Raw genomic sequence first — 57,671 nt, 5'->3', positions numbered from 1 at the left:
GCGCCCTCGTTGCCTGCGGAACCTCAGATACAGAACGAACGACAGTTCCAATGGTAACTACCTCAGTGAAAAGCCAAGGGACCATCACCCAGGCGCACATTCCACCCGCCCCAGAACCCGAACATGAGTTTCGGATGGTGCCGAATGAAAACTTTATCCTCGATGGCACCCATATATTCGAATTTAATTCCGGCGGGCCAGAGAACGGATACTGCCAAGTTCTAGCCGATACATTCCTTTGCTCCGGCACCCCAAACGAACACGCGCCCGAAGAAATTGATCGTGCGGCAAACCAGGTGCAAGTCAGCCCAGAGGGACTGCAACATTTCATTGGCGATCGACTCGAAACAAGCGCGCAGCCGGTAATGCTACAACCGGGCGAATTTACCGAGATCGGCGGTATTCGCTGCTCAATGATGAGTCCGGAAAAATTGATTTGCAGCGGACCTGGGGGCACCATCAGCATCCAAGGACCAGAACATACGGTCAATATCGAAGGAGGTCTCCCTTAAGCCAGGAGCAACAAACTCGTTGCCATCACCGCCATACCCAATACCAAACCATATACAGCGACGTGATGCTCCCCGGTAGCTTGCGCAGTTGGCAATAACTCATCCAATGAAACAAACACCATCACGCCAGCAACTCCTGCAAGTGCAATCCCCATGGATACTGGCCCAACAAGTGCCATGAGCAGCGCGAATCCCACTAGAGCACCCGCTGGTTCCGCGAGTCCAGAAAGAAACGACCACAACAGCGCTTTTCGCCGCGAACCCGTTGCCTCGCGCAGAGGAACAGCCACAGCCACCCCTTCCGGAATATTATGAATCGCAATGGCCACCGCGATCGGGACCGCAATAGTTGGGTCTTCGAGAGCGGTGATAAACGTGGCGAATCCTTCAGGAAAATTATGCAACGCAATTGCGATCGCAGTCATAATGCTCATACGCATCAGGTGGCGCTTCGATGGTGGCGCGCCGAGTACCACCGGTTCGTGAGGGTTCACCCGCTCTGGAACGAGACGATCAATAATCGCAATTACTGCAATACCGCCGAAAAATGCCGCCACCGCAGTTGCCGCCCCCGCTGAGTTCATCCCCTCGGGGAGTAACTCAACTAACGAAACATAGAGCATCACGCCTGCCGAAAATCCGAGCGATCCAGCGAGAAACCGATTCCCCGGCGTACGCCACAGCACGCTCAACAAGCCGCCGATTCCGGTGGATAATCCCGCCAACAACGTGAGCGAAAAAGCGAACCAAAAACCAGGAGCCATGACCCCATTTTAATATCGAACTAAATATCGATGTTCGAAATTGCAATTACCATTTCCGGCATGAACCTCCGGCGCGGCTATCCGCCACCGGATCCACAATGAGCTTCGGAAACAGACGAACGAACACAATCATGCCCACGAGTTCGACGAGCGTTTGAGTCACCACCACTGCAACAGCAAGGTTCAACGTGGCTGGCAAGGCCAGCACCAATGGCAATACAACCAGTGAATTCCTTGTAGAACAGGAAAACGCCAACGCCCTACGCTCGCCCGCACCAAATGAACCTAATCTACTGACGACTAATGCCGCCGCTGGCATTACCACGAGAAACGCGCAATAACTCGGTATTACGCGCATAATCGACGCCAATTGCGAAGCCACCACCTCGGCGTGAGATGCGACAACAAAAAACAACGTCAGCATCATGAACGGGACCATCAGTTGTTCAGTCACCCTTTGAAGAGACATTGCTGCCTTAGTATGACTAACACGTTGCGTCAACATCGATAGCCCTAACGGAATGACAATCAGGGCTACTAAGGCGTACGCAAACGGTCGCCATTCCACCACATTCATTACCGAAGCCGCGCCCATCAACGCCAGATACACAGGCAAGAAAAGGAATTGCAGCAACAATAACAATGGTGTTGCCGCAAGAATCTTTTGCCAATGGCCACCTGCTAATCGCGTAAATACCATGACGTAATCTACGCATGGAGTCAGCAACACAAATAGCACACCAATGAGCAGCGCGGCGTCGTCAGCAATGTGCCGGGTGAGTACGTACACAACACACGGAACCACAACAAAGTTCAGGAATAACAAACTTGCAAGAAATCGGATATCAGTGAACGATTCCAATATTCTGCGAAATGGCACTGCCATAAACGTTGCATACAGCAACATCATCAATGAAGGTTGAACACCATAATCGAACCATGCACCAGGGAACCATAATCCAGCGACAGCGCCGCTGAACATCGCACCAAGATACAAGGGCACCTGGTAGTGGTCACACCATTCAACAATCCGCTTCACCATCGATCGTGTAATTAATCGTAATTTACCAAGGTCCACGCATTGATATAGTCATCAACCACATTTCCGTGCCAACACTCTGTGCGCTCGTTCCAGGTTAACCATTGTTGATGCTCGCTATTGAGGTTTTCATAGATCGTGGCATCGAGCATTAATGGGTGGTCAGCGTGCGTTGCCGACGCCTGTGCTGCAAGCGCCGCGGAACGATTAATGACCTCCCCGCTATACACCACGTTATTGCGCTCTCTACATAACGTCGCTGGACGGTTCATAATAATGTCACCCCATGCAATACCAAAACCAACTTCGATTGGAGAAAGCTCCCGGTATTGCAATTCCCTATTCAAAATAATCACCATTGAATGCGCAACTTTCACGCAGCGAAATACCCGGTCAATATCCTCCCGCAGTGGGGCACGAAACACCGCCCAAATATTATCTCCCACTACATTCACGTCTTGGCAATGATGCTCCCCGGAAAACACGGCCATCACTTCGCCCACAAAGGCACTATAGAGTTTTGCTAGTGATGTCCGATCCATGACTAGAGGCAAATCTTGGGAATTCCGAATATCCGCAAACACCACAACGGCACGAGCAGCGACACCCTTATAAAAGGTCAAACAATTCGGTGTCGGCAACGTATCAAGTTCCGGAAACTCTAATTCAGTCTGATCCAATATCATGCGCATCCGCTCCGCGCCATGAATAAAATTGTGTGCTTTAAACTCTGGTTCCACGTGACGTACCCCTTGCCATTTCAAGACTGCTCCACCCCCAATGTACGCCCACCCCTGGAGCACCAAGCAGATCGACGTGCTCGCCTACAATCGTTCGGGCACATAAATAGTCAATGCTGTTCTCACGTGACTAGCTTTCCCATCTGATGGTTGCGCTGCCCGGACCGCAAAAATACCATTGATCACTGTTGGTGAATCAATCAAAGGATTGTGCATAGTCGTCCGACGATTCACACCTCCGTTCATACCGTACGGCACGCCAGCATGAGTCTTCCCGCCTTCAGTCGTCATAATTGTCGTGCCTTTTTCGGAATCGTAAATCCAGTGTTTTCCGGTATCAAGATCTTCGAACAACACGAGCCTTCCGTCCTCTGACACTGACACAATCGTTTCATTCGGTGCCATATAGAAGTACTTATCAGTGTTCTTTACATTCAGAAAATATCTGCTCAAATCAACATTTCGTAACTGAAATCCTTGATACATCCCCTGGCCTTCATTGTTCGGCCCCAACATATCCGTAAGCTTCTGTTGCTCCCGGAATGCCTGCTGTTCTTCGTTTGTAGGCTGCTCCTCCGCCCAACCATCTTCCAGCGGAATAGTATGGTTGTTCGTCTCGTGACTATGCGTTACTTGCCCGGTCTTTGCATCGAGAATATCGATTCTTGCTTTCGGGTTGAAGTCACTATTTTCTTCCAAAACTTCTTCACAAAATACTTTCGACCTGCTCGAGATATACGCACACTCAGGGAATATATCGTATTCCTTTTCCCAGAAAATTTGGCCATCGTTCACCGCCGCCAGCGATAAGACAATTAACGCGCCCCTTACCTTAGGCATCAGGACAATGTCGTTTCCATCAACCGTGCCATAGTATTGGGTGATTCCTTCAACGATTTCACGAGGGTACTCGGCAACTCGCTCCCCAGTTTTCACATCCAACGCGAAAATCCCCGGTTCCTGCCGAAATGAGCAATACACCAAATCATTAGCTGAAGCGTCACTACAAACAAATACTTCGTGGCTGTATTTCTGCTCCAAGGTTGACGTATCGTACGCCTCCAAGAATGCCGTACCACTATCACCCGAATCTGCTAGCTCCATTTTTATTGCCACAACAGTAGTTGTATCTTTGTCCGCCCCTAAAAATAACGCATCATTGCCCTCAATCTTGATGGGTTTATTTCCTGCGCTATACCCATTCTTTAAAAATCCTCCCGTATCGTCTGGACGAATCGAAGCCCCAGCAAGATCCACTGCTGGCTTATGTAGCATGGGCTGATTCATCAGTGCATTCTCGCCATTCTTCACAAATTACAAGGTTTTCCTTCAATTAGTTACTTCGACCATAGTATTACGCTGATAAAACATTTGTGCGCGTTTTATATTTCTGTTACCGAGTTTTATTTCCATTAGCCACCCACGTTTACCGCGGCTGCCCCCACTTCACAAGCGAATGTAACGATAAACAGCACACTTTTTTGCAACAATGATCGTATGAAGCACATTATTTGGGACATGGGAGGCACACTCTTCGATACCTATCCAGAGGTAGACGGAGTTTTGTGCGCGGCATCATTTGGCGATACTTCAACCAAACACCTGCGCTATGTGGCTTCATTGACCCGGCGGTCTATCGGTCATGCAATCGAAACACTCGCCCGGGAACAGCACATAGACCCAGCCGTTCTTGAACACGCGTACGCCAATCTGAAAAACAAATGGCAGCACGACCCCGCACCACTCACCGATGGCGCCAAAGAAGTTATGGCACGGGTAACCGAACGTGGCGGCCTCAACCTCGTGGTAACCCACCGCGATCGAACAAGTGCCACACATCTACTGGAAGCACGTGGACTCCATGTGGATGACATGGTGTGCGCACCCGATGGTCTCGACCGTAAACCCAGCCCAGCCATGCACTTGCTACTGGTCAAGCGGCATAATCTCAACCCACACGAGGTTTTGTGTATCGGCGATCGACCCATTGATGTCATGGCCGCACGCGCCGCCGATATGGCTCCAGCACTGCTCATTCGGCCGGGCACATCGGTGACGTTGCCTAACGACGCCCCGGGCGCGCTCGTCGTCGCTAGTCTCCGTGATCTACTCCCGCTGTTGGGGTAACACACGTCACCACTGCGGGCCCATCTCGTGTGAAGGTCGTAGCTAGCGCCAAAAATCGATGCTCCGCAGTTCAATTGGATGCTCACCCGATGTAATCCGAATGTGCTCAATGACGCCATCCGCAACCCAATCCGGAAGTGGAATTCGCACAGTGCCGAGCTGATATATTCCATTGTCTATTTCACTCGACCGATTGATCAGCGCAGGATCTGTTGCAGGGATTTCGTGCACGAATTCTTGACCACCGATCAATCGCAAGGTGATAGTCACCGGAGTACCTTCACCCGGATATGTACCCGATGGCGACACCTGGACAGCCATGCCGTGAGTACCTGCAATATCAACATCAACATGTGCATCAGTGAAGTAATTCACCGGAGTGACAATTTGTACATAACCTTCCTCAGGCATCGGGCAAGAATTATCAATTTCAACTGGACTCATTGGGTCTGGATTCACGCATAATCCTTGGCTCTTCTGACCTTCTGCCGTAAATTGTTCCGCACCCAAACTCGTCGTTTCACCGGGCGTGTGTGCTAACCAACGAGCGGGAACATCAGCCACCATTGCTGGAAGTGGCTTATCGGAAGTCAGTGGCAGGTCAGTGTCCATGCCACGAAGAGTTGCATTGAGCCAATCGATTGCGAGCGTACTGAAAATACGTTCGTGTTCCGCAGCATCGGGGCAGTCTCGCTCATCGCAACCGATTCGATCATCAGTTTTAGCTTCCGACGCCGCGCGATTGATATACATATGCCCAAGCCCAGGCACCGAAACCACTGAAGCTGCATGCTGCCGATGCTCAGAGAGATAATGCCCAATCCAAAGGTTCGCCGACGCCCCGACGTCAGCATCCGCTTCGCCAACGAGCGCTAAGTACGGCACATCGTCTCCAGCGGGGGTGATGTGCTCCAAATCAACAGTGTCATACGCCGGACCATAAGCGAACACTGATTTGACCTTGTCAGAACCGAACAATTCAATGGCTGGCGTTGTCACCGTCCCCGACCGGGAGTGCACGACCAGCCCAACATTATTGAGGTCAACCGGTTGCGCGAACTGCGCTCCCAGCGTATTCGTCCCATCGGTGGAATCTGAGCGCAACACCTCAACAAACTTGCCGATCACCTCTTTCCACATGGCATTTTGGTCGTATGGATCGTTCACATCGGTGCCTACAAACACTCCGCCCAAATCCGGAATGACTACTGTATAGCCTTGTTCGGCGAGCTCCTCTCCGAAATACGTCATCCCCCGATCGAACCGATATTCACTGGCTCCATCCGGGCACGGGTATGCGAATGAAGCATCATCACAATTTGGCGCCCGTAAATGACTGACCACGACAAGTAGAGTCGGTGCCTGCGCATTCTTCGGTGTCACCACAACACCGCGCAATGGAGCGCTATAGTCTCCGCTGCTCACATTGCCGAAATCGACGTCGATAATAGTTGCGGTTTTTGCATCATTCTCAGTCACCATTCGCTCGGCGAGTTTTCGATCGTTTGACGCATGGGGACCATCGGCAACTAGAGCGTCAGAGGCACTTGACGTCAATTGAGACTCCGGAGTTTGCGCGTCTTGCTGACCTCCGCATGCGGCAACTACCAAGGAAACGACAGCCAGTATCGAAGCTAAAGATTTTCGATACCCTGTTTGATTTACTGACATTCGCACTCCTTGTATACGCCGGGGCACCAATTGTTTATTTAGGATGTTGTTTGCCACGCAAATCCGTTGCAAACTCCTCGCAGACTATGTTAATTTAAAGCCATCATGATCAGCCCGTAGCTCTCAATTGCGCGGGTTGATTTTCTTTCTAAGGAGGCCAATGACTGATTAGATGAAGTCTTGGCTCACGGTGGGTGAACAAATTCAACTGCTGATGGACCGCGGAGTTTCCATTGATGATGAACAACGTGCCGCTACCGTTCTTAAAGCAATTGGATACTACCGGCTCACAGGATACCTCTACCCTTTTCTCCAATCAGAGCAATATCAAGATGCCGAAGGACACACTCAGCTGCGAATACTGAACCAGTATCAACCCGGCACCACACTCCAACACGCCGAAGATATTATCGATTTCGATCGGCAGTTACGCATGCACATTCTGGAAGGCATTGAGCGAATCGAAATAGCCGCCCGCATGCGAATTGGATACATCCTAGGTTGCAACGATCCGTATGCACACGAACGCGACGTGAATTTCATTGAGAAATTCACAACACAGCACACAGATACGCGGTGGCCAGCCCCAAGCAAGCACGTGATGTGGCTCCAGGGCGTCAATAAGCGGAAAGAAGACGCAGACGAACGTCTCGTCAAACAATTCGAAGACAACGGTGATAATCGAATTCCCATTTGGGTTCTGTGCGAGATTTTGGAATTAGGCCAGCTTTCAAACCTGTATCGGAATCTCACCCAAGAACTTGCAGATGAAATCGCCAACTCTTTCGGAGTGCCAACGAAGTATCTGATGGCCAGTTGGCTCGCCAGCCTCAATTACGCGCGAAACCTCACCGCCCACCACGCACGCCTGTTCAATCGCAAACTGCAGAACGCACCCGCACGTCCGAAACTCGGACAAGTTCCGCCGCTAGATCACCTGCGCAAACTACACACCGCAAAAAGTAATTTCGGTACATACAATGTCCTCGCGGTAATCGCATACATGTTGCCGCTTATCGACCCGAACAACGAATGGGCGTCACGAACATGCGCACTATTGCGAGGCTTTCCCAATTCACAATTCGTGTCAGTGGAATCACTGGGAGTTCCGCAGGATTGGGAGAGCTATGAACTTTGGCAGCCGTATCTTCAATAACCATCTTCGATAGGCACCGGTCTTGTTTTTCTCTTGAATGCGTGCGCACATCTAACCTACAGGCCTACCATCAACCACAGCGACGTCGATACCCTCACCCTTGTCTCGGGAACCCGATCCATCGCGGGACTCGTAGCGTGTAATCGACATACTCTTGGCCGAACGTGTTTTTTAATGCCCGTTCTTCTGTTGGAATCTGATAGCGGTCCATTATCGCGAGAAACCATCCAACTGGAATCACGGCCAACAAGGATTGTCGGCAGAATGCGTGTGCGGTGAGCAACCCGGCTAATCCAAGGTACATTGGGTTTCGAGTCAACCGAAGCACGCCAGAATTTACAAGCGAATCACTTCGTTCCGGGCACACCGGGTCCAACGTTGTTCCCGCAACCAGAAAACTACGTACAGCAGCGCCAATCAAGCCTATGGAAACACCCGCTACCGCAACTGCCGCAAATCTATTCGAATAAGAAATCTTATTTTTCGATGCAGGTAACAATCGTTGCGAGCACGCTGCCATCAGCACCACCGCCACCGGAGGAATACGCATACATCAATTATACATACCTCAACGCGATGCGCTGCGTGATCGATCTACCGTGCAAGAAGCGCACGCCCGGAAGCAACCGTTACATCGACCAAGCGTGCGCCTCGAATTGTTTCACCGAACAGCTTATTGAGCTGGCACTGTCCCCTCCTCCGTTGGTGTTGTCGTAGCTGCACGCAGGATATCGTTCTGCTTTTCGACGTCCAGCTTGAACGCCAGGAACCCAATAATCACACAGGCGATCGCCGGTAACCAGAGATACGTGACGTGAAGCATCGCAATGACCGAATCGGGTTGTGCCACGGTCTCACCGCCTCCGGTAGTAGAACTGATGTACCCTGAGGCGTCGAGCAGCCATCCGGTCATTGCGGTGCCTAAACCACCGCCAAGTTTGGTTCCCAACGATGTGCAGGAGAACATGAGGCCATCAATACGCTTGCCCGATTTCAAGAATGTATGTTCACTTGCTTCTGCGATAAGTGCAGTGAGTGTTCCTTGCAGTGGTGCAATACTGAGTGCAGCGATTGCTGTAAACACCAACATGAGTGGAACGTTAGCCATATAACCTGCAACAATAACGCCGATACGGGCAATGATCGCAACAATGTAGCCGACCAAGTTCACGTTATACATGTTGCCAACGCGAGCGACGATAAACGGCAACACAATCAACGCAATCATTTGCGGAATATTGATCGCAGATGCGAACGGCCCGAGAAGGTCCGGGTTCCCAAGGACGTACGTCATGAAGTAAATACCCATGCCGGTGAGCGCGCCATATAGCTGCATGGTGATAAACATCAGCACCACAATCATGAAATATTTGTTTTTGAGCACTAGCCGCAATGCCTGTGAAATGGGTAATTTGTCTTCGTCTTTCTTCTTCCCCTCGGCAAGTTCCTCCGGGGAGAGTTCACGCACGGAATACGCCGAAAGAGAGTTTGAGATGAGACCTATTAAGGCGTAAATAATTGCGACTGTTCGCCAGCCTTCTGCACCGCCTCCCATGAACTGGACTGCTTGCACTGTCACCGCTTGAATTGCCAGGCTCGTACCGAACGCGAATACAAAACGGATCGAACCCATCTGCACACGCTCGTTGGTGTTCTTGGTAATCAACGCTGTTAACGCGGAATACGCAATATTGTTCGCAGTGTAAAACACTGAATTCAGCAGGGTATATGCAATAAAGAACCACACATATTTTGCGGTCATTCCAAGACTTGGTGGGATTGCGAAAACAGCGACGATCATCGCCGCACAACCGAAAAATGCCCCAAACATCCATGGGCGTGCCTTGCCCATTCTGGTCTGCGTTTTATCAAGAAGGAATCCGAATATAAAGTCGGAAAATCCATCAAAGAAGCGTGACAACATCATGAGCGTGGCAACGACGCCAGCCTGCATCCCCATGGTGTCGGTGAGGTAAATCATGACGAAGGCCGAAAGGAAGGCATAGACAACATTTCCTGCTATGTCGCCGCTACCGTAGCCCACTTTGTTGTACCACTTCAGGTACTTCCTTTCGGTGGCTTCTGTACTCATTGTTGGTCTCCTCTCTGTGAGAAAGGCGTGGTGGATTGAAGGGTTGAAATGAGGGTTATATTGCGTCGACGCTCTCGATCAGCAGTCGCAGACGCATTGCGAGTTTGGGATCGTTCACTCGGTAGCGTTCCAACAGTTCGGGACCACAACTGTTCGACCCGATGCCTGACATTGCGGCATCGACACAGACAACGGTTGAACCGCTCGGTTCCAGCTCAAAATCGTGGTGTTGTTTGGTGAGTTCTTCCTGCGTGTACGCGGAAACATTGAAGGAAAACGGTGAGGTGCTGGCAGCAGTGAATGACAGCTGATTTCCTCGTAACGTAACGACGTCGCAATCGCTGCGCGAACCACTTTCCTGCGGGCGTGTATACGTTTCGGAAAGGGAACTCACGTTTGATGAATACCAGCCGCGCCTGCAGGAACGTCGCTTATCGATGTAATTTTCAAACGGGCCGAGTCCGAAGTACCGCACTGCATGGTCCTCTTCCGCCAAGAAGAAACGCATGCCAAACCGGGGCAAGTAGGGAAATTCAAGATCACGTTGACCAGAGATATCGAGGTCGACCGCACCGTCGTTATGAATAGTCCATGTCACATGAAGCCGCATGATCGGTTGAATTGTCGGCGCTACTAACGCCACTTGCGCATGAACAATCGTCCTATTCCCGATCGTTGAAACCGAACAGCTATACGCACGAGTTGTTGCTTGGTGGTAACGGGCGCGGCGCCATTGCACCTCAGCGTGACGATCATTGTCTGTCGGCGCGCGCCAAATATTAATCTCGGAAGGGCGTGTGAATACTTCCTTGTTGTCAACGCACACCCGCGTCAGAAGACCTGTTCGCGTATCAAACTCGTAATTGAAATTGGCTCCGTTCACGATAATGCGCCCCGGAAGCTCAGCGACGTCGATACGCTCATCGACAGTAGTGTTTTCCAACAAACGTTTGACATAGGTGTTGCAACGGTCTGCCATTGGGATCTCAATCTCATCAAAGCCGAGCTCATCACCTGCAGAAACTAGCGCTTCGCCACGTTTGCGGTGGTATGTGAGCGTCAAAAAACAGCGCCCTTGCCGCTTTGCGATGTTGCGCACAGATTCGGGTAATTCAACCCGTATCGTCTTATGTGCGCTCAATGGATGCGGTAGAACAAGGTTTCCTGAATCCACAAGCTCACCATCAAGAGTGAGTTCGAATTCAATGTCGGCGTACGTGGTGAACTCAAGGAAATCAAGCTGGTTGCGCAGCGTAATTGTGTTCGATTTTTGGTCGAATGCAACCACACGTGCTGGTCGCTGAACATTCCAAAGTTCTCGTAAACCTTGATGTGGGACACGATCAGGATTCACCAGACCGTCCACACAGAAGTTCCCATCGTGTACCGTTTCACCATGGTCTCCGCCATACAAATATCGGGGATTGCCTTCCGCATCACGACCATCGGTGATGGCATGATCGCACCATTCCCACACGAATCCGCCACACATTCGCGGATCCGCCAGAATCAGATCCCAATATTCCTCTAAATCACCAGGCCCATTGCCCATCGCATGGCAATACTCCACCAGTATGAACGGCTTGTCCGGGCAGTCGTTCAAGTAATCGTGGATCTCATTGAGTGACGGATACATCCGCGAGTACAGATCGATATTGGAGTAATCGTAGCGGCGATCTCGTGACCGGTAGTACGCAGACTCGTAGTGGGTTACTCGCGTCGGATCAAATTGCTTTATCCACGCCAACGCGAGTTCAAATGTCGTACCGAATGCACATTCGTTTCCAGCCGACCAGGAAATCACACTTGGGCGATTCTTTTCTCGCTGTACGCAGAGCTCAACCCTGTCCATTGTTGGTTGTATCCACTCGGGATTGTTTGCGATTCGCTCATTCCAATGCTCAACCACGTTTGGCCACGAATCATCCTTGAGAAATTGAGTTTGCGTCCCGTGGCTTTCATTGTCTGCCTCGGACATCACGTAAAAACCGTACTCATCGCACATTTGGTAAAACCGAGGATCACTGGGATAGTGCGCCGTTCGAATCGCATTGATGTTCGCTTTGCGCATCATCCGCAAGTCACGCCGCATATGTTCGATATCAACGCTGGGTCCAGTGACCGGATCAGAATCATGCCTATTGACGCCGCGCAACGTCACAGGTTTGCCGTTCACCTTCAGGACTGCGCCGTCGACAAAAACTTCACGAACACCAATTCGCTCGTGGATTGTCTCGTGCGGACACGTGATCGTGAGGTTATAGAGGTAAGGATCCTCAGCGTTCCACAGATGGGGTTGCCGGATAGTAAGCGTTGCTGTGTGCGAAAAGTTAGGATCATTCGTGGATTCATCTAGCACCGCATTCGAAATAACATTCCCACATTGATCCGTTATTTCTAGCAGCGTATGTACGGGTGCTTTATTGAACAGACCCCGCACCTCAACGAATGCCTCGTCATTACGCAACGTAGTAGTAATAAAATAGTCAAACAACACCTCGGCGGGGCGTTGCAACAGATACACGTCCCTAAAAATGCCGGTGGTGCGGAATTTATCCTGGTCTTCCAGATACGTCCCATCGCACCATTTCAGCACTAATACCGCAAGTCGGTTCGTACCATCGACCAGTGACGATGTGATATCGAACTCTGCGGATGCATGGGATACCTGGCTGTAACCAATATAGGACCCGTTGATCCACACATAGAAACAAGAATCGATACCTTCGAATACGAGGCTGCACACTGGCGCATTCGAATCGGTTTCATATTCGAATTCTGTAACGTACGCTCCGGCCGGATTATCGTGCGGCACATACGGCGGATCCAATGGAATCGGGTACCGAACATTTGTATATTGATGCGCGTCGTATCCCTGAAACTGCCACGTTCCCGGTACTTCAATCTGACCGAACTCAGACACGCCCTCCCAGTCCCAGAACGGCGGAACGTCATAGACGGACGAGTAGTAGCGGAAGCTCCAGGTTCCGTTCAGTGACTGGAAACGATCCGACCCTTCCCGGTCCATCGGATCGAATGCATGTCCGGAACTCGGGATGTAGTAAGCCCGCGGCGGCAGCGTGTTTTCATGGAGGACTGACAGATTCTCGTAATGACGGGGTACAAACATCGAAGTCATTCCAATCTCGAAACGAACGAACCGAAAAGGGTTGGCGATTATGCAGTTATGAGCCGCACCTACGCGATGGCGACGTTAACATTTTAACCCCAAACTAAACCGCCATGGAAGACCTGATTTGATATTTTCCTGCATTTTCCTTCGAATCATCGCAAACAACCAGAATGATGGCGACGTTATGATTTCGCAGTCACCCCCAAATGTGTCACCGCGGCAGGATTAGAGGCACCTCGCCACACCCGAACACCCCCGCACCTTTGGTATCGTCGTGGCATGGGCAAAGTAACGAGCCGAACCAAAGCGGCATCCATTGCCGACGTCGCGCGGCTCGCAGGCGTATCACCGCAAACGGTTTCGCGTGTCTCACGGGGTTCTGAGAAAGTACGTGCGGAAACGAAAGCCAAAGTGCTTGAAGCCATGAAACAATTGGGCTATTCCCCCAACCATGCAGCGCGCGCACTCCGCAGCGGTTCCCTGAAGCTGATCGGCGTCCTCACGCAACAAGTCGAACGCACTGGCGAATCACATACAACGAGTGGCGTGCTTGAAGCCGCCGCCAAACTCGGCTATGCCGTCATCGTTTCCCAGGTCAAACACCCGGAAGCTGATGAAGTTCACGACGCACTCATGCAACTTTCCCAACAACCTATCGACGCCCTGGTCATCGTCCAATCAGGCAAGGCAACGTATGAGCACCTCGGGCTTCCCGCTGGACTTCCAGTTGCCTCCTCAGATTCCGCACTTGTTGGCTATTACCCCTCCGCTTCCGCAGATCAAATTCAAGGTGTCCGGGAAGCGGTTGCCCATCTCCTGAAACTTGGCCATCGAACAGTTCACCACATTGCTGGCCCGGCAGATTCACAATCAGCTGCGATCCGTCTCGCCGCTTGGCGCCGCAAACTGGAAGAATCCGGCATTCGACCGCCTGATCCAATCCCTGGCGGCTGGGATCCCATCGATGGCTACCGCGCAGGTCTTGAACTCGCCAACAACCCCGAAGTAACCGCCGTATTCTGCGCGAACGACGAGGTTGCACTTGGATTCATCCGAGCCATGCACGAACAAGGCCGCAAGGTTCCAGATGATGTTTCCGTGATTGGATTCGATGGCATACCCCTCGGCGAATACTCATTCCCACCCCTTACTACCGTTCGACAAGATTTTCGTCGTACCGGCAGCGCCATGATCGATCTCATTGCAGAGCAACTCGGCGGAGGTCCTCGCGATGGCAGCCGACACATCGTCATCCCCACCGAACTTGTCATCCGTGAGAGTACTGCACCACCCCAAGTGGCTAACGCAACCAATTAATTTTGCAGCCATTACTACCAACCTTGTAGGCATATCTGGTCGGGCTAACTTCCTATTGTGCAAAAGGGGCAAAGCAGCACCACAAACCGATATCCCGCCACAAGCACCGTAAATCAAGGAGAATAACAGTGTGAGGAAACGTTCCGCTCTGGCACTCATCAGTGCAATCGTCCTGGTTGTCAGTGCAGGAGCGTTCTATTTTCTATTCCGCACACCAAACGAACCGTCACCCAGCGCACCCATTCGTGGCATTACTTTAGATTCGATCGAGCATTTTGATACAACGCTTTCGCTTTTACGAATGAGCACCAAAAAACTCACAGTACGTCTGGTATTAGACGCCGAGAATGACCTAGAACATTATAAAAACGCGGTCGAACAGCTTGCCCCCTACGCGTCTATTATGGTTCAAATCGCCGATTCCGAGGAAATGCCAACATCAAACGTGGCAGACATACAACACAGAACCCAAACTGCATTAGAGACTTTCGGAGACAACGTTTCGCTTTGGGAGATAGGCAATGAACTCAATGGATCATGGGTCGGAACCTCACCTCATCAGATAAACGAAAAAGCCGTGGCCGCTTATCGAATCATCCATGACGCCGGGAAGCCCACTGCTCTTACATTGAACTATTGGTCAACACCCGATTGTTACGAATACGACTGGGAATCCACAATTTCCTATGCGGAACATCTTCCCGAAGAGCTCAAACACACCGATTATGTTTTCCTCTCGGTCTATGAAACTGCATGTAATCCACCGCAACACCCCTCCGCTCAACAATTAGCCGAAATGCTCCACTCATTAGCATCGATTTTTCCTCATGCGCTTCTCGGTATAGGAGAAATTGGCATCCAAAACTCCAGCGATGGAATCAACACCCAAAACACTCTTGTTGCAAAACAAAACGTCGCCTCGCACTATTACGGGATGCACAATGAACTCAAGCATCGAGTGGGGCCTCGCTTTTGTGGCGGCTATTTCTGGTGGTACTTCTACGAAGACGCAGTGCTACCAGAGTCGCAACACCGCCGTGAGTCACTTTGGCCGACACTACAAAAACTTACTTCTGAACTCTAGTTTTCCCCTAAGTTCAAAAATAATTTCGCGCTCCACCAGAAATTCGCACCCATCAATTCTGCAGAATGAATGCGGATTTCTTGATGCTCCTTTATCTGAACAACAGGACCATGTGTATGCACAAACCGGTGGGCTGGAACACCTCCAACCTCCCTAGGCAGCACCTTGTGTTTCCCGCTGGCCTCCCAGTTGCCTCCTCAGATTCCGCACTTGTTGGCTATTACCAGCTGCGAACCATCTCGCTGCTTCCGCGTTTGTCACAGATTCCACGAAGATACCGCGTTTTTTATGGATTTTGTGACAAGAAATTAAATCATGCACAATGATTCACCAGGCATCTGTCGCAGATTCCATAAAACAGGCCTGTTCTGGTGGAATCTGTGACAGGATCCCTACCTATCGTGTCACAAAATTCCATTTTTTTTCTGCCACAATGGTTGTATGAAGCACATTATTTGGGATATGGGCGGTACTCTTTTCAACACTTATCCTGAGGTGGATGGTGTGTTATCAACAACGGCCTTTGGCGATACCTCTACCGAGCATTTACGCTATGTCGCTTCATTGACGCGGCGCTCAATTGGCCATGCGATTGCTACCTTGTCTTCCGAACAAAATATTGATCCTTCTGTTTTCGAAGATGCTTACGCAAAACTCAAGGAACGCTGGCGCTATCAACCAGCACCGGTCACCGATGGAGCACGCGAAGTAATGGCGCGCGTGCAACAACTCGGCGGATGTAATTTCATAGCAACTCACCGTGACCGCACAAGTGCTACAGATCTGCTTCGTGCGCATGAGCTTGAAGTTGACGATATGGTGTGCGCCCCCGACGGCGTCGAACGTAAGCCCGCACCAGCTATGAATTTACTGCTTGTAGAGCGCCACAGCCTTAACCCTGCGGAAGTACTGTGCGTAGGTGACCGTCCCATCGACGTCCAAGCAGCCCGCGCCGCCGGCATGGCCGCGGCATTGCTGGTCCGACCAGGCACCTCTGTAACATTGCCTGACGACGCCCCGGGCGCATTGGTCATCGCTAGCCTTAGGGATTTACTTCCCTTACTGGGATAAAATTACTTTGGCTTTACCGTGATTACAGAATGCTCCCGGAATATCTGCCAAAAACCCTGCTCAGTTTTCCGCAGCATTAGTGTGACAATCACCTGATATTTCGCACGTTTTTTTGGCGCACGTGCCACAATAACGAACCCCAAATCGCCTTGTTGCTGCGATACTAAAAACTCCGCCTCATCAAGAATTGGTGCCGTCCCAGACGCTTTACGCTCCCGGAAAAATTCTAGGCTCTGTTCGTAGTCAAACTCAATCGTTTTGCGGTCCGGTTGCACCATTATATTTTGCAGATCAGGTGCGTAAAGTTTGGATAATTCCTCGGTCCGATAATTACTACCTGCGTCAATGAGTTGCTGCACAACCTGGACAAGTTCATTATTTAGGGTCATATTCCCGATCATATTCTTTTTCTCTTTGATCCGAACCCCAAATTACCCATGCCCTACCCAAAGCACTACACATTAAGGAAAATTAGCCCGTGAGAAAGCAGTTTGCTCTAGCACTTATCGGCGTAATAGTGCTTTTTGCAGGTATAGCCGGTGTGGGAATGTTCTACTTCCTATCCAGCACACCAGACAAACCGTCGCTTCAACCCCCCATTCGCGGCATTACTTTAACTTCGATTGAGCATTTAGATACGACCATTTCGCTTTTACAAGCCAGCCCCGAAAAAACTCACAGTACGGATGGTGATAGACGCTGAGAATGATCTGGATAGCTATAAAGACGCAGCCGAACGGATTGCCCCATACGCGTTTATTATGGTCCAAATCGCCGATTCCGAAGAAATGGCAACCTTAAGTGTGGCGGATATTCAACACAGAACCCAAACGATGCTGGAGTCTTTTGGAGATAAGGTTTCGCTCTGGGAAATAGGTAATGAGCTTAATGGCTCGTGGGTCGGCACCTCGCCTCAACACATAAATAAACAAGCCGTGGCAGCATATCGAATCATCCATAACGCGGGAAAACCCACGGCACTTACATTGAACTATTGGTCAACACACGATTGCTACGAATACGATTGGGAATCCACCATCCCCTATGCCGAAAATCTCCCAGAAGAACTTACACACGCAGATTATGTTTTTCTTTCAATCTATGAAACTGCATGTGATCCCCCACAACAACCTACTGCTGCCCAATTAGCCGATACATTCCATGTATTAGCGTCGATTTTTCCTCACGCGCTCCTCGGCATAGGAGAAATCGGCATCCAAAATTCCAGCGACGGAATCCGTACCCAAAACACTCTTTCCGCAAAGCAACGCGTCGCTTCCTACTATTACGGCATGCATAATGAGCTCAACCATCGAGTAGGGTCTCGTTTTTGTGGCGGCTATTTCTGGTGGTACTTCTACGAAGACGCAGTACTACCTGAATCACAACACCGCCATGATTCGCTTTGGCCGACCCTACAAAAACTCGCTTCCGAACTCTAATCTCCTTACAATTTCGAAAATAATTTCGCATTAACCCCAGAAATCCACACCGCGCAATTCCACCGGATCACCAGCAGATGTAATCCGCAGATTGCTTATCACGCCCTCGCCTACCCACTCCGGCAACGGCACCCGCACAGTACCCAAAACATATGTTCCATTTTCATCTACCGTATTCCGATTAATTAGAACAGGATCCCGATCAGATATTTCATGGCTAAACTCGCGACCATCCTGCAACTGCAATGCCACCGTTACAGCTGTTCCTGGGCTTTTATAGCTCCCCGAAGGCGACATATGCACCGCCATTCCCCGAGCACCGGACACATTAATATCGGCCGCGGCGTCGATAAGGTAATTCACCGGAGTAAGAATCTGAACAACCCCCAACTCTGGCATAGCGCACGCATTTTCGATTGGCGTAGGGTTCATTGGATCAGGGTTAATACAGATTTTCGACGCCCCTTCCGTCACGCCATAAAAATCCTCCGCCGTTACTTGAGCTACAGCTTTCTGCGTATGCGCCAACCACCGGGCCGGAATACCTGCAACTTCAGTGGGCAGCGGCTGATTCGAGCTCACCGGCAATTCGGAATCTGCACCGGTCATAGTTGCTTGAAGCCAATCAGACGCCAGCGACGACATGACCCGCTCATGTTCGGCAGCATCCAAACAGCCCCGCTCTTCACACCCAATTCGATCATCTTTTCCAGCCTCTGATGCCGCGCGATTCACAAACATGTGCCCTAAACCAGGAAGCGAAACCACAGCTGCCGAAGTCGCACGAGGTTGCGACAAATAGTGCCCAATCCACAAATTTGCCGAAGGTCCTACATCATGATCATCTTCCCCAACCACAGCCAAATATGGAATGTCTGCGGGGGCAGCAGTGACAGTATCTAGCTCAAAAGTGTCATATGAAGGACCATACGCAAACACAGATTTGATACTTTCCTGACCAAATAATTCAATCGCCGGTTGCACCATCATCCCCGAACGCGAATGCAACACCAACCCTACAGACCCAAAATCTACAGGTTGCGGAAACTCAAACCCAAAGTTTTTCACCCCGGAATGCTCGGAATCCTCCTTTAGTGCTTCAATAAACCTCCCCACAACGTTTTTCCACATTGTGTTCTGATCGTAAGGATCCTGAATTCCAGAGCCAATAAATACACCCCCTAGGTCTGGAATTACCACCGTAAACCCTCGTTCGGCCAAATGTTCCCCCAAGTAGGACATTCCACGATCAAATCGGAGTTCGCTTACACCCGGCGCGCAAGGATAGGAAAAACTATCATCCATACAATTAGGGGCACGCAAATGGCTAACAACCACAAACGGCGTTGGCGCATTTGCTTGCGTAGGAGTAATCACAAGTCCGCGCAGTGGAGCACGAAATTCGCCTGCTGAAACATTTCCGAAATCTACCTCGATAATCCTTGCGGTTCCGGCCGCATTATCTACCGAATGCAGATCCGCAAGAGGTCTATTCTCAGGTGCTTTCGGCCCATCTGGTATAGGCGACATCTCCGGCTGAGACACCGCTGCATCTGAACTCGATACCCGTTCACTGGTTGGACCATTAAGTATCGAACAGCCTTGTAGTCCAAGAGCTACAACCAAAGCCAACACAAGGCGCCGAGGCATCTTTTCTCCTTGCACATAGGGGCAAAATAATTCTCACCTAAATAAGAAGCCGCTAACCCTAGATCATGATATTGACCACGAACAACCAACTACCTACGAGGGAAAACATATTTGAAGACTGTGTAGATAATATCTCAGGGATTAGTTTGGATCGGACAAGAGTTTTTCTTCTGGCCGCTTGCCCATTGGACAGGCAGATGTTGCTCTTACAGGGCTGTAAAAGGCAGATCTGACATTGCCCACAATATGCTCGAAGGTTTCCGCAGTTCATAGGCGGGAAAGATAGCGCTCAATGCAAATCTGCCTCAGGCAGATTTCACACGGCCGCTAAGCGGCACACGCATTCGCTTTAAACACGCCGCAACTTAATGGGGCTATCCTCCATCCCCGCGGAGAATAGCCCCACAACCTCATAGCAATTATTTGGACTTTTATACGTTGAACTTGAATTCCACCACATCCCCATCCGCCATTACATAGTCTTTGCCTTCTTGGCGGACTTTTCCGGCGGCTTTGGCTTCAGCCATGGATCCGGCTGCGACCAAGTCGTCAAAGGAAACAACCTCGGCTTTAATAAATCCTCGCTCAAAGTCAGTGTGGATGACTCCGGCAGCTTTGGGGGCAGTATCACCTTTGTGGATAGTCCAGGCGCGGGCTTCTTTCGGGCCTGCGGTTAAGTAAGTCTGCAGTCCGAGTGTTGCAAAACCTGCGTGAGCTAGGGAGTGGAGTCCGGGTTCTGTTTGACCTACTGATTCCAGGAGTTCGGCAGCCTCTTCTTCGTCGAGTTCTAGCAACTCGGTTTCGGTTTTGGCATCAAGGAAGACACAGTCAGCCGGTGCCACCAAGCTGCGGAGTTCAGCCTTGCGGTCTTCGTCAAGCAAAACTTCCTCATCAGAATTAAAAACGTAGAGGAACGGTTTTGCGGTCATTAGGTGTAGTTCGCGCACGAGTGCGAGGTCTATTTCACCGTTTCGTGCCGCGGTGTACAGAGTTCGTCCGTCCTCTAAGATGGCGAGAGCCTGTTTGGTGGCAGCAACCACTTCAACAAGTTCTTTGTCTTTTTTCGCTTCCTTTTCCAACCGTGGAAGTGCTTTTTCTACGGTTTGCAGATCAGCCAAGATTAATTCAGTATTGATCACTTCAATGTCGGAACTGGGGTTTACTTCGCCATGTTCGTGGATAATGTTTTCGTCTGCAAATGCGCGGACTACTTGGCAGATAGCGTCAGCATCTCGAATATTGGAGAGGAATGCGTTTCCTCGGCCTTTTCCTTCAGAAGCGCCTTTGACTATGCCTGCAATATCCACAAATGTAACGGTCGCCGGAAGGATTCGTTCGGATCCGAATATTTCAGCGAGCTTCTTGAGTCGTTCGTCTGGGAGTTCTACGATTCCAACGTTTGGTTCGATCGTCGCAAAGGGATAATTTGCGGCAAGAACATCATTGCGGGTTAGGGCATTAAATAGAGTGGATTTGCCAACATTGGGCAGTCCTACGATTCCAAGAGTAAGGCTCACGATATTTGATCCTATCAACCAGTCCTTTTTCCAACTAAGCTCAAGTTATGAATAGCCGTGTGCCTTCGGGTCCACCTGGGCCAATTCAGGACCTGATTTCTTCATTGAATGGTGGGGAGCCCAACCCACAGGTTGATGTGCAGCGTTCGTCAATATTTCCGGGTATGCAAGTATTGCGAAAGTATCAGCGGGGCTGGTTGCGTTTTGATGTTTTGGCAGGAATTACGGTTGCTGCCTACTTAGTACCGCAGGTCATGGCGTACGCCACGATTGCTGGATTGCCGCCGGTAATTGGACTTTGGGCGGCGATAGTTCCGCTGATTCTTTATTCAATTTTCGGTTCGTCCCGAACTATTTCTGTGGGCCCTGAGTCCACAACCTCACTCATGACTGCCGCTGGCATTGCGGCATTGGCTGGACCTAATGCTTCCCCTGAGCTTACTGCGCAATTAGCAGCACTATTGGCAGTTTCTGTGGGGGTTGTGTCTTTAGTGGGGTTCCTCGCGCGGCTCGGATTTATTTCGGAATTTCTTTCTAAGCCGGTATTAATTGGCTATCTGGCCGGAGTCGCAGTACTCATGATTTTGAGTCAGCTGGATACCATTACCAAGATTTCTGCATCAGGTAGTAACGATCTTGCCGCAACATGGGATTTAGTGCACCGCCTCGATGAGATTCATGCTCCTACTTTCTGGTTGGCACTTGGGTGCATCGTCGCATTGATTGTAATTTTCCGGTTTTTCCCATACTGGCCTGCACCGTTAATTGTGATTGTTTGTTCTACTTTGATTGTGTGGCTCACAGGTTTGGATGAACAGGGCGTGAAGGTAATTGGGGATTTGCCTCGGGGATTGCCTGGATTGGGTTTTCCACCCTTGGGTGATATTCAATTTGTGGCGCTATTTAATGCTGCGATTGGTATTACTGTGGTGGCGTATTCGGATAATATGCTGACCGCACGGGCATTTCGGCAGCGCCATGAACCGCGTATTAATGCGAATCAAGAATGTCTGGCGCTTGGGGTGATCAATCTTGGCGCGGGCGTTACCGGTGGTTTCCCGGTTAGTTCGAGTGGTAGTCGTACAGTACTTGCACGGGTAATGCACGCAAAAACGCAAGTGTATTCACTGGTTGCAGCACTTACGGTGCTTTTGACGCTATTTGTATTAGCGCCAGCGTTATCGCATTTTCCTGCGGCCACGCTAGGGGCAATTGTTATTGTGGCGGCGGTAAAGCTCATTCAGCCAAGTGAATGGCTCCGAATCGCACGTTTTAGAACAAGTGAACTGATTCTTGCCGCTTCAACCACAGTTGCGGTAGTTTCGCTTGGTGTTTTGGAGGGCATTGCGATTGCGGTTGCATTGAGCATTATTGATTTGCTGCGTCGGCTTACTAAACCAAATGATGGGGTCCTGGGGTATGTGGAGGGTGTAGCTGGCATGCATAACGTTGAGGACTACGACGTCACAAAGCAAGTACCTGGGCTGCTTGTTTACCGTTATGATTCGCCGCTGTTTTTCGCAAACGCTGACGATTTTATTACGCGCGCATCATCGGCTATCGACGCCGCGCAAACGCGGGTGCGGTGGTTTTTGCTTAATGCTGAGGCGAATGTAGAGATTGATTTAACCGCGATTGATGCTTTAGATGAGTTTCGTAAGCAATTGGAGTCCCGGGGGATCATATTTGCGATGGCACGAGTAAAAAGCGAAACATATCGCCAGTTTTTAGACGCGGGTTTTGCAGAAAAAATAGGTGTACATCGAATATTTCCCACCCTGCCGGCGGGAGTGCAGGGCTATGCAGATTGGGTACATGAACAGCGAAAACAAGAATCAGGACGGTAGCATCCCCAGACCACATTCCAATATGTGGAACATTGTGCTAATATTTGCCCACACAGTGGGACGGTTCTTCAGAATTTGCTGAGCAAATAAAGTGACATTCTGTAAGCCACCTGCCCGCATCTAATATCGAAAGACCTTCACTCTCGACGGAAAGGCCGGCCATGGCTGAATCACCCCGCCGCGAAGTATTTTCAACCCGCATAGCATTCCTGCTAGCCGCGATTGGCTCAGCGGTTGGCCTTGGAAATATTTGGCGCTTCCCGTACGTCGCCTATGACAATGGCGGCGGCGCGTTCCTTGTCCCTTATATGGTTGCGCTCCTCACCGCAGGCATTCCGCTACTATTTCTGGATTACACCCTTGGGCACCGCTATCGCGGTTCCGCACCACTGGTATTCCGGCGCATTAAGTCCTGGGCCGAGCCAATCGGCTGGGTTCAAGTGGGTATCGCATTTTTTATTACTATCTACTATGCGGCGGTGATTGCGTGGGCGGCTCTCTATACAGTTAAATCATTCAACCTCGCCTGGGGCGAAAAACCAGAAGAATACTTCTTTGCCGACTTTCTACAGGTTGATGCAGAAACCACATTTTCCTTTAGCATTGTCGGCCAAATTGCTATTGCATTGGGGCTTGTCTGGGTCCTTGCGATTGTGGTGCTGGCCATGGGTGTTGATGAAGGTATTGGCAAAGTTTCCAAAATCTTTATGCCGATCCTAACCGTACTGTTTATTATCGTCGTAGTTCAAGCACTATTCCTGCCTGGCGCCGCAACCGGCCTGAATGCATTTTTCACTCCAGAATGGAGCACGCTCAGCAACCCGAGTGTATGGGTAGCGGCATATGGCCAAATTTTCTTCTCACTTTCTGTGGGCTTTGGCATTATGCTGACCTATTCTTCCTACCTAAAGCCACGCACGAACCTCACTGGCACTGGCCTGGTGACCGCATTTGCAAACTCCTCGTTTGAAGTTTTGGCGGGTATCGGTGTGTTTGCAGCATTGGGCTTTATGGCTACCCAGCAAGGCGTTGCAGTTAATGAGGTTGCCAGCTCCGGTATCGGTCTTGCCTTTATTGCATTCCCTGCGATTATTAATGAAATGCCACTTGGGCCAGTATTTGGCACATTATTCTTTGGTAGTTTGACCATTGCTGGTTTTACTTCGCTCTTCTCCTTGTTTGAAGTAGTAGTTTCTGCTGCTAAGGATAAATTTGGCAAGCCACGCAAAAATACTGCCGTTGGCGTTGGCGTGATTATGGCTCTGATTTCATTGGCACTGTTTTCTACTACCTCCAGCTTGGTCACACTGGACATTATGGATAAGTTCACCAACCAGATCGGCATTGTAGCAATTGCGCTGATTACTGTTGTGGTAGTGGACTGGGTACTCCGCCGAGTTGAAGAATTTGCACTCCACTTAAATGCAGTTTCTTCGTTTAAAGTTGGAAATATTTGGCGTATTTGCGTAGTAAATATCACCACAATTGTTTTGGGCTATACATTGATCCAAGAGCTTATTACCTTGATTAATGAGCCATATGAAGGCTATAGCGCAGCGCAACTTGGCTGGTATGGCTGGGGCGTACTCTTTGCCATTGTGCTTGCCTCGTTATTGATGTCCATTATTCCGTGGCAAGGTAACCTTTCATTGGTTGGACCACCCGGATCGGACTTCGGTGTGGATCCCGATGCTTCTCGCAGCATTGGTCAACCCCGGAAGTACTCACCTCAACGTGCTGCTGGTTTCGCCGCAGAGCAGTACAAAGATACAAATGGCCTGAGTTAACGCACATCGACCATAAGAAAGGAAATGCAATGACTGGTGTCGCAATTATGATGATGGTCCTGTTTATGGTCATTATCTGGGGTGGTTTGCTGGTAAGCATCCTGGCCTTGCGCCGTAACCCAGATGAAATGTCAGGTGTGCTTGGGAATTCCGAATATGCAACTGATGATGTTCTGATCTCCCACGAAGAACACCACTAGACACACCTAATGAACTTTGAAGCCTCCTCCGGGAGGCTTTCTTATGTTAATGGCAAGATGGGAATTGTGAACGAAAATGACTTCCGAGGTGAGGCCACCCAGACGTTTCAAGAACTAGAAGGTCATGATGCAATCGACCGTTTTGAGGTCATAGCCGATGGCATTAAAACCTTCGCTTGGTGGTGCCTACGGCTGCTGGTCATTGCGGCGGCATCGTGGGTGACTTGGTACGTCATGAGTAAATTCTGGCGGGGCCTACTCCCAATTTTTCTCGCCCTTATTTTGACGTCCGTGCTGTGGGGGCCTACAGGTTGGATGCAACGCCGAGGTGTTCCGCCAGCACTTTCCGCAATTATTACAATGCTTGGGGCGCTGGCATTTTTCGGCGGCCTTATTGGCTTGATTGCACCGAGTATTGTGAATCAATCTCAAACATTGTTTTATCAAGCATTCGAGGGAGTGCAGCGCCTCCAATTATGGTTGCAGGGACCACCGCTTAATATCAATAGTGATGACCTCAATGGATGGTTTTCCGACGCCGCAACCTGGCTTCAACAACAATCTGGCACTATTGCTGGAGAGCTCTTCGCCGGTATTAGTGTGGCATCGTCAGTACTGGTCACCCTGGGCATTATGCTGGTGCTTACATTCTTTTTCCTTAAGGACGGCCCCCGGTTTATGCCGTGGTTGCGTTCGGTGACTGGACGTCGAGTTGGCTGGCATCTCACCGAATTATTTACCCGAGCTTGGATTACGTTAGCTGGTTTTATTCGGGCCCAGGCAGTTGTTTCATTTGTCGACGCCGTGTGCATCGGCATTGGGTTGGTACTGCTCGGCGTTCCCATGGCCTTAGCGCTTGGCACCCTTACATTTATTGCTGGCTTTATTCCGATTGTCGGCGCCGTTGTTGCGGGCGCTTTGGCCGTAATGATTGCCTTTGTATCCCACGGGCCAACAACCGCGTTCCTAGTATTCGGTTTAGTGATCCTGGTGCAACAGCTTGAAGGAAATATCCTGCAACCAGTGGTGCAGTCACGCGCCATGAACCTCCACCCCGTTGTGATTCTGCTTTCCGTCACTCTCGGCGGAAGCTTATTCGGCATTGTAGGCGCATTCCTTGCGGTACCTACAGCAGCAATGCTCGCTGTTCTACTGCGCTACCTTAGTGACCTCGTTGCACTGCGCTCTGGAGAAAAAACTGCTGCGGAAATCGAATTCGCCACATTGGTTGGATCATTAACCGCCCAAGAGGGTGAAGAAGCAGGCCGGAAAATGCGCGCGGCTCGCCGAGAAGGCTCGCTCACCCCCAGCTTATCCAGGCTTCAAGACATCCTACATGTATTTCGTTCGTGATAACGGTAGAATAACGCCCCGTGACTCAACGTAATCGATCTTCCGCTGCTCGCCTCCCCGCCGCCGCCCGCTTCGGGGTTCCCGTTTGGTCAGCAGCCTCGATTGTGTTCGCCTCACTAGTCACTGGCGCATTGTTGAGCCTGAATTTTAAAGAAATGGGTGCCGCATTCTTATGGTGCTTTGCTGCAGGCAGTATTGCTGCGGTTCTCTTAGTGGAACCGCGTGGGCTGTTTCTTACCGCAGCGCAGCTTCCACTGGCCTTTGGCATCGCCATGCCACTTACAGCCTGGGCAGTCGGCCGAACTTTACCTGGCGCTGATAATGCGGTTTCAAGCGCTGAGATTATTACCGCGGTTTACCCCTTGATGGAACACTTCCCCTTTTTAATGTCCGTCACACTCATTTGTGTAGCCCTGGCCTTTTTACGATGGCTCATAGCTCGCGCAGCCCGAAGCCGCGCGATACGCACTACAGCAGTGAAACAACAACAAGTGCGACGAGTCAACCAGCAAAACGCTGCACAAGCAACACGGGCACGCTCCGCAGTACGGACACATCGCGCCCGAGGAGCACGCGCCTCACAGGTCACTGTCCAAGAACTTATGCAGCAACGTCGCGCAAATTCCCGTCACGACGATCTCTACCGCTAACCTGGACACCCACCCTGGCGAGGTGGGGGCGTCAATTAGCGTTTCGCACGATCTGCTGGCCGCAAAGCGCGTGGTAGAGAGAACACCAGTTTCTCCGCTGCGGTAGTCACTTCCTCAACATCGGTATAGCCGTATTCAGCCAGCATTTTCAGCACATCTTGCACCAAAATTTCCGGCACCGAAGCACCCGAAGTAATGCCAATAGTGGACACACCTTCAAGCCAGGCAGGATCAACCTGAGAGGCATAATCCACCAAATAACTCGCGTTTGCGCCGCCCTGGAGAGCAACTTCAACAAGACGCTTGGAATTGGAGGAATTTTGCGAACCCACAACAATCACTAGCTCGCACCGCTCTGCAATTGCTTTCACGGCTACCTGCCGGTTTTGGGTGGCGTAGCAAATATCGTCGCTTGGGGGGTCAATCAGGTGTGGGAATTTCGCCTTTAGCAGGCGCACAATCTCCATGGTTTCATCCACCGACAATGTGGTTTGCGATAACCAAACAAGTTTTTCATTATCGGGGAATTCGAGGGTTTCCACGGATTCCACACCATCAACAAGATGCACTACATCCGGGGCTTCCCCAGCCGTGCCCTCAACCTCTTCATGACCCTCATGTCCAATTAGGAGGATTTGATAGCCATCTCGCGCAAAGCGCTTCACCTCATTATGAACCTTGGTAACAAGCGGACAGGTAGCATCAAGCGTTTTCAAGGAAAGGGACCGAGCTTCTTCATGGACGGCGGGGCTGACGCCATGCGCAGAGAAGACAAGATGGGAACCTTCAGGTACTTCAGTGGTTTCATCAACAAAGATGGCGCCACGCTCCGCAAGGGTGTCAACCACATAGCGGTTATGAACGATTTCCTTCCGCACATACACAGGCGCACCATATTTTTCGAGTGCGCGTTCCACAGTTTCAACGGCGCGATCCACGCCGGCGCAATAGCCACGGGGTGCGGCTAACAAAATTTTCTTAGGTGCGGTCATGCGATACAGAGTAACGAACTCCGCCTACAATGGTTGCGTTCACCCATGAAGAAAGTGAGTTTTTCAAGGTGGCTAATACTGCTGAGCACCCGTGGCCAGTCCGCGAAGTGAATTCTAAAGTCAAGTCGTGGATTGAACGACTCGGGCATATTTGGGTTGAAGGGCAACTCACCCAGGTCAATATGAAACCGTCGTGGAAGTTATCGTATTTAACGCTCCGCGATACTCAGGCCGAAGCAAGTGTGCAGGTAACTTGCCCAACAACCCTGCTGCGCGAGACGTCGTTACGCGATGGTGACCGCGTAGTGGTGTACGCCAAACCTGCTTTTTACGTGGGGCGTGGATCGTTTTCGCTGTGGGCTACGGAGATTCGCCCAGTAGGAATCGGTGAGCTGCTCGCTCGAATAGAACAATTGCGCAAAAAACTCGCCGCCGAAGGGCTTTTCGACGCCGCGCGCAAACGACCACTCCCCTACCTACCGCGATGCATTGGCCTGATTACCGGCAGAGGATCCGCCGCCGAACGCGACGTCCTTAGTGTTGCCCACGATCGATGGCCGGAAGTTCGCTTTGAAGTAATAAACACCGCAGTACAAGGCGCAGGAACCGTACCAGAAGTTATAGCCGCACTCCAACAACTCGATGCAAACCCCGAGGTAGACGTTATAATTATTGCCCGCGGCGGCGGCTCCGTAGAAGACCTACTCCCCTTCTCCGAAGAAGCACTCCAACGAGCCGTATCCGCCGCAACCACCCCCGTAGTCTCTGCAATCGGACATGAGCCCGATAATCCCGTACTCGATAATGTGGCCGATCTACGGGCAGCAACACCGACCGACGCTGCAAAACGGGTGGTGCCAGACGTCGTTATGGAGCGTGCCCTTATCCAAGAACTCCGCGGACGTTCCGCAGCTGCCCTTCGTGGATGGGTCCAGCGAGAAATGCAAGGATTAGCAAACATACGCAGCCGACCAGTACTCGCCGACCCCTACACCCCGATTCACCGCCGCCAAGAAGAAATCGACCACGCTATTCGGCTCATGCGCCGAGACATCACACAACTCCTCCGTCACGCAGACACGGAAATCACAGCACTACGAGCCAGGGTATCCACCCTAGGTCCCTCAGCTACCCTCGCAAGGGGGTATGCAATCGTGCAAGTAGGAACCCCCGGAGAAGTAGTCACCACAATTACACAAACCCCACCCGGCAGCCAACTAAGAATCCGCATTAGCGACGGCTCAATCACCGCCGCAACTATGGGCACCCAACAATCAAACTAAAAGGAACACACATGAACACAATCGGATCAGGAACTCCCCAAGAATTCACACCCGTTGCACAACTTTCCTACGAAGCTGCGCGAGACGAACTCATTGAAACAGTAAAAATCCTGGAGCTTGGGCAAATGAGTCTAGATGAATCACTCGCCTACTGGGAACGCGGAGAAGCCCTTGCAAAACGCTGTGAAGAACACCTCGCCGGAGCCCGCGCCCGAGTCGAAGAAGCGATCGGACGCGCAGAAACTCAGGAACAGTAGGTCGGGTGTTTTGGGGGTGAGTGTTTTGGGAGCGGTGGGCCGGGTTTAGTTGCCGGGTGGGCCGGAAACCAGCAAGAGATGAGCCAGAAACTAACTAGTCGTAGCAATTGGCTGAGCGGCGATAGTCGCCTTTGCTAGTTCCTGAAACTCCTGGTCACCGGCAGTGCCTGCAATAATAAAACGCGCGTCACCATTATCAGCTACCCAGATAGCATCGCCAGAACCATCTGCTGGTTCAAAATGGCGGAATGACAAGCCCTCCACCATCACCGGATCCACCTCAATAGTCTCTTCCTTCATTACTTTCAAAGCACTATCCACCGGCTCACCAGTCTGAGTCAACTGCAAATACGCCCCACTAGCAGTAACCCAACCAACCACCGGAGCAGGCTTCTGATCCACACTCGTTCGACGTGCCGAATTAGAAACCCAACCCTCCGGAACCTCAGGCATTCGAACTGGAAAATTCATGGCCCGAGCCTCAAGACTCAAAACTTGTTTCGCGTCGACAGCACGAACAGGGCCATTCTCCGGAGCCCCCGGATTAAACGAACACAAACCAGTGAAGCCCACAGACAGCAACATCAGCACCAGCATGACCATCAAGGTCATCGAAATGTCTTTCCAGTCCTGAAAAATACGAGGTTTATTCTCAGCCACCCGAATAGTATGACAGAACACAACATCCACCCGAACTAGCGGTTATGACCCAAAACGGAAAACACAGAGGAACTGTACTTTTTGGCTGACTTATGGTGCCGACTTTAGGGAACTGTTGTTACTGGTACGACTTTTGCGGTTTTTGGGGTTGTGGTAGCGCGGATTCCGCTGGGCCGGCTTGGCGAGGGGCTTGTTTTGGCTTGGGTTTGTGACTTGGGTTTGGTTGTGTGCGCCTGGTGACCTGGTCCTTTCGGGTGCTGTTTGGGCGTGTTGTCACAGATTCCATTTTTTCGGCGGATTTTATGGAATCTGCGACACGATAGGTAGGGAACCTGTCACAGATTCCATTTTTTTCGCTGTTTTTATGGAATCTGCGACAAACCCCAGGTCAACGATTGTGCGCAATGTTGGTTGCTGTCACAAATTCCATTTTTTCAGGCGATTTTATGGAATCTGTGACAGTAGGTATGAAAACATCACTAGTTCAATAGGGTGCGCCTATCAAACCCCTGGAAATCAACTCGAAGACCCTGGAAATCAGCCGCCCCACTCCAAAAACTCGGGAAAAGCAGCCTACTAACCCGAAAATCAGGCAGATTTCACATCACCCACAACCCACCACCGCATTTCCCCAGCTCACACCCCAAGACCAGAAGCCTACAACACAAATCTGCCTGTTTAGACCTACTTCAGACTTTCCGAGACCTTGCCCAGGCCCCTTCCGCGCCCACATGTCCACACACGCCCCAATCCCTACCCCACGCACCAAACGCAAAAAATAATCAATAACCCTCCCACACTCAAAAAAGCTAACGCCTACTGGCGCACCTATCAGAGTAAGGAGTCGGGGTGCACAACTGGCCCCATGAGCAATAAGCTCATTTGCCTCAGATAAACAGTATCGCGCCCCTATTGCCCCCAATTAGCCCCTAGTAGCCCGTTCATTGATTTTGAATGTGCCGTTTGTAGCGCGAGGAACACCCTGAATTTGGGTTTGTCTGGGGGAAATGTTTAAAGGCGCCCCAATTTGGGTGGAAAAAGCGGGGCATTTTGGTGGGGACTAATGCAACAATGGAACACGCAGGCTTATGCCGGACGCATGTTCGGGTATACCGCAATATGAATAAATGAACCCGCCCTTTTCAGGAGGCTGCCAGTTATGAATACACCACACCCCGAGGCCCCAGACCGTAACCTTGCTATGGAACTGGTCCGCGTGACAGAAGCTGCTGCACTTGCATGTGGCCGTTGGGTTGGTCGAGGCATGAAGAATGAAGGTGATGGTGCTGCCGTTGACGCTATGCGCAAATTGATCAATTCAGTAAATATGCATGGTGTTGTGGTTATTGGCGAAGGCGAAAAAGATGAAGCACCAATGCTTTATAACGGTGAGGAAGTTGGCACCGGTGAGGGCGCCGAGGTTGATATTGCTGTTGACCCGGTTGATGGCACTACATTGATGGCGGAGGGTCGCCCAAACGCTATTTCTGTTTTGGCCGCCGCCGAACGTGGATCCATGTATGATCCATCGGCTGTGTTTTATATGAATAAGATTGCTGTAGGCCCTGAAGCAGCAGGTAGCATCGATATTGAGGCGCCAGTTGCTCATAATATTAACGCAGTGGCTAAGGCAAAAGGCATTGGCGCTTCTGATGTTACGGTTGTGGTACTTGATCGCCCTCGGCACGAGGGATTAATTACTGATATTCGTCGCGCTGGCGCAAAGGTCCGTTTGATTCGCGATGGTGACGTCGCGGGTGCCGTTGCCGCCGCTCAGGACACAAACTCAGTGGATATTATGATGGGCATTGGCGGCACCCCTGAGGGCATTATTACGGCATGCGCAATGAAGTGTATGGGTGGAGAAATTCAAGGAAAGTTGTACCCTCGTAATGATGCGGAGATCCAAAAAGCGCTTGATGCTGGACATGAACTTGATCGCGTGTTGACCACAGATGACCTCGTGTCTTCGAATAATTGCTATTTTGTTGCCACTGGTGTGACAAATGGTGACATGCTACGAGGCGTTAGTTATCGAAAGAACGGGGCAACCACACGCTCCTTGGTCATGCGTTCGAAGTCGGGAACCGTGCGCTATATCGAGTCGGTCCATAAATTGGCAAAATTGCAGGAATATTCGATTGTGGATTACACCCGCAAATAACCCCCATGTATGATCTAGCTCACTAGTAAGTGGGTAGAACGGCACCGACCACACGGTGCCGTTTCTTTTTAGGCATACTAGTTGCAGTGCCGTGGTACCCGCGGCGTTTTCCTTGAACTTGCAACATAGAAGGTGGACTATATGACCGAGCAGGAATTCCGCATTGAGCACGACACCATGGGTGAAGTAAAAGTTCCGGTCAATGCTCTGTGGCGCGCCCAAACGCAGCGCGCCGTCGAGAATTTCCCAATTTCTGGCCGTGGACTGGAAACCGCGCAGATCCGCGCTATGGGCTTGCTCAAGGCTGCCTGCGCTCAGGTGAATAAGGATCGTGGTTTACTGCCAGCAGAAAAGGCAGACGCCATTATTGCCGCCGCTAAAGAAATTGCAGATGGCAAGCACAACGGTGAATTCCCCATTGACGTGTTCCAGACCGGCTCCGGCACCTCTTCGAACATGAACACCAATGAGGTTATTGCTTCTATCGCTAAGGCCAATGGTGTTGAGGTTCATCCAAACGATGATGTCAATATGGGGCAGTCTTCAAATGACACCTTCCCTACCGCAACACATGTTGCTGCTACGGAAGCCGCTGTAAAGGATCTCATTCCAGGATTGAAGGTACTGCACACTTCCCTGCTTGCTAAGGCTAAGGAATGGAGCAGTGTTGTAAAGTCGGGCCGCACCCACCTTATGGATGCCGTACCGGTAACGCTCGGCCAGGAATTCGCTGGCTACGCCCGCCAAATCGAAGCTGGTATCGAACGCGTTGAAGCTACCCTGCCACGTCTTGGTGAACTTCCAATCGGTGGCACCGCCGTAGGTACGGGTCTAAATACTCCAGCAGACTTTGGCCCGAAAGTTGTTGCGGAACTCGTAAAACTTACGGATGTGAAAGAGCTTCGCGAATGTGAGAACCACTTTGAAGCTCAAGCAAACCGTGATGGGCTCGTAGAATTCTCTGGCGCTATGCGAACAATCGCTGTTTCGCTTAATAAGATTGCCAATGATATCCGCTGGATGGGCTCCGGGCCACTGACTGGTCTTGCGGAAATCCACCTTCCAGACCTGCAGCCAGGCTCATCGATTATGCCCGGCAAAGTGAATCCTGTGCTCTGTGAAACCGCCACCCAGGTTGCTGCACAGGTTGTAGGCAATGACGCTGCTGTGGTTTTTGGCGGCGCACAGGGCGCCTTCGAACTCAATGTATTTATCCCAGTAATGGCGCGCAATGTTCTTGAATCCGCGAAATTGCTTGCAAATACTTCACGGGTATTCGCGGAGAAACTGGTTGACGGCATTGAGCCAAATGTTGAGCGTATGAAGACTCTCGCTGAGTCTTCCCCATCTATTGTGACCCCACTAAACTCCGCAATTGGTTATGAGAATGCAGCAAAGGTAGCAAAGACGGCGCTAAAGGAAGGCAAGACCATCCGCCAGACCGTAATTGATATGGGCTTTGTGGACGGCAAGACTCTCACCGAGGAAGAACTTGATAAGCGCCTCGATGTACTGGCCATGTGCAATACAGACCGCGATAAGTAAGTAACAAATACCCCCAGATACAGCCACTTTAGGCGCATCTGGGGGTATTTTGTTGTTTGGGGGTTATCTGCATTCCCCTACAAGCTGTTTCGAGCGAAATAGGTAGTCAGAGAGCAAAAGTCTTGCGTGTTCTACATCGTCGCGTTGGAGGGCCGCGAGGATGCTTCGATTGCCTTCAATAAACGGTTTATGCACAGCTTTCCAGTCGGCTTGGGAAAGGAAAAGTAACCGGGCTTGGGTTAAAACAATCCTCGTCTGTTCGCTTAGACGTTCGCACCCAACAAGGTCGACAATTGCTTGATGGAAATCCGTATTAGCGGCACCCGCTTTAGCCCAGTCTCCGCGCGCACCGGCGCGTTCAGCCTCATCGCAAGCGTTTTTCATTGAATATAAGCATTGGGCCGTAATGTGTGGATCGCGGTGAACATGGTCGAGAGCCCCAAGCTCCACGAATCGTCGAAAAGCATAGATATCGTCGCAGTCTTCTGTAATAGTGCGAACAAATACACCCCGATTCGGCAGGTGCTCTACAAGCCCATCGCGTGCGAGGAGGCGGAATGCCTCACGCAAAGTATTACGAGATACCCCCATTTGGCTGGCTAAGGCGATCTCAGCAAGCTGTGTGCCGGGGCGTAATTCACCCATGTGGATGCGGTTTGAAAGTAGTCGCACTAATTGTTCAACCGTTGCTTTTCCCATAGTTATGTAGATTAATCGCTCAAAACAGTGATCTGCTAAACATTACTTGTGTATTGTGCTGCTAGACACACAAAAATTATACTTGAAAGCATTGTTCAACAACTTCATACACGCTGCCCTGATCGATTCAGGCAGCTATTCCAATCATTTCAATGACGAACGTCGATATACAAAGGACAACCATGGCCGAAAAAACTTTGGGGCAAGCAGCGGCTTCAGCAACCACGCGGAGTGCGCTTTTAGGCGCTATATTTCTTATGGCTACCAGCGCCATTGGCCCAGGGTTTCTTACCCAAACAGCAACGTTTACAAACAAACTTGGGGCAGCATTCGCGTTTGCAATTCTGGCTTCCATTATTTTGGATATCGCCATTCAGCTCAATGTTTGGCGCGTTATTGGTATTTCTGGGATGCGTGCCCAGGAGCTCAGCAATCAAGTACTTCCAGGTCTAGGCTGGGTGCTGGCCATCTGTATTGCCGTAGGCGGTGTGGTATTTAATATTGGCAATATCGCAGGCGCCGGACTAGGCACAAACGCATTTTTAGGCGCAAACGTCCAGGCTGGAGGCGTAATTACCGCCTTATTGGCAATTGCCATTTTCTTATTTAAGCGGCTTGGTGGAGCCCTGGATAAGCTGCTGGTAGTCCTTGGCATGGTCATGATGCTGCTGACCCTATATGTTGCCATTGTGTCTCAACCACCCGTTGGTGATGCTCTGAAAAACACAGTCTTGCCAGAAACTATTGACTGGGTCACCATTACCACCTTGGTTGGCGGTACTGTGGGCGGTTATATCACCTATGCTGGTGCGCACCGCATGTTGGATTCTGGACGTGTGGGTGTTGAATATGTTCGCAATGTAGCGGTTTCTTCCGTTACGGGCATTTTACTTACCGGCGTAATGCGCGTGGTGCTTTTCCTAGCGGTACTTGGTGTGGTTGCTGGTGGCGTTTCGTTGGCTGGAGAAAATCCTGCTGGTGAAGCTTTCCAGGCTGCAGCTGGTGAAATCGGTTTGCGGTTCTTTGGCATTGTGCTTTGGGCAGCAGCCTTAAGTTCGATTATTGGTGCGAGCTATACTTCGGCTACATTTTTGGTTTCTAACTCATCAGATAAACGTGCGCTCCAAAATTGGGTGACCATAGGCTTCATCTGTATTTCCGCATTTTTGTTCGTAATTATGGGAACCGCTCCTAAACAGCTCTTAGTATTCGCTGGTGCTTTCAATGGGTTGGTTCTTCCCATAGGGTTTACCTTAATGATGTACATTGCAACGTTCCGCCAAAAGGATCTTTTGCATGGCTATAAGTACCCTGCTTGGTTATTGATTATTGGCTGGCTGGCAACATTAGTTGCATGGTGGCTGGCATGGACGGCTTTCTCAGGCGTATTTAGCCTGCTTAGTGCCGCTTAACCCACCGATAAGAACGCTAGGAGTGAATAATGCACATTGATTTGAATTCCGATCTCGGTGAAAGCTTCGGCTCATGGACAATGGGAAGTGATTCCCAACTGCTTGCTTTAGTAAGCAGCGCAAATGTCGCTTGTGGTTTTCATGCTGGCGATCCTCTAGTAATGCGCCGTACATGCGCCAAGGCGCGAGCGCACGGAGTTCGGATCGGTGCTCACCCCGGCTACCGTGATGTTGCTGGGTTTGGCCGGCGCAATATGGATTACGACGCCGCGACCCTTACCGCCGAAACCATCTACCAGGTTGGCGCGCTTCAGGCCGCCGCACATTCCGTTGGCGCAGTGGTTGAATATGTAAAACCACATGGTGCACTGTATAACCGCATCGCTCGCGATAAGACCCAAGCAATGGCGGTAATTGAAGGCATTTTGCCATTCCGCCTACCACTTATGGGCCTGGCCGGGTCACCTATTTTGCAATGGGCTGAAGAATCCGGGCTTCGCACTATCGCCGAGGCCTTCGCAGATCGACTCTATATGCCAGATGGTTCACTTTCACCAAGGTCTCAAGTTGGTTCTGTACTGGATGCCGAACAATCAGTTGATCAAGCCGTCCGTATCGCCTCAGGCAAGCCGGTCACAACGGCCACGGGCGATGAGATTATTATTCAAGCGTCTTCGATTTGTGTACATGGTGATAATCCACATGCCTTGGATGTTGTTCGCCAAATTATTGCTGGCTTAGAACATAGTGGGGTTGGGGTTTCCAGTGGACATTAAACCTTGTGGAGATGCAGCACTCCTATTGGATATTCAAAACTCCGATGTTGCGGACGCTGGCATCTCCATTTTGGCCGGTGTTATGAACGTGCACCAACAGATCCGAGATATGAATATCCCTGGAGTGGTAGATATTGTTCCGGCAGGCGCAACGGTTGTGGTTTCCCTGGACACCGCGCTATGCACTCCAAAACAAGCCACCCAATACCTTCAAGATGTAACGATCTCCGCCGGAACCCTGGAATCCGGACGTGAAGTAGTGATTCCGGTGGTGTATCAGGGGCCCGATTTGGAAGTAGTTGCAGATGCAACTGGTTTGCGTGTGCGCGACGTTATTCAGCAACACTCTGAAATGCCATGGCTTGCGGCATTTGGTGGTTTCGCCCCGGGATTTATGTATTTGGTACCACAGCAACCCCTATGGAATATTCCGCGCCGCAGCCAGCCACGCCCACAAATCCCCGTTGGTGCCGTTGGTCTAGCTGGTGAGTTTTCCGGAGTGTACCCGCAAGCTTCTCCGGGTGGCTGGCAGTTACTCGGCATTACACCATTGCAAATGTGGGATACTTCCCGCGCCCAGCCATCCTATATCGCACCTGGTGACACGGTTATTTTTAAGGAGCAACATGCTTGAGATTGTGGCACCGGGGCCACTGGCACTATTCCAGGATCGGGGTCGCCCAGGTTTTGCCAATACCGGGGTAAGCCCTTCAGGTTGCTTTGACAGGTTAAGCGCTGCGCGCGCCAATCATGCCGTGGGTAATGCCCCAGAAGCCCCAGTAATAGAAATTTTGATCGGCGGATTTCAAGCGAAGGTTCTTGCGGATACGACCGGCATTTTTACCGGTACGGCCGCACCAATCACAATTACTACATCACAGGGGAAGCGGCACGAGAGCTATACCAATACCCTGCTGGATTTACATGCCGGCGACATTGTGTCATTGGGCTATTCTTCCTATGGTTTGCGTGCATATTTCGCACTCCGCGGAGGTTTTGACGTTCCCCTGACTCTTGGCAGTGCATCTACCGACGTGCTAAGTAATCTTGGACCTGCCCCCATAAAAGCTGGGGATCTCATTCGAACCAGTAATTTTGCTGTTGGCGAGCATTGGTGGCCAAAAATCCGGCAATTACCTCCACTATGGCGGCCAAAGCGCCACGAGGAACTCACTGTTATTTTGGGCCCGCGTTCGGACTGGTTTTATGCTGCCACAGTCCTCGATTTCCTTGCCCAGGATTTTCAGGTATCCCCCGAATCGAATCGAATCGGTTTGCGCCTAAAGGCTTCTCGACCATTGGAGCGATCCCGAAAAGACGAGTTGCTTAGCGAAGGCATGGTCCGCGGTTCGATTCAGGTTCCCCCCAGCGGCGACCCCGTGGTATTTGGTCCCGACCATCCCGTCACCGGCGGATACCCTGTTATTGCGGTACTCACCTCGCGTTCCTGTGACCGCGCAGCACAACTCGGCGCTGGCGATACAGTGCGCTTTCGACTTGCTTAACGACGCCGCGATACCCCACCCTTTCCATTCCGCCGCTGCTGCTTGGCCTTAGCTTTCTCCCTTGCACTCCGCTTTGGAGCGGACTGCCGGGAAGAGCGCGGCGTCCGCCCACGGGTAATCCCCACAAAATCTTGGATTTCGTCTCGATCCTTTTCCTTTGGCCACACCACTCCAATTTCAGTAGGCACCCCAGACTGATATGGCCGATGCGCAATCATTTTATGATTCATACTGCGCAATAATGGCTGCGGGGCAAGAACTACACCAACATTTGCCGCAACAACTTGCACTGCCTCCCGCACCTTAGCCACATCAACCGTTTTATCAGGCTGATATAGGCAGTTCTCCCCCACTATATCCTCGTACGAAATCTCCTCTAATAGCGTTAATTCACTATCCTTAGGTACTCCAATCCCTGGCTGCTCTTGATAAAGCCGCACCACATGGTATTGATCGGTAATCCGCGGATCCGGAAGCCGCACCAAAGCAATATCCGCCTCACCCGCGAACAAAGCTTCGATTGAATCATCACAACCGAAGACACGATCGATTTGGTGGTTGGTTTGCTCAGCAAATCGACGAAACCACTTATCCGGCGCTGTGCCATGAATGTATGCAATGGTCAGGCTCATGGAAAGAATGTTACCGTTATACCTGTGACCAAAGCATCGAACGCAATGAAACCCCAGACCGCGGCCAAAAAACTTGGTATCTATCTACCCGCGACTCCGGAGTCTTTTCAAAACACACCACTCAGCCATACCGAATTTGTAGAACTTCAATCCAATCCACCCGAGTGGTTAGCAGAACTCCGCCGCACCGGACCACACCCACGCCCTGTGGTTGCTCAAAAACTTGGTATTACTATTGCCGCACTCAAGCGCAATGATATGGATAAACCGCTCACCACTACGGAGATCAAGGCCCTATTGGCCGATCAACCAGATTGGCTTCGCGCAGCTCGAACCCAATTAGCTGAAGAACGCCAAAACAAATCTCAGTAATTAGTATTGTATCGGCGCCAGCGTGCGAACATTCGCCTTATAAATGAACACCTAGGAACTATTGGAAATACTCTAGAAAATCCACACTTGTTGATTCGGCAATGAAATGTAAAGATTAATATTGTGCGCCATCTAAATCTAGGCGAGTCGAAGGTCAACGCCGAATGCTCCCCGAATTTGTGAAATCAAATTCAGATTCCACCGAAAATCCGAAGGTGATGCTGCCATTGTCGAACGCACGCCAGGATGGTCCGGGTGAGTCACGTTGTAATGTTTACCCCGCAATTCCACCTCAAATCCACGCTGTTCCAATAACTCCTTCATCTCCTTAGCAGTTGTTGGTGCAGCAATTCGCCGATCCACTTTTGGCGCCACGCGTTTACGCGGCATATCCATTGGCGAAGGTTTCCGCACCGCAGCTTTTGCTTTATCACGAGCCGCTTCAACTAAATCCGACTCTGGACCCCCGTATGGAAACACCCCTAAAATGCAGGTGCCATCTTCAGAAACAATGACCGAATGATCTGCTACTACAAATTGATAACGCCCCTGCTCTGCAGGCCGAGGTCTGCAACCTGCAATTGCACTACGTAATTGTTCTTCCGAAAGGCCAAAACGCTCCATAGCGGCCCGAGCGCCAGGCAGCATTTTTGCTTGCGACATTTTCGCTGCGGTCGGGGCGTCGCCAATCTGCGTTCCTAATGCGGAACGCAATTGATCTTTTGCTTGCCCAATATCCAGTGTTTGTAATGCAGTAGGAACTTTTTGCGGTAAGGCCTTCGGGGTGGGCATAGGAACGGTTGGTGCTTCCTCCACCGAAACATGCCGAGGCTCTGGTATTGGCGTTGAATCCGCCTCTTTTGGAGCAATATCGTCGTTATTTTCACACTGCTCGGGTGTTCGCTCCGTATACCACCAAACAATTCCCCCAACAACCAATGCTGCATTGAGTTGTATAAATAACACCCAATAGATGGGGACTCCCAAAACCAATAGCCACGTAGAAATAAAAACAATACCAAGAAACGCTAGTGCTGCTAATTGCGCCAAGCGTCGCATGGACATATTTGACTCCCTCCGCGCATTCCATTTGAAATGGTTTATACGGTGTAGTAAAGCACATTTGTCAAGACATTTACAGACATTTGGTCATACTAAAAACCTCGTATTGCACAACACATCATACTTTTTCGCTGAGAAAATTTTAGCAACTCATCCAGAAATACACTATGCCCGACACAGAAAATTCAAGCCCCGACAAGGATTTCTCCAAGCCGGGGCTTATGGTGTTGCCAGAAGTTGCTGAATCTACATCAGTTTCCAATCTTCTAAACCGTCATACAGCGGGAACTGCTCAGCCAATGCAGAAACCCGAGCACGCAGTGCCGAAACATCCGCGCCTTTACCCGCCGCCAATGCGGTACCAATAATATCTGCGACCTCAGTAAACGCCGCGGTATCAAAACCACGAGTGGCAAGAGCAGGCGTACCAATACGCAAACCTGAAGTCACCATTGGTGGGCGAGGATCATTCGGCACAGCATTCCGGTTCACCGTAATACCAACCGCATGTAAAAGATCCTCGGCTTCTTGGCCATTCATTTCAGAATTTCGTAGATCCGCAAGCACTAAATGCACATCAGTGCCACCAGTAAGCACATCGATACCTGCCGCCTGGCAATCTTGCGCCATTAAACGCTCTGCAAGAATACGAGCCCCCTCCAAAGTGCGCTCTTGACGCAACCGGAACTCTTCAGTACCAGCAATCTTTAATGCAACCGCCTTCGCAGCAATAGCATGCATTAAAGGACCACCCTGCTGGCCAGGGAAAACAGCAGAATTAATCTTCTTTGCCCACGCCTCGGTAGAAAGAATAAGTCCAGAACGCGGGCCACCAAGCGTCTTATGTACTGTTGTGGAAACCACATCCGCATAAGGCACCGGGGAAGGATGTAAGCCAGCCGCAACCAAGCCAGCAAAGTGGGCCATATCCACCCAGAGTTTTGCGCCAACTTCATCGGCGATCTCGCGAAACGCAGCAAAATCTAAATGACGTGGATACGCAGACCAGCCAGCAATAATCACATCAGGCTTTTCCACCAATGCCTGTTCGCGGACTTGGTCCATGTCCACGCGCATGCTTTCCGAATCAACGCCGTATGCCGCGACGTCGTAAAGCTTGCCGGAGAAATTGAGTTTCATTCCGTGCGTAAGGTGACCACCATGAGCCAACGACAAACCCATAATTTTTTCGCCAGGGTTTGCTAATGCCATAAGGACTGCCGCATTTGCTTGCGCACCAGCATGAGGCTGGACATTGGCGGCTTCTGCACCAAATAGGTCCTTTGCGCGCGCAATGGCAAGATTTTCCACAATGTCAACGTCTTCGCAGCCACCGTAATAACGACGGCCTGGGTAGCCCTCAGCATACTTATTTGTAAGCACCGAACCCTGCGCTTGCAATACCGCACGAGGCACAAAATTCTCTGATGCGATCATTTCCAACGTATTGCGCTGACGAGACAGCTCGCCGGCCATGGCCTGAGCCACCTCCGGATCCAACTGCGTCAAAGACTGATAACGGATATCGTTTGTGGCATCGGTCATGGTAGTACCGTAGAACCTTTCAAAGTCAGTCGATCCACAAGACCTCGCGGAATCGACAGTAAAGAATGCCTGCCTATTGTAGCTAGAAATTCTTTGCGTACATACTGACCGGGAAATGGGCAGGCCAACCCCAAATTCGTCAGCATGAGCGGACATTGGCACAATAGAAAATATGGTCCGCCCCAATGTGGTCAGCCCCTACCTAGACTTCAACCGCGCCCAATGGCGTCGCCTGCGACAATCCATGCCGCAGGTCCTTACCGAAGCCGAACTCGACAAACTCCGAGGCATCGGCGAAAACATCGACCTTGATGAAGTCGCCGAAGTTTACCTTCCGCTTAGCCGCCTGATCCACCTACAAATCAACGCCCGCCAAGAATTAATGAAAGCCACCGAAACCTTTCTCGGTTCGCGCACCCCTGATGTGCCATTCATCATTGGAATCGCTGGCTCCGTCGCCGTAGGGAAATCCACCACCGCCCGAGTCCTCCAAGTACTACTCCAACGCTGGGACACCCACCCAAGAGTAGACCTGGTAACCACCGATGGTTTCCTCTACCCTGCCGCCGAACTTCATAAGCGGAAAATCATGAACCGCAAAGGATACCCCGAAAGCTACGACCAACGCGCACTCTTACGCTTTGTTACCGAGGTAAAAGCCGGACGCCCCTCCTGCACCGCGCCCGTATACTCACACACACTCTACGACCGAGTACCCGGAGAATACATCACCGTGCGGCAGCCCGACATTTTGATCCTCGAAGGGCTCAACGTACTACAAACCGGGCCAACACTCATGGTCAGCGATTTATTCGACTTCTCTGTCTATGTTGACGCACGCACTGATGATATAGAACGCTGGTATATCGAGCGATTCCTCCAACTCCGCAGCACCGCATTCTCCGCCCCCGACGCGCACTTCTCCCACTACGCCCAGCTTGACGACGCCCAGGCACGCGCCCTTGCACGCGAGATCTGGCAATCCGTCAACCTGCCAAACCTGGTGGAAAACATTCTGCCTACCCGCGTGCGAGCCTCCTTGGTTCTTTTCAAAGATGCAAACCACCAGGTAGAACGAGTACGAATGCGAAATATTTAACGCGGCTGTTACCGCAGCAGTTAAGCAGTTTTTACCTGCGCGCTGAGGGGGGCTAGGTTAGTGGATTCTTGGGATTGACGTGGCCGGTGTGTCTAGTGTGACTTTTGGGGCTCGTGGGGTTGTGGTAGCGCGGATTCCGCTGTTCCAGCCTGGTGAGCTGGTCCTTTCGGGTGCTAGTTGGGCGCTGGTTGGGCGCGTTGTCACAGATTCCATTTTTTCGGCCGATTTTATGGAATCTGTGACACGATAGGTAGGGAACCTGTCACAGATTCCATCTTTTTCGGCTGTTTTTATGGAATCTGCGACACACCCCAGGTCAACGATTGTGCGCAATGTTGGCTGCTGTCACAAATTCCATTTTTTCAGGCGATTTTATGGAATCTGCGACAGTGGGGATAAAAACATCACCAGTTCAATAGGTTGATCCTATTAAACGCCCGGGAAAGCGGCTCGAAGGCTTGGGAAACCAACCAACTCACCCAGGAAACCAACTCACCCCCTCCCGGGAAGCCCTGGATTTTCTGCCGACCCACCCCCAACAAGGCAGATTTCACATCACCCACAACCCATCACCACGTTTCCCCAGCTCACACCCCAAGACCAGAAGCCCACAACACAAATCTGCCTGCTTCAGGCCTCTCTAGGCCTAACCCCGTCCCTAACCCAGTGCCTACCCCGCCCCAACCCAAGCCTGTGCCAGAACTTTCAATGGGACATTTCCTCTATTTTCCCATCCCTGCCCCGCCGCGAAGCCACTAGCACTTAGTTAGCGGTTCGCGTGGCTTGTAATTTGGTTATACACGCTCAAGTGTGAGTGAGCGCCACCAGTTGACTACTGGTTCGAGGTGGGTGAAGTTTACGTGGTCAATGTCTTTGCCGTATTCGGCGATCATATTGCGATCGTTTTCGTTGGGGCTGGGTTTGCGTTTGATCATTTGGTTGACTGACCATAAGACGCTTCGGTGTTTGGTGCTTAGTTGGGAGTGTGTGAGTCTTCCGGGGAGGTAAAAGCGAGGGACGTCGGCTGCTAGGTTGCCTAGTGCTGTGCCGGCGGCGTCTCGGGTTTTTGCGTAGTCGGGCAGGGACATCCCTACAACCACAAGGGCACTTGCGTACGCGCGTACTAGTTGGGGATTTTCTTTTACCCAGGAGACGCCTTTATTTACAGGCCCGTAGTTTGGTGAACAAATTATTAGGGGCGCTGGTGCGGAAGCGAGTTCGGTTTCCAGAGTTTCGGTGTTTTCAAGAGCTCGTATTCTTCCGCCGGTGCGTTTAGCCAGTTCATCGGCGTATTGTTGGGTGGATCCGTAAACAGATTCTACGAGTATGTGTGGTGAGATCATTTTCCAAAACGGCGGTGTCGTGAAGAGTAATCACGCAGTGCGCGTAAAAAGTCGATTCGGCGGAATGCCGGCCAGTATGTGTCAGTAAACCATATTTCTGAGTATGCTGCTTGCCAGAGTAAGAATCCGGAGAGGCGTTGTTCCCCTGAGGTCCGGATTACCAGGTCTGGGTCTGGCTGCCCAGAAGTATACAGGTGGGAAGAAATAGACTCCACCGAGATTTCTTCGCTGATTGTTTCGGCATTGTGCCCTTGAGCGCCTAGGTCGTGGATCAGTTCTTTCACGGCGTCGACAATTTCTTGGCGTCCGCCGTAGCCTACAGCAACATTTACGGTAATCCCGGTGTGGTTTTTGGTGGTTTCGGCTGCAGTGCGGAGACGTTCGGAGATGCGTTTGGGCAGCAGGTCAAGGTGGCCCACTAAGCGAACTTGGCAATTAGTAATGGGGTCCGCAAGCTCCACTACAACATCACCAATAATGTCAAAGAGGAGTTCTAATTCTTCGCTATTTCTACCTAGATTTTCGGTAGAAAGTAGGTAAATTGTAACCAATTCGATATCGGTTTCGGCACACCAGCGGACCATTTCGCCGATTTTTTTGGCGCCAACGCGGTGTCCATGGCTAACATCTGCAAACCCGGCTTCGCGCGCCCAGCGTCGATTTCCGTCACACATAATGGCAACATGCTTCGGATGCTTGGCCCCCGCAAGCTCGCGGCGGAGAAGTTTCTCGTACACGGGGTACAGCAGCTTCGGCAGATAATTCACGGTACTAGTGTATGTGCGCACCGCGCGACGTGCACGCGCGGTATTGGGCGGGTAATGGGGGTGCTGTTAGAACCATTGTTTGCGATTGTCCACGACCATGCCTTCGGCCTTCATGGCGTTATCGATCGCTTCTTGATCAAAGACGTCAATGCCGTGAGCTTCGGCGAATTCGCGGCGGCGGGCCATACGTTTGATTCGGCGAGTAAGCGCCCAGCCAATAAACAGGACAGCCGCTAAAAGTAACACGATAATTAACAGGCCTACTGGTGAGGCTTTACCGAATTCTGGGCCGAGGGGGCCACCGCGCTCTGCTTGCGCCAAAATGAACTCCACCATGTACGCAGTCTCCTTTTATGACTCAGTGTTCTCCACTGAGATTCCGGCAAATAGATCGTTTTCTGGATACGAGGTCGAGACCCTTGTTGCAGCCAGTTCGAACTCTTCTGTTGGCCATAGCTTACGCTGCACCTCTACCGGTGTCCCAAAGAAGGCACCCGCCGGGTCTATCTGGGTGGCATGGGCGCGCAGGGCGTCGTCACGCTGTTCGAAATAATCGGCGCATGGAACTTGAGTGGTTACCCGGGCCATAATATCTGCTCGGTGTGCCTGCCAGCGCTCTAAGAGAGGGCCATATGGGCTCGGTTTTCCCTCACGGAGCAAAACATCGTGGAAAAGTTGCATGCGTTGGCGAATAAAACCGTGGGTGTAGTAAAGCTTCAGCGGTGTCCAGGGCTTCCCGATTTCGGGCGCATAGTCGGGGTTGCCAGCCTCGTCCCAAGCTTTCATTGAAGTCGCATGGACTTTCAAATGGTCGGGATGCGGATAACCGCCGTTTTCATCGTAGGTGACAATAACGTGGGGGCGGAATTTGCGAATGACCTTTACAAGATCACGGACCACTGTGTCATCGTCTTCCAGGGCAAAGCAGCCGGGTGGAAGCGGCGGGAGCGGATCGCCTTGCGGCAATCCAGAGTCTATATAGCCTAACCAGTGGTGCTGAGCGCCAAGTGCGGCAATTGCGCGCGCCATTTCCTCTCGCCTGATTTCGGGAATCCGTTCAGCATTTCCGGGGCTGTCCATGGCGGGATTGAGGATATCGCCACGCTCTCCTCCAGTACAGGTAACAATCATTGCCTCATGCCCTTCGGCCACGTAGCGGGCGGTGGTTGCTGCCCCTTTGCTTGCTTCGTCGTCAGGGTGGGCATGAATTGCCATGAGGCGCAGAGTGCTCACAAAAACACGCTCCTTTGTGGGTTTGGTAAAGCTCCCTCAATATCCTATGTCACTTGTGGGCGTTACTATAGAACCATCCAGCTGGAGCGCATATGCAAAGGAAAACACATGTCCGAAAGCCTTCGTGCCAACCGGTACGCAACCGACCCTAAAAAAGGCACCCTAAGTGGCAAGATCATTGCTATTGGTGCGGTTATTTTCGCGGTTGTGGCCGTGGTGGTCATAGTACAGTATTTTCAAAAAATTAATGGCGCAACGGTCACTGCTTCCCAGGCTGGATTCGAGCGTATCGACGACCGCACGCTCAAGATTTCCGTAGATGTTACGCGCAAAAATATAGATGAACCCAGCTATTGCATTGTTACAGCTTTAAACTATGACAAGGCTGAAGTTGGACGCCGCGAATTCCGTATTGAACCAGGTGGAAACCAAACTGAGCGTTTCCAAGTAAATATTCCAACACGGGACTTACCGGTTGCTGGAACGGTATATGGTTGTCATACAAACGTGCCCTCGTATCTCACAGAGGGCTCTTAAGCAAGCATTGTGCTAAGCTTTGCGCGAAGAAGACTGCCCCGCAAGATTCTGTACACATTCTAGGTGTGCTTTCGCGGGGCGTTGCACTGTGACCACCAACGGTCTGACATAACGGTCGCTAGACGAAGAGGTTTTACACACACCATGGCTGAGATCCAGAAGCAATACATTACGCCGGAAACCAAGAAAAAGCTGGAGGAAGAGCTTAACGCACTTATCGCCCACCGTCCGGTCGTTGCCGCTGAAATCAATGAGCGCCGTGAAGAAGGCGACCTCAAAGAAAACGCTGGCTATGACGCCGCCCGCGAAATGCAGGACCAGGAAGAAGCCCGCATTAAGCAAATCTCGGAAATTCTGGCGAACTCCACCACCGAACGTGCTGGGCTTGAGGAGGGTGTCGCTCATGTCGGTTCCGTAGTGCATGTGTACTACAACGGCGATAGCAATCAGAAAGAAACATTCCTTATTGGTACTCGTGCCGCCGCCTCCGATAATAAGGATCTAGAAACCTATTCGGAGCACGCTCCGCTTGGCGCCGCTATCCTCGGTGCCCGTGAAGGTGAAACCCGCGAATACACCGCACCAAATGGCACCGTGATTTCCGTGACTGTAGTGTCCGCTGAGCCTTACAATTCTGATAAGGCAGCAACTCTTCGCTCAAGCTAAGCTTTACCACAGCTCGAAGTGTCTGCCGTCCACCAAAAAGTGTGGGCGGCATTCTTTGTGTGCCTACCCCTGTCCCTGCCCAATTCCCAAGGAACTTATACATCCATGCGCTTATATGCCACCGCAACCATTACCGCTCTATGTGTCACATTGCTATGCGCTTGCGCAAACCCGCCAGGTGAAATTGATTCAGACCGTCGAATAGACACCGCACACGATGTAGCCGCTCCCACTACAACCAAGAAAACTGGAACAAGCACAGCCTCAAAAACTGGTGCAAGCAGCCCGATCAATACAAGTACACCAGCCACCTCCACAACGATCCCAGCCACCACATCTGGTGTAACCAGCGGAACTACCAGCATGATGGTGCATGCCTCACGAGGCATTCCTGGAGTAATCGATTGCGTTGGAAGCCCTACCAAACGGCCCGAAACACTTTCCCTTTCTTGCTCACACACCGGTGACAAATTAAAAAACATAACCTGGGAAACCTGGAATGAAACCGGCGCCAAAGGAACCGCTATTCGGGAAACTCGCGTCTGCGGAGGCAAGGTGTGCAAAGACAAAGACGCGAAGGGGCAAACCACGGAAACAGAAGTCAAAGTTGAACTTTCCGCCCCCACAATGACATCACAAGGACCTGCCTTCACATTAATCACGGTCAATGGTGCAAGTATTGTGCTGTAGCTTTTTCGCGATATAAACACAATATGGCCCCGCACCCAAGGTTTTTGCTTCTGGGTGCGGGGCCATTGGTATGCCCTTTCAGGCGTTTGGTTAGTTGCCCCGGAAATAACTCAGCAGGCGAAGAATTTCGGTATAAAGCCAGACCAAGGTCACAGCCAAACCAAGAGCAACTCCCCACGCCATACGAGCTGGCGCACCAGCGCGAACAAGTTGATCAGCGGCGTCGAAATCCTGCAGGAAACTAAACGCTGCAAGACCAATACATACTAGGGAGAAAATAATGGCTAACGGGCCACCATTGGTCAGTGGGTTCATACCAGTAAAGAAAAACAGCGCCATATTGCCCAACGCGAGAACAAGAACGCCCATAAGGCAGGCGGTCATAATGCGCTGGAATTTAGGTGTTACCTTGACAGCACCTGTCTTATACACATAGAGCATACCCAGGAATACACCGACGGTACCAAGCACTGCTTGCCCAATCATGGTGCCAGCATCTGCGCCCTTACCAACCAAGAATCCGGAGAAAAGCAGCGAAATACCGCCTACAAATAAACCTTCGAAAAAGGCATAGATAAGGGTGATTGCTGCAGAGCCGTATTTTTTACCAAATGTGCCGATTAGAACAGTAACCAAACCGCCAATGGCGCCAACAATCGTCAAAACCATTGCCAGGACTGGGCTGATAAACATGGCAATACCAAAGTTAATAACCGCCATAACAATAATGACGCCCAGCGTAATGCCAGTTTTTGAGATAACGTCATCAACGGTCATGGGGCGCTCTGAAGTAACGGCTCCCGCGGAAGGGTACTGGGAGTAAGGGTCCGCTGGGTAGCCCTGGAATTGGTTCTGGACGGCCCGTTGCTTAGTGCCCGCCAGGGAACTGAATACAGGGTTACTACTACGCACTTGAAGTCCCTGTTCCTTTCTTGGGTCATGGGGAAAATGCTTACAACCCAATCAACGCACATTCGCGTGATTTAGTTCCCAGCAACCCTATATTCCCTTTTGGTACTCTCGTGGAGTCACCCCCTGAACACACTTAAAAGCCCTGCTAAAAGCGCTATGAGTGCCATAACCTACCGCAATTCCAACATCCTTTGGGCGCTGCCCATTACGGAGGAGTTCGCGTGCCCGTTCCATCTTTTTCGCTAATACTTCTGAAGTGCCAAGGTTACGATCAGCACGATATTCGGCAGCAATATCGGACAGTGAAGGGGAATCCCGGAACATTAATCGGCCCGGCAGTGGGTAGATCACCGAACCGGACGCGACGTCGATACGCGTCCTGCTGCTGGCAGTAAGCGTGGCGGTATCCCCAGCCGCCATAAAACGGCAGAAATCGCCATCTACCAGGGTCGCTGCACCTTGCTGCACCCACCATACGGTATCGCAATCACTCGCGAAAACCGTATAGGATTCGCAGCGCGGCGGCGGCCCCACTTCGCCCATGCCCACCGCACCAGCGGTAAACGCCGAAGGAGGATGCCCAGTATGGCGCCGAAATGCGCGGGTAAGGCTACTGGTTGCAGAAAAACCAACAAGGTTGGCTGCCACCGCAACGGAAAAATCCATGCTTAGTAATTCTGCTGCGGCAGCAACGCGCACACCGGCCCGCCATTCACTAAACGATAAACCAGTACCAGAAATAAACTGGCGCTGGATTGTCCGCGAGCTTACACCCAAGCGTTCCGCAAACCCTTCAAGCGGTGTCTGATCGGCAGTATTTTCGAATAGAACCTCAGCCACTCGACGAGCCTCTAGTGCGGTGGGCATTGGCGGCGGCGCGGCAGGAGCAGCACACAAGCCCGCCAGCGCTTCCGGCAACTGATAATGAGGATTCCCCACAGCAAGCGAAAATTCCCTAAGCATTACGGGCTCCCAATCAAGACCGAAAAATACCTTGCGGGGATGTAATGATCGCGCGGATTCCGCGGGTAATGGCAGTACGACGCCCTGCTCGTCAACGATCGTTGCCGCGCTAGCATACAATGCTTCCCCCGCACGCACATGAATAAGTTCAGCCCCCGTTCGAATGTTCGCCGTGCCTTCTTGGCACCAGAACAGTGTTGGCTGCGGGAATACAGACATAAACAACCTCGAACATATTAGGTAACGCTAACCTCAATGAGTATAGCGGATGATGGGTGCCCAAACGCAAGAGTCATTCGGTCCGCTGCAATACTTTTTGCTCCTTGCCACGAATCTGCTGTCGCACCAGCTCACCCGTTAATGCATCAAACAGCAAATTTGCACCCCAGAATTTACGCCACTTGGGAATTACCATTTCAATATCGATACAACCGCCATCAACAGAACCTCGTTTGGTCAGTTCAAATGTTTTAAATGTTAGGGCGCCGCGGCCAACTGTTCCTATCGACGCCACATTGACTTGAGCTTCCTTCGAAATTACAAACGTCGCCGGGTCCAGCTGTAGCCATTGCATCCACGTCACACCACGCAATGGGAATGTACGTACTACCTGCTCATTGTTAAAAGTTCCTTTTAGAACAACATTTCCACCCTCACGTACAGCATGCAGCACCGTCCCCTCCCCTGGAATTTCACACTCCCATTCACGGGTAACAAGATCAGTTCCCGATACCACGCGTTCATTCCGCAATACCTTTTTGGTACCCACATCCAAGTATGTCAGCGTGCGAACCCCTTCACTGGCAAAGTTCGAGCGGTCATATCGCATCAATATCTCATGCGGAAACGTCGTCTCCGTGCGATCGATATATTCCACAAGTAATGGGCCATTCGGTGCGTACATTGCCAACTCTGGCTGCTTTGGCGGAGGCGGTGTCTCATGCACCAACAAACCTTTATGAAACACCAAATCAATGTCGGTTGTATTATCAATTTGCTCAAGAGGATTCGAATGCAAAAGCAAAGCATCTGCGCGCTTACCTTCTGCAATAACCCCGCGTTCAGAAAGCCCCAACAGTTCTGCCGCATTACTGGTGGCAGCACATAATACATCTTGCTCGCTCATGCCCGCCTCGACCATATAACGCAGTTCATCATGCAGTGAAGTGGCAGGCATTGCCCCCACAGTGCTATCCGTACCAGCAACGATGCGTACCCCAGAAGCATATGCATGTGCCAGGTTTGCCCGCGCATGTTCAAGATAAAGTTCACCATCGGGGCCTGATATTAACGAGGTAATTAGCAGGGTAGGCACAAGCCGCGCTCCGCTATCTGCCCAGAGTTTCACCATTTCCTCATGTGCAATACCGTGCTCAAGTACCCCATGTTCGATGCTGTCAACCCCTGCCCGTAAGAGCGTTTCAACATCGGCCTCCTCATGCGTGTGTGCACTCACCCGCAATCCCAAGGCGTGCGCTTCCGCTACCACAGCAATCATGGCTTCTTCAGAAAGCTGTTGTAGCGGAATACGGTCAACACCGTACACGCCTCCCTGGTAGACAATCTTGATATGGTCTACCCCCTCCCCGTGCAGTTTTCGAATAGCTTGCACAGCCTGCGCCGGAGATTCGATGGAATATGCAATCTGTCCGCTAAGCCAGGGATTATCTTGAGCTACAGTCACCGCCGGGTGTCCACCGGCAGCCGTAAGTGCGGGACCCGCAACAAGCATATTCGGACCTCGAAACGGATCCGCCTCAGCCCATTTGCGTAATTGCAACGCCAAGCGTAGTGGATCCGCCATACACCGAATGGTAGTTACACCTGCCTCCAATACGTCCCGCAAAGCCGACTTTAACACCGTATTTGTTCGGTACCAGGCAGAAAACCTACCGCGTGTGTGAAGGTAGTCTAGGTGCACGTGGGCGTCGATAAGCCCAGGCATTAGCGTCTTACCTTTGGCTTCGATCACAAATGCGTCTGGCGCATCAATATGTTCCTGGCTAATACGCGCAAACCGCCCCTGGGAAATAAGAACATTGACGCCCTCGAGCTCTGCCCCATCACCAGTAATCACATGTACGTTCCGTAGCAAATATGTACCTTGTATTTGAGCTTGCTTCACCATAAGATGCCACCTCGGTTTATTGCCTTTAGCGCCTATGTACGTGCTAAATCAAATTTTATCCATCTCATAAAACAGCTAGCAATAGCTTCCAATACCCAAAAAGCCCGAAACGATAAAAACCTTAGCTGGCAGTCATTGCGCACATAGCTAAGGTTTTTTATGTGCCCCCAGTCGGACTCGAACCGACACTGGGCGGATTTTAAGTCCGCTGCCTCTGCCAATTGGGCTATGGGGGCCGTGTGGGTGAAACACCCTTGAGTAGTTTAGCGTATAGAAGCCGATTGGTCCGAAAGCCCAGCAACAAGGCCATCTAGAATGTCTTTTTCCGAGACCAAAATCGATGAAACCCCAGCATGTTTCTCAATCATGTCCAGGATTCCCTGCACCACCACACTACCCCCACTAATGACGTCCGCACGGCCCGGATGTATGACTGGGTTTGCGGCACGCTGTTCGGTGGTTTCCGCAACAAGCTGACGGGCAAGGATCCGCAGGGCGTCGATACGCAATTCTGAGCAATGAATAACTTGGGAATTATATTCCTCTAACCCCAATGCCAAGGCCGCGAGCGTAGTAAATGTGCCAGCACAACCAACAAACACACGAGCCTGATCCACTGGAACTAATTCACACACTTCTGCGATGCGATCCATAACGAAATCCTGAGCGATTTCAATTTCGGTTTCCGTTGGTGGATTGCTGCGCATAATCCGCTCAGTCACCCGCACACATCCCATTTGTGCACTATGAGCGCCAAGGATAGTACCGTCGTATTGCCCAACTATAAACTCCGTAGAGCCACCCCCAAGGTCAATAACGCAAAATGGCCCTTCCTCAGGTGAAAGATCAATTACAGCGCCCCGAAACGATAATGCGGCTTCCTCTTGGCCACTAATCACCTCGGCGCTATAGCCCGGCTTCAGGCGTCCCAATACCTGCCCCGTCATACGGAAAAACTCGTCTTTGTTTTCCGCATCACGGGTTGCAGATGTAGCCACCATTCGGAAATCCGAAACCCCGTACTCCAGCATTAGATCCGCATATGTTTCCAAAACGGCGCGAGTGCGTGCAATTGCGGCGACAGAGAGCCTACCCGTGGCGTCTACACCTTCCCCTAAACGCACTATCTCCATTGTGCGCACTAATTCCGTGGCCTTGCCTTCTACAACCTCACTAATCAGCAAGCGCAAAGAATTCGTGCCACAATCAATCGCCGCAAAGCGAACCACTATTTCACCTCCGCATTCGAAAAATCAAAGTTTGCTAAATCTATACCTAATTCCGCACAGGTTGGCCAATCTTCCGGAACTGCAGTGCCGCGCAGCTTTCCGTGATCCGCGGCCATGGCTACCGCCTCTGCACCCAAACGGAAATGCTGCGGACCTTCCGCAAGCGCATATGCGATAAGCACATGCAAGCACTTCACCCGATCGGGCATACCACCACCGGAGAATTCGGTACCTAGATCCTCAATAGCATTGCGCTTAGCCAGAAAATACTCATGCGCTTGCTGATAATCCGCCTGCAGATCGGCATCATTAGCCAAACGTTCGGTCATCCACTTCATAACATGTGCCACCTCAAGACGCGAAGCCTCTGAGGTAAGACGCGGATCAGTTAAATAGTACAAGGTTGGAAATGGCGTCCCATCCTCTAAGCGAGGCGCGGTTTTCACTACCCCAGGTGCCCCATCTGGACAACGATACGAAACCTCTAATACACCACGCGGCTGCCGCCCCAACTGCTCCGCAATTTGCGCAATATCAGCAGGGTCTAAAGCGTTATTCATCTGTACCACTCTTTTCAACTACGAAAAATAAAGAGTGTACTGCATATACGCAAATCAATGAATCTGAAAATGATGCTCAAGTGCTATGGGATAGGTTCCTCGACAGGCGGTTGTGTCGGAGAAATCGGAAGTTGGTTCGAATTTGCGGCTGGCGGCTCAGGCTTTTCCAGGCCAATTCGAAGGTCTGATTCCGTCAATGAAATAGCTTCCCAAAGCACGTCATACCACGGCTCATCTGAGACATCTTGGACCGCGTTTTGCCCAGTTGAAGAATCGGCTTTTAGCTCCGGGCTAATAATACGAAACGCGGTTTCACCAGGCTCAATTACACCGAGGCGAATCCGAGCCTGTTCCTTAATAAATTCCTCAGACTCGTATTTTTCTAACTCTGCAAGTAGCGCTTGTTTTTCCGCTTCCTTAGCCTCAATACTGGCTTGTACTCGAGCAATATCACTGCGCTGCTGAAAATAATTTCGCAACGGCATGCCAATCATTACCAGAACCACAATGGACACCGCGATTAGCACACCAATTTCAACCGCACCCAAGCGAATTCGCTTTGATTGCGATTGCGTTGGGCGTTGCTCTCGCTGAGCATCACGGCGTTGATACGAATCATTTTTCGTGCGGCGATCATATTGCGATCGCGGGGTTCGCACAGGCTTAGGTGTCGCAGTGGTTCCACTGCGACGATACGTAACTGGTTGCACCCTGCGCGCTGTTCGGTCCATAGGGTCTCAATCCTAGCGTTGTGCACTACCAAAACTGGGTTGCCACGACGAAAACCGTATGGAAAGCAACGTTTACCCTGGTCTTTAAAAAATCGAATACGTAAAAAGTATGCCGGCATAGCAAAACACCCCGATGCGTAGATCGGGGTGTTGAGCAGGTTACGTGTTTAGCCTTGGAAACGTGGGAATGCACCACGGCCAGCGTATACGGCGGCCTCGCCAAGAATTTGTTCGATGCGCAGGAGTTGGTTGTACTTAGCTACGCGCTCGGAACGAGCAGGAGCACCAGTCTTAATCTGGCCGCAGTTTAAGGCTACTGCAAGGTCAGCAATTGTGGTGTCTTCAGTTTCACCGGAACGGTGGGACATCATGCAGCGGTAGCCATTGCGATGAGCAAGCTCCACGGCGTCGAAAGTTTCGGTAAGGGTACCGATCTGGTTTACCTTGACCAGCAGCGCATTGGCAGCCTTCTTTGCAATGCCTTCCTTTAGGCGAGCCGGGTTGGTGACAAAGAAATCATCGCCAACAATTTGCACCTTGTCGCCAATGGCTTCGGTTAGTGCGGTGTAGCCTTCCCAATCATCTTCCTGCAATGGGTCTTCAATGGAAACGATTGGGTATTCTTCGATCAGCTTCTTATAAACCTCGATCATTTCTTCAGCGGTGTGCTCGCCGCCTTCGAAGTGGTACTTGCCGTCCTTATAAAACTCAGAGGAAGCTACGTCGAGGGCAAGGGCAATATCCTCGCCAACTTTAAAGCCGGCCTTTTCAATTGCCTCAACGATAAGGTCAAGTGCTGCCTTGGTGGACTCAACGGAAGGAGCAAAACCACCTTCATCACCGAGACCGGTGGAAAGACCCTTGGACTTAATAACGGCCTTCAAGGAGTGATAGACCTCTGCACCCATGCGGAGTGCTTCGGAGAAGCTTTCGGCACCGATTGGGGCGATCATAAATTCTTGAACGTCAACACCGGAGTCCGCGTGTGCACCGCCATTGACAATATTCATCATTGGCACAGGCAGCAGGTGCGCGTTTGGCCCACCAATATAACGGAACAGTTCCAGGCCAGCGGAATCGGCAGCGGCTTTTGCAGCTGCCATGGAAACACCAAGGATGGCATTGGCACCAAGGCGGGACTTATTATCGGTGCCATCGAGTTCGATCATTTTTTGGTCAATAAGGCGCTGGTCATCAGCTTCCAAACCAGCAAGGGCATCGGCGATTTCCTCGTTCACATTTTCTACTGCCTTGAGGACGCCTTTGCCAAGGTAACGGTCACCGCCATCACGCAGCTCGTGAGCTTCGTGCACACCGGTCGATGCACCTGAAGGAACACCAGCGACTCCGTGGCCGCCATCATCGAGGAACACCTCACATTCGACGGTGGGATTGCCGCGGGAATCCATAATTTCGCGAGCGAACACGTGCATGATTTCAGCCACAGTGGCCTCCTAAGCCAATTGACGAATAATGTGAATTTATCTGTGCGGAAATGTCACCGCTACCACTACAGTCTTCCATCAACAATGCCCGATCGGAAACAAACGGACATGAGATTGATGCCACACTTTTGGGAGCTGCACCGAAACCGCACTCAATTAACAATTGTGGCACGAAATTATTTTTTATGACGGGCTGGGCGCGGAACACACCCGACCGAGGACATACCCAAAGGCAGTCCCACGCACCCAGTGTTCCCGCACCTATACGGGCGGTTGCCGCAGCGCATATGCACCAGCCGCATCCCGAACATCAATCAAATATTTCTCCGAATAATTGTACGAACGGATTGCATCGGCCCACCCCTCGGGGGTACTAAGGTCACGCCCATTTGCACATAAGAGATTTGCTGCCCCCAAAGCGGCATCATCGATTTGCTGCGGATTAGGGCTTCCATCACCATCCGCATCTCGGCCATAGCGCTTCCAGGATTCTGGAATAAATTGCATTGGGCCCACTGCCCGATCAAATTGCGAATCACCATCTAAGGCACCTTGATCAGTATCACCGATTTCAGCAAAACCCGGGGATCCATCGAGTGGCACACCAATAATCGAAGGCGTAGCAACACCCATTTCATTTAAGCTACTGCCACCAAATAATTGACCGGAATATGTGCCATGTCGAGTCTCCACAAACCCAATACCCGCCAATGTATTCCAACGCAGGTGGCATTGCGGCCAGCTTTCGGCAGCAATAAGTTCGGCATTGCCATAGGCTTGGAGCGCTGCCGCAGATATTCCAGTATCGGCGGCAATTGGCTCCGCCCAATACCCGAGTTTTTCGGATGTACGTCCGGGGCCATGCACATCGATTGAAGGTACGGTTTCACCGCCAGCGGGCGGGACGTCGGCAGGCACAGGACGCAATTGCCGAATCGGCGCCGAGCCGTCTAAAAATGTCAATGACCAGCCAACAAAAGAAATCACCATAATCGCAGCAAGTACGGCAGCACAGCCCCAACCAAATACTCGACTTACTTCGTTTTGCCTGCTTGCCACGCGCGCTCCTGCACATCCATAGGGACTATCCCCGTCGAACCATCAAAAAGATAGGGTGCGCGGGACCGCATTTTTTCCACGAATGCTTCCGCGACATCATATACATCAAACTCATCAGCGATTTCAGCATGAAAGAGTACCTGAAGAAGAATATCGGCAAGCTCATCGCGCATCTCATTAGGGTCCGCATCAGCCACCGCCTCCACAAACTCGGCGACTTCCTCATGCAAATACGGCAGCAATGAGTTATGCG

The 57,671-nt window shown here is 51.2% G+C and carries 56 protein-coding genes and 1 tRNA gene (2 of these 57 only partly in view); 26 read left to right on the top strand and 31 right to left on the bottom strand.

Annotation, left to right across the window (positions count from 1 at the left end; all coding sequences use genetic code 11):
• On the top strand, positions 1-512 hold the 3' portion of the coding sequence (locus CFREI_RS04495) for a hypothetical protein (RefSeq protein WP_027013407.1). The gene continues 34 nt to the left of window position 1, outside the view; only the last 512 of its 546 coding nucleotides appear in the window; its start codon lies off the left edge, out of view; it ends in the stop codon at positions 510-512.
• Here CFREI_RS04495 and zupT read toward each other — a convergent pair.
• From zupT to CFREI_RS04475, 4 genes are all read right to left on the bottom strand, one after another.
• Positions 509-1,276, bottom strand: coding sequence for a zinc transporter ZupT (gene zupT, locus CFREI_RS04490; protein WP_027013408.1), 768 nt, complete (start codon positions 1,274-1,276; stop codon positions 509-511). The genes CFREI_RS04495 and zupT overlap by 4 nt on opposite strands.
• 46 nt (positions 1,277-1,322) lie before the next feature.
• On the bottom strand, positions 1,323-2,258 hold the full coding sequence (locus CFREI_RS04485) for an arsenic resistance protein (RefSeq protein WP_240483239.1): 936 nt from the start codon (positions 2,256-2,258) through the stop codon (positions 1,323-1,325).
• 71 nt (positions 2,259-2,329) lie between these two features.
• Positions 2,330-3,055 carry an adenylate/guanylate cyclase domain-containing protein gene (locus CFREI_RS04480; protein ID WP_027013410.1) on the bottom strand — a complete coding sequence of 242 codons (726 nt, stop codon included), beginning with the start codon at positions 3,053-3,055 and terminating at the stop codon, positions 2,330-2,332.
• Between the two features lie 84 nt (positions 3,056-3,139).
• Entirely contained in the window at positions 3,140-4,366 is a 1,227-nt protein-coding gene (locus CFREI_RS04475) for a hypothetical protein (protein ID WP_027013411.1), read from the bottom strand.
• A gap of 186 nt (positions 4,367-4,552) precedes the next feature.
• On the opposite strand from CFREI_RS04475, the gene CFREI_RS04470 reads away from it, so the two are divergent.
• Positions 4,553-5,182, top strand: a complete 630-nt coding sequence (locus CFREI_RS04470; protein WP_027013412.1) for an HAD-IA family hydrolase — start codon at positions 4,553-4,555, stop codon at positions 5,180-5,182.
• Positions 5,183-5,224: 42 nt separating this feature from the next.
• Here CFREI_RS04470 and CFREI_RS04465 read toward each other — a convergent pair whose 3' ends face one another.
• Positions 5,225-6,853, bottom strand: coding sequence for a dienelactone hydrolase family protein (locus tag CFREI_RS04465; protein WP_027013413.1), 1,629 nt, complete (start codon positions 6,851-6,853; stop codon positions 5,225-5,227).
• Between the two features lie 172 nt (positions 6,854-7,025).
• Here CFREI_RS04465 and CFREI_RS04460 point away from each other — a divergent pair, with 172 nt between their 5' ends.
• Complete coding sequence (locus tag CFREI_RS04460) at positions 7,026-8,009, top strand: Abi family protein (protein WP_027013414.1); 984 nt, start codon at positions 7,026-7,028, stop codon at positions 8,007-8,009.
• 94 nt (positions 8,010-8,103) lie between these two features.
• On the opposite strand, the gene CFREI_RS04455 is transcribed toward CFREI_RS04460, so the two are convergent.
• The 3 genes from CFREI_RS04455 to CFREI_RS04445 all read right to left on the bottom strand — a co-directional run bounded on the left by CFREI_RS04455 (position 8,104) and on the right by CFREI_RS04445 (position 13,231).
• Positions 8,104-8,559, bottom strand: coding sequence for a methyltransferase family protein (locus CFREI_RS04455; protein ID WP_051256088.1), 456 nt, complete (start codon positions 8,557-8,559; stop codon positions 8,104-8,106).
• Positions 8,560-8,682: 123 nt separating this feature from the next.
• Positions 8,683-10,101 (bottom strand): MFS transporter, encoded by a 1,419-nt coding sequence (locus tag CFREI_RS04450; RefSeq protein WP_290246127.1) that lies wholly within the window; start codon positions 10,099-10,101, stop codon positions 8,683-8,685.
• 55 nt (positions 10,102-10,156) lie between these two features.
• On the bottom strand, positions 10,157-13,231 hold the full coding sequence (locus CFREI_RS04445) for a glycoside hydrolase family 2 TIM barrel-domain containing protein (protein ID WP_027013256.1): 3,075 nt from the start codon (positions 13,229-13,231) through the stop codon (positions 10,157-10,159).
• A 282-nt stretch (positions 13,232-13,513) separates the two neighbouring features.
• Between CFREI_RS04445 and CFREI_RS04440 the strand changes: the two genes are divergently transcribed.
• The 3 genes from CFREI_RS04440 to CFREI_RS04430 all read left to right on the top strand — a co-directional run bounded on the left by CFREI_RS04440 (position 13,514) and on the right by CFREI_RS04430 (position 16,706).
• Complete coding sequence (locus CFREI_RS04440; RefSeq protein ID WP_027013255.1) at positions 13,514-14,551, top strand: LacI family DNA-binding transcriptional regulator; 1,038 nt, start codon at positions 13,514-13,516, stop codon at positions 14,549-14,551.
• 130 nt (positions 14,552-14,681) lie between these two features.
• On the top strand, positions 14,682-15,635 hold the full coding sequence (locus CFREI_RS04435; RefSeq protein WP_051256058.1) for a hypothetical protein: 954 nt from the start codon (positions 14,682-14,684) through the stop codon (positions 15,633-15,635).
• Between the two features lie 441 nt (positions 15,636-16,076).
• Positions 16,077-16,706 carry an HAD-IA family hydrolase gene (locus CFREI_RS04430; protein ID WP_027013254.1) on the top strand — a complete coding sequence of 210 codons (630 nt, stop codon included), beginning with the start codon at positions 16,077-16,079 and terminating at the stop codon, positions 16,704-16,706.
• A gap of 2 nt (positions 16,707-16,708) precedes the next feature.
• On the opposite strand, the gene CFREI_RS04425 is transcribed toward CFREI_RS04430, so the two are convergent.
• On the bottom strand, positions 16,709-17,095 hold the full coding sequence (locus CFREI_RS04425) for a Cif family virulence factor (protein ID WP_035112384.1): 387 nt from the start codon (positions 17,093-17,095) through the stop codon (positions 16,709-16,711).
• Positions 17,096-17,184: 89 nt separating this feature from the next.
• Here CFREI_RS04425 and CFREI_RS04420 point away from each other — a divergent pair, with 89 nt between their 5' ends.
• Positions 17,185-17,409 carry a hypothetical protein gene (locus tag CFREI_RS04420; RefSeq protein ID WP_051256056.1) on the top strand — a complete coding sequence of 75 codons (225 nt, stop codon included), beginning with the start codon at positions 17,185-17,187 and terminating at the stop codon, positions 17,407-17,409.
• Complete coding sequence (locus CFREI_RS04415; protein ID WP_156907796.1) at positions 17,393-18,148, top strand: Tat pathway signal sequence; 756 nt, start codon at positions 17,393-17,395, stop codon at positions 18,146-18,148. Before CFREI_RS04420 ends, CFREI_RS04415 begins: the two co-directional genes overlap by 17 nt.
• A 30-nt stretch (positions 18,149-18,178) precedes the next feature.
• Here CFREI_RS04415 and CFREI_RS04410 read toward each other — a convergent pair whose 3' ends face one another.
• Together CFREI_RS04410 and ychF are read right to left on the bottom strand one after the other, a co-directional pair.
• A complete protein-coding gene (locus CFREI_RS04410) occupies positions 18,179-19,798 on the bottom strand; it encodes an alpha/beta hydrolase (protein WP_027013253.1) in 1,620 nt (539 codons plus the stop codon).
• Between the two features lie 431 nt (positions 19,799-20,229).
• Positions 20,230-21,315 carry a redox-regulated ATPase YchF gene (ychF, locus tag CFREI_RS04405; RefSeq protein ID WP_027013252.1) on the bottom strand — a complete coding sequence of 362 codons (1,086 nt, stop codon included), beginning with the start codon at positions 21,313-21,315 and terminating at the stop codon, positions 20,230-20,232.
• 47 nt (positions 21,316-21,362) lie between these two features.
• On the opposite strand from ychF, the gene CFREI_RS04400 reads away from it, so the two are divergent.
• The 5 genes from CFREI_RS04400 (at position 21,363) to CFREI_RS04380 (ending at position 27,152) form a co-directional block, all read left to right on the top strand.
• Entirely contained in the window at positions 21,363-23,162 is a 1,800-nt protein-coding gene (locus tag CFREI_RS04400) for a SulP family inorganic anion transporter (RefSeq protein ID WP_084170815.1), read from the top strand.
• Positions 23,163-23,323: 161 nt separating this feature from the next.
• Positions 23,324-24,949, top strand: a complete 1,626-nt coding sequence (locus CFREI_RS04395; protein ID WP_027013250.1) for a sodium-dependent transporter — start codon at positions 23,324-23,326, stop codon at positions 24,947-24,949.
• A gap of 29 nt (positions 24,950-24,978) precedes the next feature.
• Positions 24,979-25,149 carry a methionine/alanine import NSS transporter subunit MetS gene (gene metS / locus CFREI_RS04390; protein ID WP_027013249.1) on the top strand — a complete coding sequence of 57 codons (171 nt, stop codon included), beginning with the start codon at positions 24,979-24,981 and terminating at the stop codon, positions 25,147-25,149.
• A 66-nt stretch (positions 25,150-25,215) separates the two neighbouring features.
• Positions 25,216-26,502 (top strand): AI-2E family transporter, encoded by a 1,287-nt coding sequence (locus CFREI_RS04385; RefSeq protein ID WP_420834537.1) that lies wholly within the window; start codon positions 25,216-25,218, stop codon positions 26,500-26,502.
• Positions 26,503-26,522: 20 nt separating this feature from the next.
• Entirely contained in the window at positions 26,523-27,152 is a 630-nt protein-coding gene (locus tag CFREI_RS04380; RefSeq protein WP_051256054.1) for a DUF6542 domain-containing protein, read from the top strand.
• Between the two features lie 35 nt (positions 27,153-27,187).
• Here CFREI_RS04380 and CFREI_RS04375 read toward each other — a convergent pair whose 3' ends face one another.
• A complete protein-coding gene (locus CFREI_RS04375; RefSeq protein WP_027013248.1) occupies positions 27,188-28,144 on the bottom strand; it encodes a 4-hydroxy-3-methylbut-2-enyl diphosphate reductase in 957 nt (318 codons plus the stop codon).
• Positions 28,145-28,173: 29 nt separating this feature from the next.
• Here CFREI_RS04375 and xseA point away from each other — a divergent pair, with 29 nt between their 5' ends.
• Both xseA and CFREI_RS04365 read left to right on the top strand, forming a co-directional pair.
• A complete protein-coding gene (gene xseA / locus CFREI_RS04370) occupies positions 28,174-29,427 on the top strand; it encodes an exodeoxyribonuclease VII large subunit (RefSeq protein ID WP_051256053.1) in 1,254 nt (417 codons plus the stop codon).
• A gap of 11 nt (positions 29,428-29,438) precedes the next feature.
• Positions 29,439-29,684, top strand: a complete 246-nt coding sequence (locus tag CFREI_RS04365; RefSeq protein WP_027013246.1) for an exodeoxyribonuclease VII small subunit — start codon at positions 29,439-29,441, stop codon at positions 29,682-29,684.
• 90 nt (positions 29,685-29,774) lie between these two features.
• Here CFREI_RS04365 and CFREI_RS04360 read toward each other — a convergent pair whose 3' ends face one another.
• On the bottom strand, positions 29,775-30,344 hold the full coding sequence (locus CFREI_RS04360; protein WP_027013245.1) for a DUF4245 domain-containing protein: 570 nt from the start codon (positions 30,342-30,344) through the stop codon (positions 29,775-29,777).
• Between the two features lie 1,159 nt (positions 30,345-31,503).
• Here CFREI_RS04360 and glpX point away from each other — a divergent pair.
• On the top strand, positions 31,504-32,508 hold the full coding sequence (gene glpX / locus CFREI_RS04355) for a class II fructose-bisphosphatase (RefSeq protein ID WP_027013244.1): 1,005 nt from the start codon (positions 31,504-31,506) through the stop codon (positions 32,506-32,508).
• Between the two features lie 141 nt (positions 32,509-32,649).
• Complete coding sequence (locus CFREI_RS04350; protein ID WP_027013243.1) at positions 32,650-34,053, top strand: class II fumarate hydratase; 1,404 nt, start codon at positions 32,650-32,652, stop codon at positions 34,051-34,053.
• A 63-nt stretch (positions 34,054-34,116) separates the two neighbouring features.
• Here CFREI_RS04350 and CFREI_RS04345 read toward each other — a convergent pair whose 3' ends face one another.
• A complete protein-coding gene (locus tag CFREI_RS04345) occupies positions 34,117-34,752 on the bottom strand; it encodes a GntR family transcriptional regulator (RefSeq protein WP_051256051.1) in 636 nt (211 codons plus the stop codon).
• Between the two features lie 182 nt (positions 34,753-34,934).
• Between CFREI_RS04345 and CFREI_RS04340 the strand changes: the two genes are divergently transcribed.
• The 4 genes from CFREI_RS04340 to CFREI_RS04325 are packed head-to-tail and all read left to right on the top strand — an operon-like array spanning position 34,935 to position 38,445.
• The gene (locus tag CFREI_RS04340; RefSeq protein WP_051256050.1) at positions 34,935-36,164 is read left to right on the top strand and encodes an NRAMP family divalent metal transporter; all 1,230 of its coding nucleotides are present in this window, start codon (positions 34,935-34,937) and stop codon (positions 36,162-36,164) included.
• A gap of 29 nt (positions 36,165-36,193) precedes the next feature.
• Positions 36,194-36,940, top strand: a complete 747-nt coding sequence (locus CFREI_RS04335; protein ID WP_027013241.1) for a LamB/YcsF family protein — start codon at positions 36,194-36,196, stop codon at positions 36,938-36,940.
• Positions 36,930-37,574, top strand: a complete 645-nt coding sequence (locus CFREI_RS04330; protein WP_027013240.1) for a 5-oxoprolinase subunit B family protein — start codon at positions 36,930-36,932, stop codon at positions 37,572-37,574. Before CFREI_RS04335 ends, CFREI_RS04330 begins: the two co-directional genes overlap by 11 nt.
• On the top strand, positions 37,567-38,445 hold the full coding sequence (locus CFREI_RS04325) for a 5-oxoprolinase subunit C family protein (RefSeq protein ID WP_027013239.1): 879 nt from the start codon (positions 37,567-37,569) through the stop codon (positions 38,443-38,445). The genes CFREI_RS04330 and CFREI_RS04325 overlap by 8 nt, the downstream gene beginning before the upstream one ends.
• On the opposite strand, the gene CFREI_RS04320 is transcribed toward CFREI_RS04325, so the two are convergent.
• Entirely contained in the window at positions 38,442-39,077 is a 636-nt protein-coding gene (locus CFREI_RS04320; protein ID WP_035112342.1) for a LysR family transcriptional regulator substrate-binding protein, read from the bottom strand. The two genes, CFREI_RS04325 and CFREI_RS04320, sit on opposite strands and share 4 nt — an antisense overlap.
• A 45-nt stretch (positions 39,078-39,122) precedes the next feature.
• On the opposite strand from CFREI_RS04320, the gene CFREI_RS04315 reads away from it, so the two are divergent.
• Positions 39,123-39,449 (top strand): DUF5997 family protein, encoded by a 327-nt coding sequence (locus tag CFREI_RS04315; RefSeq protein ID WP_027013237.1) that lies wholly within the window; start codon positions 39,123-39,125, stop codon positions 39,447-39,449.
• Positions 39,450-39,587: 138 nt separating this feature from the next.
• Here CFREI_RS04315 and CFREI_RS04310 read toward each other — a convergent pair whose 3' ends face one another.
• Both CFREI_RS04310 and glyA read right to left on the bottom strand, forming a co-directional pair.
• Positions 39,588-40,514, bottom strand: a complete 927-nt coding sequence (locus tag CFREI_RS04310) for a hypothetical protein (RefSeq protein ID WP_027013236.1) — start codon at positions 40,512-40,514, stop codon at positions 39,588-39,590.
• A 243-nt stretch (positions 40,515-40,757) separates the two neighbouring features.
• Entirely contained in the window at positions 40,758-42,056 is a 1,299-nt protein-coding gene (gene glyA, locus CFREI_RS04305) for a serine hydroxymethyltransferase (RefSeq protein WP_027013235.1), read from the bottom strand.
• 172 nt (positions 42,057-42,228) lie between these two features.
• On the opposite strand from glyA, the gene coaA reads away from it, so the two are divergent.
• Positions 42,229-43,155 (top strand): type I pantothenate kinase, encoded by a 927-nt coding sequence (gene coaA / locus CFREI_RS04300; protein WP_027013234.1) that lies wholly within the window; start codon positions 42,229-42,231, stop codon positions 43,153-43,155.
• 794 nt (positions 43,156-43,949) lie between these two features.
• Here the strand turns inward: coaA and CFREI_RS04295 are convergent.
• From CFREI_RS04295 to mca, 4 genes are all read right to left on the bottom strand, one after another.
• A complete protein-coding gene (locus CFREI_RS04295; RefSeq protein ID WP_035112341.1) occupies positions 43,950-44,498 on the bottom strand; it encodes a flavodoxin domain-containing protein in 549 nt (182 codons plus the stop codon).
• The gene (locus CFREI_RS04290; RefSeq protein WP_027013232.1) at positions 44,495-45,265 is read right to left on the bottom strand and encodes an isoprenyl transferase; all 771 of its coding nucleotides are present in this window, start codon (positions 45,263-45,265) and stop codon (positions 44,495-44,497) included. The genes CFREI_RS04295 and CFREI_RS04290 overlap by 4 nt, the downstream gene beginning before the upstream one ends.
• A gap of 66 nt (positions 45,266-45,331) precedes the next feature.
• Positions 45,332-45,601, bottom strand: a complete 270-nt coding sequence (locus CFREI_RS04285) for a hypothetical protein (RefSeq protein WP_027013231.1) — start codon at positions 45,599-45,601, stop codon at positions 45,332-45,334.
• Positions 45,602-45,616: 15 nt separating this feature from the next.
• Entirely contained in the window at positions 45,617-46,498 is an 882-nt protein-coding gene (gene mca / locus CFREI_RS04280; RefSeq protein WP_027013230.1) for a mycothiol conjugate amidase Mca, read from the bottom strand.
• Positions 46,499-46,606: 108 nt separating this feature from the next.
• Here mca and CFREI_RS04275 point away from each other — a divergent pair, with 108 nt between their 5' ends.
• The 3 genes from CFREI_RS04275 (at position 46,607) to CFREI_RS04265 (ending at position 48,391) form a co-directional block, all read left to right on the top strand.
• Positions 46,607-47,035: a DUF4307 domain-containing protein gene (locus CFREI_RS04275; RefSeq protein ID WP_027013229.1), complete on the top strand. Its 429-nt coding sequence runs from the start codon at positions 46,607-46,609 to the stop codon at positions 47,033-47,035.
• A gap of 144 nt (positions 47,036-47,179) precedes the next feature.
• Positions 47,180-47,701, top strand: a complete 522-nt coding sequence (gene greA / locus CFREI_RS04270) for a transcription elongation factor GreA (RefSeq protein WP_027013228.1) — start codon at positions 47,180-47,182, stop codon at positions 47,699-47,701.
• 105 nt (positions 47,702-47,806) lie between these two features.
• On the top strand, positions 47,807-48,391 hold the full coding sequence (locus CFREI_RS04265; protein WP_156907795.1) for a hypothetical protein: 585 nt from the start codon (positions 47,807-47,809) through the stop codon (positions 48,389-48,391).
• 90 nt (positions 48,392-48,481) lie between these two features.
• On the opposite strand, the gene CFREI_RS04260 is transcribed toward CFREI_RS04265, so the two are convergent.
• The 10 genes from CFREI_RS04260 to CFREI_RS04215 all read right to left on the bottom strand — a co-directional run.
• Complete coding sequence (locus CFREI_RS04260) at positions 48,482-49,303, bottom strand: Bax inhibitor-1/YccA family protein (RefSeq protein ID WP_027013225.1); 822 nt, start codon at positions 49,301-49,303, stop codon at positions 48,482-48,484.
• A gap of 87 nt (positions 49,304-49,390) precedes the next feature.
• A complete protein-coding gene (locus CFREI_RS04255; protein WP_051256049.1) occupies positions 49,391-50,485 on the bottom strand; it encodes a helix-turn-helix domain-containing protein in 1,095 nt (364 codons plus the stop codon).
• Positions 50,486-50,558: 73 nt separating this feature from the next.
• Positions 50,559-52,394, bottom strand: a complete 1,836-nt coding sequence (locus tag CFREI_RS04250; RefSeq protein WP_027013224.1) for an amidohydrolase family protein — start codon at positions 52,392-52,394, stop codon at positions 50,559-50,561.
• A 162-nt stretch (positions 52,395-52,556) separates the two neighbouring features.
• Positions 52,557-52,630 (bottom strand) — tRNA-Leu (locus tag CFREI_RS04245).
• 27 nt (positions 52,631-52,657) lie between these two features.
• Entirely contained in the window at positions 52,658-53,623 is a 966-nt protein-coding gene (locus CFREI_RS04240) for a Ppx/GppA phosphatase family protein (protein ID WP_027013223.1), read from the bottom strand.
• Positions 53,623-54,183, bottom strand: a complete 561-nt coding sequence (locus CFREI_RS04235; RefSeq protein ID WP_035112339.1) for a DUF501 domain-containing protein — start codon at positions 54,181-54,183, stop codon at positions 53,623-53,625. The genes CFREI_RS04240 and CFREI_RS04235 overlap by 1 nt, the downstream gene beginning before the upstream one ends.
• Positions 54,184-54,266: 83 nt before the next feature.
• Positions 54,267-54,914: an FtsB family cell division protein gene (locus CFREI_RS04230; RefSeq protein ID WP_051256048.1), complete on the bottom strand. Its 648-nt coding sequence runs from the start codon at positions 54,912-54,914 to the stop codon at positions 54,267-54,269.
• A gap of 167 nt (positions 54,915-55,081) precedes the next feature.
• On the bottom strand, positions 55,082-56,359 hold the full coding sequence (eno, locus tag CFREI_RS04225; protein ID WP_027013220.1) for a phosphopyruvate hydratase: 1,278 nt from the start codon (positions 56,357-56,359) through the stop codon (positions 55,082-55,084).
• Between the two features lie 261 nt (positions 56,360-56,620).
• The gene (locus tag CFREI_RS04220) at positions 56,621-57,349 is read right to left on the bottom strand and encodes a lytic transglycosylase domain-containing protein (RefSeq protein WP_051256062.1); all 729 of its coding nucleotides are present in this window, start codon (positions 57,347-57,349) and stop codon (positions 56,621-56,623) included.
• Between the two features lie 44 nt (positions 57,350-57,393).
• Positions 57,394-57,671: the 3' end of a MazG nucleotide pyrophosphohydrolase domain-containing protein gene (locus tag CFREI_RS04215; protein ID WP_027013218.1), read on the bottom strand. Its footprint extends 310 nt past the window's final position; the window shows 278 of its 588 coding nt (coding positions 311-588); its start codon lies off the right edge, out of view — the gene reads right to left on this strand; its stop codon occupies positions 57,394-57,396.

This window comes from Corynebacterium freiburgense (genome assembly GCF_030408815.1).
Taxonomy (GTDB): Bacteria; Actinomycetota; Actinomycetes; order Mycobacteriales; family Mycobacteriaceae; genus Corynebacterium; species Corynebacterium freiburgense.
The sequence above is the reverse complement of the archived record's forward strand: the minus strand, read 5'-3'. Positions and strand labels throughout refer to the sequence as shown.

Excerpts from the sequence above, each read along its gene's own strand:
- xseA (WP_051256053.1), top strand. The coding sequence starts at position 28,174 with ATGGTTGCGTTCACCCATGAAGAAAGTGAGTTTTTCAAGGTGGCTAAT.
- CFREI_RS04325 (WP_027013239.1), top strand. The coding sequence starts at position 37,567 with ATGCTTGAGATTGTGGCACCGGGGCCACTGGCACTATTCCAGGATCGG.
- CFREI_RS04465 (WP_027013413.1), bottom strand. The coding sequence starts at position 6,853 with ATGTCAGTAAATCAAACAGGGTATCGAAAATCTTTAGCTTCGATACTG.
- glpX (WP_027013244.1), top strand. The coding sequence starts at position 31,504 with ATGAATACACCACACCCCGAGGCCCCAGACCGTAACCTTGCTATGGAA.
- CFREI_RS04285 (WP_027013231.1), bottom strand. The coding sequence starts at position 45,601 with ATGGTGGAGTTCATTTTGGCGCAAGCAGAGCGCGGTGGCCCCCTCGGC.
- CFREI_RS04410 (WP_027013253.1), bottom strand. The coding sequence starts at position 19,798 with ATGCCTCGGCGCCTTGTGTTGGCTTTGGTTGTAGCTCTTGGACTACAA.
- CFREI_RS04400 (WP_084170815.1), top strand. The coding sequence starts at position 21,363 with ATGAATAGCCGTGTGCCTTCGGGTCCACCTGGGCCAATTCAGGACCTG.
- CFREI_RS04220 (WP_051256062.1), bottom strand. The coding sequence starts at position 57,349 with ATGGTGATTTCTTTTGTTGGCTGGTCATTGACATTTTTAGACGGCTCG.
- CFREI_RS04335 (WP_027013241.1), top strand. The coding sequence starts at position 36,194 with ATGCACATTGATTTGAATTCCGATCTCGGTGAAAGCTTCGGCTCATGG.
- CFREI_RS04345 (WP_051256051.1), bottom strand. The coding sequence starts at position 34,752 with ATGGGAAAAGCAACGGTTGAACAATTAGTGCGACTACTTTCAAACCGC.
- CFREI_RS04340 (WP_051256050.1), top strand. The coding sequence starts at position 34,935 with ATGGCCGAAAAAACTTTGGGGCAAGCAGCGGCTTCAGCAACCACGCGG.
- zupT (WP_027013408.1), bottom strand. The coding sequence starts at position 1,276 with ATGGCTCCTGGTTTTTGGTTCGCTTTTTCGCTCACGTTGTTGGCGGGA.
- CFREI_RS04430 (WP_027013254.1), top strand. The coding sequence starts at position 16,077 with ATGAAGCACATTATTTGGGATATGGGCGGTACTCTTTTCAACACTTAT.
- CFREI_RS04315 (WP_027013237.1), top strand. The coding sequence starts at position 39,123 with ATGAAACCCCAGACCGCGGCCAAAAAACTTGGTATCTATCTACCCGCG.
- glyA (WP_027013235.1), bottom strand. The coding sequence starts at position 42,056 with ATGACCGATGCCACAAACGATATCCGTTATCAGTCTTTGACGCAGTTG.
- metS (WP_027013249.1), top strand. The coding sequence starts at position 24,979 with ATGACTGGTGTCGCAATTATGATGATGGTCCTGTTTATGGTCATTATC.
- CFREI_RS04365 (WP_027013246.1), top strand. The coding sequence starts at position 29,439 with ATGAACACAATCGGATCAGGAACTCCCCAAGAATTCACACCCGTTGCA.
- CFREI_RS04460 (WP_027013414.1), top strand. The coding sequence starts at position 7,026 with ATGAAGTCTTGGCTCACGGTGGGTGAACAAATTCAACTGCTGATGGAC.
- CFREI_RS04450 (WP_290246127.1), bottom strand. The coding sequence starts at position 10,101 with ATGAGTACAGAAGCCACCGAAAGGAAGTACCTGAAGTGGTACAACAAA.
- CFREI_RS04395 (WP_027013250.1), top strand. The coding sequence starts at position 23,324 with ATGGCTGAATCACCCCGCCGCGAAGTATTTTCAACCCGCATAGCATTC.
- CFREI_RS04275 (WP_027013229.1), top strand. The coding sequence starts at position 46,607 with ATGTCCGAAAGCCTTCGTGCCAACCGGTACGCAACCGACCCTAAAAAA.
- coaA (WP_027013234.1), top strand. The coding sequence starts at position 42,229 with ATGGTCCGCCCCAATGTGGTCAGCCCCTACCTAGACTTCAACCGCGCC.
- CFREI_RS04445 (WP_027013256.1), bottom strand. The coding sequence starts at position 13,231 with ATGTTTGTACCCCGTCATTACGAGAATCTGTCAGTCCTCCATGAAAAC.
- CFREI_RS04295 (WP_035112341.1), bottom strand. The coding sequence starts at position 44,498 with ATGATCTCACCACACATACTCGTAGAATCTGTTTACGGATCCACCCAA.
- CFREI_RS04350 (WP_027013243.1), top strand. The coding sequence starts at position 32,650 with ATGACCGAGCAGGAATTCCGCATTGAGCACGACACCATGGGTGAAGTA.
- CFREI_RS04485 (WP_240483239.1), bottom strand. The coding sequence starts at position 2,258 with ATGTTCAGCGGCGCTGTCGCTGGATTATGGTTCCCTGGTGCATGGTTC.
- CFREI_RS04415 (WP_156907796.1), top strand. The coding sequence starts at position 17,393 with ATGGTGATAGACGCTGAGAATGATCTGGATAGCTATAAAGACGCAGCC.
- CFREI_RS04425 (WP_035112384.1), bottom strand. The coding sequence starts at position 17,095 with ATGACCCTAAATAATGAACTTGTCCAGGTTGTGCAGCAACTCATTGAC.
- CFREI_RS04255 (WP_051256049.1), bottom strand. The coding sequence starts at position 50,485 with ATGTCTGTATTCCCGCAGCCAACACTGTTCTGGTGCCAAGAAGGCACG.
- CFREI_RS04235 (WP_035112339.1), bottom strand. The coding sequence starts at position 54,183 with ATGAATAACGCTTTAGACCCTGCTGATATTGCGCAAATTGCGGAGCAG.
- greA (WP_027013228.1), top strand. The coding sequence starts at position 47,180 with ATGGCTGAGATCCAGAAGCAATACATTACGCCGGAAACCAAGAAAAAG.
- CFREI_RS04440 (WP_027013255.1), top strand. The coding sequence starts at position 13,514 with ATGGGCAAAGTAACGAGCCGAACCAAAGCGGCATCCATTGCCGACGTC.
- CFREI_RS04375 (WP_027013248.1), bottom strand. The coding sequence starts at position 28,144 with ATGACCGCACCTAAGAAAATTTTGTTAGCCGCACCCCGTGGCTATTGC.
- CFREI_RS04470 (WP_027013412.1), top strand. The coding sequence starts at position 4,553 with ATGAAGCACATTATTTGGGACATGGGAGGCACACTCTTCGATACCTAT.
- CFREI_RS04230 (WP_051256048.1), bottom strand. The coding sequence starts at position 54,914 with ATGGACCGAACAGCGCGCAGGGTGCAACCAGTTACGTATCGTCGCAGT.
- CFREI_RS04250 (WP_027013224.1), bottom strand. The coding sequence starts at position 52,394 with ATGGTGAAGCAAGCTCAAATACAAGGTACATATTTGCTACGGAACGTA.
- CFREI_RS04455 (WP_051256088.1), bottom strand. The coding sequence starts at position 8,559 with ATGCGTATTCCTCCGGTGGCGGTGGTGCTGATGGCAGCGTGCTCGCAA.
- CFREI_RS04310 (WP_027013236.1), bottom strand. The coding sequence starts at position 40,514 with ATGTCCATGCGACGCTTGGCGCAATTAGCAGCACTAGCGTTTCTTGGT.
- CFREI_RS04320 (WP_035112342.1), bottom strand. The coding sequence starts at position 39,077 with ATGAGCCTGACCATTGCATACATTCATGGCACAGCGCCGGATAAGTGG.
- CFREI_RS04265 (WP_156907795.1), top strand. The coding sequence starts at position 47,807 with ATGCGCTTATATGCCACCGCAACCATTACCGCTCTATGTGTCACATTG.